Genomic DNA, 57671 nt, shown 5'->3' on the forward strand with positions numbered 1-57671 from the left:
CCAGCCGCCGGGGGGCGGCGGGCAGCTGCTGCTCCCTCGCCCAGTCCAGCAGCCGGGGGCCGCAGCCCTCCGCGGCGGCGGCCTCCCACATCAGGGTGACGGTCATCCGTAGAGGTTGTCCTTGCTCAGCTCGTGCACGTGGTCGTGGCGGTGGGCGGCCCCGCCGTGGACGGCACCCGCGGGCACGCCGTCGCGTCCGCCGTCGCGTCCGCCGTCGTGGCCGCCGTCGTGTGTGTGCCCCGGCACCGACACCTCGGTGACCGGCAGCGAGGAGTCGGCCGGCAGGTCCAGGGCGGAGGCCGGGCGGCCTCGCGCCACCATCTCGGCGCCGAGCGCGGCGACCATGGCGCCGTTGTCCGTGCACAGCCCCGGGCGCGGCACCCGCAGCCGGATCCCGGCGTCCGCGCAGCGCTCCAGGGCGAGCGCGCGCAGCCGGGAGTTGGCGGCCACGCCCCCGCCGATCATCAGGTGGTCGACGCCGTTGTCCTTGCAGGCCCTGATCGCCTTGCGGGTCAGCACGTCCACCACGGCCTCCTGGAAGGACGCGGCGACATCGGCGACCGGCACGTCCCGCCCCTCCTTGCGCCGGGCCTCGACCCAGCGGGCGACGGCGGTCTTCAGACCGGAGAAGGAGAAGTCGTAGAGCGGGTCCCGGCCGCCGGTCAGGCCGCGCGGGAAGGCGATGGCCCCGGCGTCGCCCTCGCGGGCGTACCGGTCGATCACCGGGCCGCCGGGGAAGCCGAGGCCGAGCACCCGGGCCACCTTGTCGAACGCCTCGCCTGCCGCGTCGTCGATGGTGGCGCCCAGCGGCCGTACGTCGGCGGTGATGTCGGGGGCCAGCAGCAACGAGGAGTGGCCGCCGGAGACCAGCAGCGCCATCGTCGGCTCGGGCAGCGGCCCGTGCTCCAGCTGGTCCACGCAGATGTGCGAGGCGAGGTGGTTGACACCGTAGAGCGGCTTGCCGAGCGCGTAGGCGTACGCCTTGGCCGCCGAGACGCCGACCAGCAGCGCGCCGGCCAGCCCGGGGCCGGCGGTGACCGCGACGCCGTCGAGGTCGCGGGCGCTGACCCCGGCCGCCTTCAGGGCCCGCTGGACGGTGGGGACCATCGCCTCCAGGTGGGCGCGGCTGGCGACCTCCGGCACCACGCCGCCGTAGCGGGCGTGCTCGTCGACGCTGGAGGCGATCGCGTCGGCCAGCAGGGTGTGGCCGCGCACGATGCCGACACCGGTCTCGTCGCAGGAGGTCTCGATGCCGAGGACAAGGGGTTCGTCAGCCATGGATCTCGGTTCCCGGTACGTCGTCGGGGCCGGTCGGGTCGCCGGCGGGCACGGTGGAGGCGGGGTCGGCGAGCCGCATGACGAGCGCGTCGACGTTGCCGGGCTGGTAGTAGCCCTTGCGGACGCCGATCGGCTCGAAGCCGAAGCGCAGGTAGAGGCGCTGGGCGCGCGGGTTGTCCACCCGCACCTCCAGCAGCACCTCGTGGCACTCGGCGGCGGTCGCGGTCCGCAGCAGTTCGGTCAGCAGCCGGGCGCCGAGGCCGGAGCCCCAGTGGTCGCGGGCGGCGGCGATGGTCTGCACGTCGCCGGTGCCGGCCACCGCGGCGAGCCCGGCGTAGCCGACGATCCGGCGGCCGTCGGCGGTCTCGGCGACGACGTAGCGGCGGCTCGCCGCCGGGTGGCCGGTGTCGGCCAGCTCCGACCAGAACATGCCGCGCGACCAGGAGTCCTCGGGGAAGAGGTCGTGTTCGAGCGCGGTGACGGCGTCCAGGTCCCACCAGCGCATCTCCCGCAGGACCACGTCCTGCCCGGCGGCGGTCACTGCGGCAGTACCGCCTTGTAGCCGGCGGGCACCTGGGCGTCGGGGCGGCGCAGGTAGAGCGGCAGCGCGGGTTCGAAGGGCTCGCCGGCGGCCAGCCGGTGGGCGGCGAGGGCGGCGAGGGCGCCGGCCGACTGGTGGGCGGGGTCGGGGCGGCGGTCGGCGAAGACCTCCGGGTACAGGTGCGCCCCGGCGCCGACCGCGGGCAGCCCGGCGACCTCGCGGGCGATGTCGCCGGGGCGGTTCACCGCGGGTTCGGTGATCCGGCGGTGCGGGCCGGCGTAGCGCGCCCAGTACACCTCCTTGCGGCGGGCGTCGGTGGCCACGGTGAACGGGCCCAGCAGCCCGGCCTCGCCGGCCGCCCACGCCAGGCCGTCCAGCGTGCACACGCCGTGTACGGGGATGCCGAGGGCGTCGCCGAAGGCGGCGGCGGTCACCAGGCCGACCCGCAGCCCGGTGTACGGGCCGGGGCCGACGCCGACGACCACGCCGGTGACCTGGCCGATCACCGCGCCGGCGGCGGTCAGCACGCGGTCGACGGCGGGAACCAGCAGTTCACCGTGCCGCCGCGCGTCGACCACCGTCGACTCGGCGAGCACCCGCTCCCCGTCGTGCAGGGCGGCGGTGACGGCGGGCGTGGCGGTGTCGAAGGCAAGCAGCAGCACGAGCCCAGCCTACGGCGCGCACTCGCGGTACCGGGGTGGCGGGCGGGGTGACTGCTACCGTCGAACCGGATGAAACGCGCAATTCATATGAAGTAGCGCAAATGGGATCGCCCGGTGGGGCGCCGGCAGCGGGAGGACGGCAACCGTGGTGAGGATCAAGGCCGGCATGCTGGTCACCGCGCTCGTCGCGGCGGCCCTGGCCGGTGTCGGCGCGCTGGCGGTGGACGCCGCCGGCTCCGCGCCGGGTGCGGCGGCGACGGCCGCGGCGCGCGCCGCGCGGGCCGGGCAGGCCCTGGGCAAAGGGGTGGCGGCCGGCGGCGGCGCCGGGCGCGGCGCCGCGCTGTGGGCGCTTCCCGCGCACTCCGGCGCGGGCGAGCGGGTCGTCTACAGCATCGGCCTGCGGCGGGTCTGGCTGGTGGACGACGAGGAGCGCGCGCTGCGGACGTATCCGGTGACCGGCGGCGGCGTACGGCCCGCGCTCGGCACCCACCAGGTGTTCGCCCGGCGCGCGCAGGGCCGCGGCGGCGACGGGGCGCCGGTCGAGCACGTGGTGCTGTTCGCGTCCACCGACGGTACGAACATCGGCTTCAGCGCGGCCACCGACCGCGCCCCGCACCCGCCCCTGCGGACAGCGGCGATCCGCCAGAGCCGCCCGGACGCGGCGGCTCTGTGGCACCAGGCGACGATCGGCAGCACGGTCGAGGTCGTCCGCTGACACCGACCCGAGCACCTGTCCGCGGACGGCGGCTACGACAGGTGCCGCCGTCAGCTGTGGAAGCGAAACATCAAGCCGATGACCGACGACGCGGTATCGCCCACGGATCCGGCGCCGGACGCATCCGCCGGGTAGCCGAGCGGGCCTCCGCCCGGCTCCACCCGTTCAAGCGCCTCCGTAACCGCGAGGAGGCACGCACCGACCTCCACCAAGGTCTACCCGAACTCGCCTGCAGCGTCATTTACCTCAGACGACTGCGCAAGTGATCCTGAAATGATCAGTAGGTCTCAAGATCTGTCGCAACATCCTCGATCACGGCGGACTGTGCCGACGATTCGTAGGGGCCCGCTGCCGAGTGAGGGCACCTGCTGTTACTCGGGCCCATGTTTGGCATATGCCATCGTCGGAGGCTCTCGTCCCCCTCTTGCCCCCTCCTGGTGCGGACCCAACATTGGTGGAGTCGGCCATCGGCAGGGGAGGGGGAAATTCTGCTGGAGAGAAGTGCGTTACGAATTTCCGCCGCGGTGGGCTCGGTGGTGCTCGTCGGCGTCTGGACCAACATCTACACCAACAACCTACCTCATTCGGGTTATCTTTCTACCGCAACTTCCATGGGGTGGGCCAATCTGCTGCTTGCTCTCGGAATCGTATGCCTGTCTCTTGGAGAATGAGGCTCGCGGAGGTGGCGCGTGAACCAGGAAGAAGAATTTCAGGTACTCTACAAAACCTTGCAGCAGCGGTAGAGGCGTGTCCTGGAAAGCACTCTCCGGATCGTATGCACTCTCATCTCTCAGACGCTCAGGGTCCCGGTCAATGCACGGTATTTCCCGGTTGAGGAGGAGTTGCCCGACGATCACGCGGACTGGTACGAGCCTGACGTGGGGCGGATGATCGAGCCCAGGCAGCGTTGGGTCCTCGCGTGTCCGGTGTTGAAGCTGGATACACTCACCAATAGTCATCGCCTGGAACACGCGCCGCACGGCGTTATCGTTTTCTACGGAACGCAGGTACCCGCCGGTTCGGGCGCGCCTGCCCGTATTCAGACCTGCTTGAACTTCGCCGAGCAGTTCGCAGAACAGATGTCGCACGTCCTGAACATGCTGGAATTGTCCAGCCGTGCGGAGGAGAGAGACGATGACCAGCCGCGAAACGATTCCTAGTTCCCTGTGTCTGCGGATCACTCGCCGCTGTAATGCGGCCTGTGCCTTCTGTCAGGCGCCGCCCACCTCTCGTGAGGAACTTTCCGTTGCCGACATCGGGGAATTAGCTGCCTTTTTCGGTGGCCGGGGCGTTCATACCATGAAACTGTCCGGCGGCGAACCGACCATGCGACGGGATCTGCCCGACATCATCCGGGTGGTAGCGTCCGGCGGGCTGACGCAGGCCAGCGCACGCTGAGGCCCGTCGTTGCACGGGTGCGCCGGGGTGACTTTACCGGACCCGTGCGAGGGGCGCGGTGTCGCCCGTGCTCTTGCCCAGCAAGATCGTGCAACACTGCCCTATGCGTGTTCCGGTCGGTGGGCTCATCCCCTTGTGCCCAACGCAGTCCGGGAACATTTGGCCGCTCTTGACTGTCCTGACACGGTGCAGTTCGAGTTCCTTCATGATGAGCTCAACAAAGCGGCCGTCACACCAGACGCACCGGACAGGACGCCCGGCTGAACCGCGGTCCCGACGGCCTCAGCCGTCCCGTCTGAGCCCCGAGCCCGGTCAAAACGACTCTTTGACGTTCTGACGCGTCGCCAGCATACGGCGGGGACTTCTTGACCTGCTGATGTGTTCACGGTGAGCTGTGGACGCCGACAGCACGACGGCCCCCGCTCCCGCAGGGGCCGTTCGCGTTCCCCCGCCTTGAGCCGGGGGTAGCGTTCCGGGTGTCGAGATCGGAACGGAGCCAGGATGTCCTACCCGCCAGCTCTGCCACTGGTGAGATCGGGGCGCAGATCGCACGGGCTTTGGAAGCCGTCACCGGCCCGCCCATAGAAGTCCTCGGCTTCTCGAATGCCGTTCCCCGGGCCCACATCTCCGACGACGGAAAGGGCGGTCACGACCTGGTCAACCCGCCGACCGGCATCGCCGCCTCGCAGAGGATCCCGACCGGGCAACCGGCGCTTCGGGACAACTACTCCGGGGTGTGGCTGTCGCGCTACGACCCGTACTCCCCGGACTCATCGGCGAGGCCACGACCGCGGCGCGCACCCGTCCTGATACCCGGAACTGGCGGCTCTTCGCCACCACGTACCGCACCGCGTACGACGTGACGACGAAACTCGGCTACACGGACCTCAGCACCGTCGCGCTGGACCGGATGGATTGGGCGGCACAGCGCGCGTCCGACGCGGTCCTCGGCGCAGTACGCCAGTATCTGCGGGCGCTGGCCTACTTGCGCGCGAGCGACTACCGGACCGGCAAGCGGCTGATACAGCTGGGCATGTCGGCACTGGAGAACGCGGAGGCGGGTCGGGTACGCGATGTCGTCGTCGGGCACGTGCATCTCGGCGCAGCCGTACTCGCGGGCAGGGACCAGGACGAGGACGCCGCGATGGGACACCTCGACGAGGCGCAGACCCTTGCCGTCCGCACCGGACCGGCCGAGAAGGTGCACTGGCTGTCCTTCGGGCCGGTGAACGTCGGCGCCCACAAGGTCAGTGTGCTGGCCGAGTTGAACCAGTATCAGGAGGGCCGTCCGGACTTCCGAGTCGCTCGCGGTTCCGGCGGACTGGCCACTCTCCCGGCAGTCACGCCACCAAGCCGAAATCGCGCGGGCCCAGATGTGGACCGGCCGTACGGAAGACGCGTTCCGAAGCTTGCGACGGGCGCGGAAGCTGGCGCCCCAACAGGCGCGGTACGACGTCATGGTGCGGGAGACGTACGCCGGTCTCGAATCGGCGAAGCGCCAAATGCCGGACTCCTTCAGCAACTTCGGCCCTGGTGGAGGTGTCCAGGCGGACGGTGATCCGCGACGCCCGTCCCTGCGGGAGGTGGACGTTCCCATCCGGTCCGAGCACGGCCGCGCCGGCGGCTGCCGCCTGGCGCCGGGGTACCGGACCCGGCTCACCACGCTGCATCCCACCGAGGCGGAGACGCGCTACCTCTCCGGCCTGCCCGCGGCCCTGCGCGATCTCGGGCTGTCGGACACGGCGGACACGGCGGACACGGCGGACACGGCGGACACGGCGGACACGGCGGACACGGCGGACACGGCGGACACGGCGGACACGGCGGACACGGCGGACACGGCGGGCACAGCCCGGCTGAAGCTGTCGGCGACCCCGGTCCCGTCCGTGCGCGCGGCGGCCGAGTCGTCGGTACGCCGCTTCCACCTGGACGCCCCGGCCTGGTTCCGCGAGCCGTCGGCGCCGGAACTGCCGCCGGAGCCGGCCCGTGCCGTGTGGTCCGACCGCACTGTCGAACTGGGCTACGCGCGGCCGGGCCGGGACGGCGGCGCCGCGTCGGAGCGCCGGGCTGCGGGAGGCGCGCGCCGCGCGCGTTGGCACTCAGCTTGACCGAGTGCTAAGAGCGTCCTAGTCTCGGATCTGGCACTCGGCACCGCTGAGTGCCAGAACTCAGCGACGGGCAGGTCCGGCACCCGCGACGACGGGCCTACCAGGTCGCCGACCCAGACAGACACTCCCGTGAGCCCTTTGAAGGGGGAGGTCGGATCGTGACGACCGCCAGCACCAAGGTTGCCATCAAGCCGCTTGAGGACCGCATCGTGGTCCAGCCGCTGGATGCCGAGCAGACCACGGCCTCCGGCCTGGTCATCCCGGACACCGCCAAGGAGAAGCCCCAGGAGGGCGTCGTCCTGGCCGTGGGTCCGGGCCGCTTCGAGGACGGCAACCGCCTGCCGCTCGACGTCTCCGTGGGGGACGTCGTGCTCTACAGCAAGTACGGCGGCACCGAGGTCAAGTACAACGGCGAGGAGTACCTCGTCCTCTCGGCCCGCGACGTCCTCGCGATCATCGAGAAGTAGCTCTCCGGCTTCGCCGCACAGCCGTGATCCCGCCCCGGGTTCTCCGTGTCCTACAGGCCGGGGGCCCCGGGGCGGTTTCGTTGACCGTCCTTGACCGTCCTTGACGACGACAACCGACTGACGAGTAGACGAGGTAGTTCCCAGGCATGGCCAAGATTCTGAAGTTCGACGAGGACGCCCGTCGCGCCCTGGAGCGCGGCGTCAACAAGCTCGCCGACACCGTGAAGGTGACCATCGGCCCCAAGGGCCGCAATGTCGTCATCGACAAGAAGTTCGGCGCGCCGACCATCACCAACGACGGCGTGACCATCGCCCGCGAGGTGGAGCTCGACGACCCGTACGAGAACCTGGGCGCCCAGCTCGTCAAGGAGGTGGCGACCAAGACCAACGACATCGCGGGCGACGGCACCACCACCGCGACCGTGCTGGCCCAGGCGCTGGTCCGCGAGGGCCTGCGCAACGTCGCCGCCGGCGCGTCCCCCGCCTCGCTCAAGAAGGGCATCGACGCGGCCGTCAAGGCCGTCTCGGACGAGCTGCTCGCCTCCGCCCGCGCGATCGAGGGCAAGGAGGACATCGCCGCCGTCGCCGCGCTGTCCGCGCAGGACAAGCAGGTGGGCGAGCTGATCGCCGAGGCGATGGACAAGGTCGGCAAGGACGGCGTGATCACCGTCGAGGAGTCCAACACCTTCGGCCTGGACCTGGACTTCACCGAGGGCATGGCCTTCGACAAGGGCTACCTGTCGCCGTACTTCGTCACCGACCAGGAGCGGATGGAGGCCGTCCTCGACGACCCGTACATCCTCATCCACCAGGGCAAGATCTCCTCGATCCAGGACCTGCTGCCGCTGCTGGAGAAGGTCATCCAGGCCGGCGGCTCCAAGCCGCTGCTGATCATCGCCGAGGACGTCGAGGGCGAGGCCCTGTCCACGCTGGTGGTCAACAAGATCCGCGGCACGTTCAACGCCGTCGCGGTCAAGGCGCCCGGCTTCGGCGACCGCCGCAAGGCCATGCTGGGCGACATCGCCACGCTGACCGGCGCGACCGTCATCGCCGAGGAGGTTGGCCTCAAGCTGGACGCGGCCGGTCTGGACCTGCTGGGCACCGCCCGCCGGGTCACCGTCACCAAGGACGACACCACGATCGTCGACGGCGCCGGCGACAAGGCCGAGATCGAGGGCCGGATCGGCCAGATCAAGGCCGAGATCGTCGGCACCGACTCCGACTGGGACCGCGAGAAGCTCCAGGAGCGCCTCGCCAAGCTGGCCGGCGGCGTCTGCGTGATCAAGGTCGGCGCGGCCACCGAGGTGGAGCTCAAGGAGAAGAAGCACCGCCTGGAGGACGCGATCTCCGCGACCCGCGCGGCCGTCGAGGAGGGCATCGTCTCCGGCGGTGGCTCCGCGCTCGTCCACGCGGTCAAGGTGCTCGAAGGCGGCCTGGGCAAGACCGGCGACGAGGCCACCGGTGTCGCGGTCGTCCGCCGCGCCGCCGTCGAGCCGCTGCGCTGGATCGCTGAGAACGCGGGCCTTGAGGGCTACGTGATCACCGCGAAGGTCGCCGACCTGGAGAAGGGCCACGGCTTCAACGCGGCCACCGGTGAGTACGGCGACCTGATCAAGGCCGGCGTCATCGACCCGGTCAAGGTCACCCGCTCCGCCCTGGAGAACGCCGCCTCCATCGCCTCCCTGCTGCTCACGACCGAGACCCTGGTCGTGGAGAAGAAGGAAGAGGAGCCCGAGGAGGGCGGCCACGGGGGCCACTCGCACACGCACTGACCCCGCCCCGCTCCACCCCCGGCCCGGCTCCCTCCCCTCGGAGGGGGCCGGGCCGCCCCCGTTGCGCCCCACCGGGCGATCCGCCGCGCGGCCTGCCGGGCGATCCGCCAGGACCGGGCCGCCGGACAAGGCCCGCCCGGGTCAGAACTTGGGGTCGTAGCGGCGCCCGGTACGGGTGGAGGCCGCGGCGTAGAGCGACGTCGGGAGGTGGCGGGTCAGGGCCACGGCCAGTTTGTAGCGCGGGTCGGGGACGCTGACCGTGCGGTCCCGGGCCAGGTCGCGCAGCGCGGTGGCGACGACCTTGTTGGCGTTGAGCCAGGCCCAGGAGGGGACTTTCGAGGCGTCCATGCCGGCGCGGGCGTGGAACTCGGTACGGACGAAGCCCGGACACAGGGCGAGGAAGCGGACGCCGCTGCCGGCGAGTTCCTGGGCGACGCCCTCGGTGAAGGAGACCACCCACGCCTTGCTGGCCCCGTAGGTGCCGCGGGACATGAAGGCGGCCACCGAGGCCACGTTGATGACGAAGCCGCGGCGCCGCTCGCGCATCGCGGGCACGGCCGCGGAGGTGAGGCGGAGCACCGCCTCGCAGTGGACCTTGAGCATGCGCAGCTCCTGGGCGACGGGGACGTCGAGGAAGCCGCCGCCGTTGCCGAAGCCCGCGTTGTTGACCAGGACGTGCACCGGGCGGTCCGGGTCGCGCAGGCGGGCCTCGACGGACGCGATGCCGTCGTCGTCGGCGAGGTCGGCCGGCAGTACCTCGGCGGCGGTGTTGTAGCGGGTAAGGAGGTCCGCCGCGGCACGGGCGAGGCGTTCCTCGTCGCGGGCGACCAGCACCAGGCGGTGACCGTCGGCGGCGAGCCGGCGGGCGAAGGCCGCGCCGAGGCCGGAGGTCGCACCCGTGATGAGTGAAGTCGTCATGCGGGCAGCGTAGATGAGGGCCCGGCGGCTGACGCGGGGGCGGACGCCGCCCCGTTCGCCGCGTTCCCGGCCGGTGCGCGCCCCGGCGGGCGGCGCCCGGTCCGCCGCTGCGGACGCCGCTGGACGCCCGCGGGCGCGACCGGCGCCGGACGTCCGTGCGCTCAGCCCTGCTTGAGGTACGGCGTGGTGACCCCGAGCGGCTCGAAGCCGAGGCGGCTCAGGATCGGGCGGCTCTCGTCGGAGGCGTCCACCTGCAGGTAGCGGAAGCCCCTGGCCGCGGCGAGCCGGGCCCGGTGGGCGACCAGCGAACGGTAGACGCCGCGCCCGCGCCACGCCGGTACGGTGCCGCCGCCCCACAGGCTGGCGAAGTCGGTACCCGGGTGGAACTCGATCCGGGCCGAGCAGACCGGTTCGCCGCCCGCCAGCGCGAGCGTCATGGCGACGTTGCCGGTGCTGTGCGCGAGCTGGTCCAGCAGGCTCGCGTGCGGCCGGGTCCCGTCGGTGCCGAACGCCTTCGCGTGCACCTCCGCCATGAGGGCGGCCCCCGCCGCGTCGGTGACCGGCTCCAGGCGTACGCCCTCGGGCGGCGCCGTGTCCTGGGGCAGCTTGGCGACCTCGGCCACCATCAGCGTCTCCGCCGGCTCCGGTACGAACCCGGCGGCCAGCAGGCGCCGCCCGAGGTCGGCGGGGCGGTCGTGCGCGTACAGCTTCCACTCGAACTCGCGTCCGGCCCCCTCCGGCCCGGCCAGCCACCGCGTCTGCGCGGCGATCGCGGCGTCCGCGGTGTGCTCGTCCAGCTCGGACCACAGCACCCCCGTCCAGTCGTGCGCGCCGGCCCCGGTCTGCCGTATCACCGGGCCGAACCGCTCCACCCGCGTCCCGGCCTCGGCGGGCGGGGCGTCGCGCCGCATCTGGGCGTCGAACAGGGCGCGTACGGCGTCGGTGTCCATCGGCGCATTCCAGCACGCCGCGGCACGCACCGCACCCGGGTTTCCGCCCGGTGGGGCCGGGGGAGCGGTGGCACCGCCGGGCCCGCGCGGGTCAGGCCAACGCGTCCAGGACGAGGCCGACGTCCGACCCGGTGTTGTGGAGGTGCGGGGCGAAGCGGACGTTGCCGGCGCGGGCGGAGAAGCGGACTACGGCGTCGCGCAGCCGGGCCGCGGCGGTGGCGGGCAGGCCGGGGACCGCGACGATCGCCGAGTCGCCCGGGACCGGCGGGTGGCCGAGGGCGGGGCTGCGCCGCGGGGGGGGCAGCACGGGACCGGGGCGGCGTCCGCGTCCTGAGGGCGGCGTTGGGGGCCGCGCCCGCGGCCTTTCCCGCGCCCGGCTTGGCAGAATCGATTCTGCGGAACGTCCGCACGGTCCGTGCCTAGCGGTAGCCCCACCCCGGTCCCGCCGGCCCGTACGGGAACCCGTACTCCGGCTCCGCTCCGGGCTCCTCCGCGGCGGCCCGGCGGGCTCGGCCGTCGACATCGTCCCGGCCGCCCACGCGGTGCCGCTCGCGCCGGTCCGCCGGGTGGTCCGCGCCGTCCTGCATGTCGTCCATGTCGTCGGCGTCGGCGTCGGCGTCGGCGTCGTCGGCGTCGTCGGCGTCGGCCCGGTACTCCCCGCCGTCCCCGTCGTGCTCGTCGTCCCGGCCGGCCGCGTCGGCGCGGCCGGGCACCGGCGCGTCCCTGCGGGCCCCGCCGCCGTCCCCGCCGTCCCGGTCCGCGTCCGCCTCCGACCCCGGGGACCTGCTGCGCGAGCGCCCCATCATCGCCTCGCGCTCGTCCTCGGTGAGCCCGCCCCACACGCCGTAGGGCTCGCGGACGGTCAGCGCATGGGTGGCGCACTCGGCGCGGACCGGGCAGCGCATGCACACCTCCTTGGCCGAGGCCTCGCGCGCGCTGCGGGCGGCGCCCCGCTCTCCCTCCGGGTGGAAGAACAGCGAGCTGTCGACGCCGCGGCAGGCGGCGACGAGTTGCCAGTCCCAGAGATCGGCGTTGGGCCCGGGAAGGCGGGAGAAGTCTGCCATTGCTCATTCCCCTCGACGGGTGCGTGAAGGCGTGGGAGACGGTGGAGACGGCGCCCTGCTGCGCCCGAACCTGCCGGGTCGCCGGACGACCCTCGTCTCGACCGTACATCTGCTGTCTTAGTAGATGTAAATATGACTCATCGCCAATCTAGTGACGAATGGCCAAAGCACCAGAAAAGAGCGGCCAAACAGTGCAAAGGGCGCCATAACACCCGTTCGGCAGCATGCGTCGCCTCCCGGGGGGCGCCCGGCCGCGCTCCCCGGCGCGTTAAATGCACCCGTCTCACCCGTCTGACCTGCGGCACCCGCGTTTTGTAGGCGTGCGATCACGTAGAGTACTGATCGTCGCGACCAAACTCCGTAACTCTTTCGGGTGAGGGTCGTTGAGTCTGGCGGAAGCGGTCGGCGGAGCGAGCGATGCGGGTGCGTGCCCGATCCGTCGGCCCCAACGGTGAAGATTCGTACTTCGTACAGCCTGGAGGCACAACGTGACGCGGTTCAGCTGCGGAGGGCGGTCATGACTTCCGTCCTCGTCTGCGACGACTCCCCGCTCGCCCGAGAGGCCCTGCGCCGTGCGGTGGCCACCGTGCCCGGCGTCGAGCGCGTAACCACCGCGGCCAACGGCGAGGAGGTCCTCCGCCGCTGGGGTGCCGACCGCTCGGACCTGATCCTGATGGACGTCCGGATGCCCGGCCTCGGCGGGGTGGAGACGGTACGGCGGCTGCTGTCCGCCGACCCCGGCGCCCGGATCATCATGCTCACCGTGGCCGAGGACCTGGACGGGGTGGCCCTGGCCGTCGCCGCCGGCGCCCGCGGCTACCTGCACAAGGACGCCTCGCGCGCCGAACTGCGGGCCACCGTGACGCAGGCGCTGGCCGACCCCACCTGGCGGCTGGCCCCGCGCCGGCTGCGGTCCGCCGAGATGGGCGCCGCGCCCACCCTCACCGCCCGCGAGATCCAGGTGCTGGAGGGCATGAGCCACGGCCGCTCCAACGCCGAGATCGGCCGCGAACTCTTCCTCTCCGAGGACACGGTGAAGACCCACGCGCGGCGGCTGTTCAAGAAACTCGGCGCGTCCGACCGGGCCCACGCGGTGGCGCTCGGCTTCCGCTGGGGCCTGGTGCGTTAGCCGCCGTGCCCCCGCCCCCGCGGGCGGCCGTGCCGGACGTCGCGGCCGCCGCGGCGAAGGCCCGCGCGCACACCGCCGTCCGGGCCGCCGCGGCGGCCAAGTCGCCCGCGGGTCTTCGATTTCCCGGGGGAGGACGCATGCTTGGCTTATGGACTTCCTCGGGGATCGGCGGGGGCTTCGGATGGCGGAGATGACAGCGCCGGACGCGGCACCGCACGGCGCGCCGGATAACGCTTCGGTGCAGAAGTACGGTCGCGATGCCACGGATCGTCCCGCGGCGAGGCACCATGGATGGATGCGTGACGACGACACACCTGCCATCGGTGCCCTCGTCCGTCGCGCGGTCGACGGCGACCAGCGGGCGGTGCACGAACTTCTGGCGCACGTCCACCCGCTCGCCGAGCGGTACTGCCGCACCCGGCTGTCCCGGCTGCCGGGCGACGCCCGGCACTTCGTGGACGACCTGGCGCAGGAGGTCTGCCTGGCGGTGCTCTGCGCGCTGCCGCGCTACCGGGACCTGGGCCGGCCGTTCGAGGCGTTCGTGGTCTCCATCGCCGCCCACAAGGTCGCCGACCTCCAGCGGTCCGCCATGCGCGGGCCCGGCAGCACCGCAGTGCCGTCCGACGAGATGCCGGAGAAGCCGGACGACTCGCTGGGCCCCGAGGAGCGGGCGCTGCTCAACAGCGACGCGGCCTGGGCCAAGACGCTGCTGGACCGGCTGCCGGACCATCTGCGGGAGCTGGTCCTGCTGCGGGTCGCGGTGGGACTGAGCGCCGAGGAGACCGGACAGGTGCTGGGGATGTCGCCCGGCGCCGTAAGGGTCGCGCAGCACCGGGCGCTCAGCCGGTTGCGGGCCATCGCCGAGGAGACCACGTCCAGCGCGTCCGGCACCCCGCGGAGCGCCTGAGTCCCCGACCCCCTGACCACGGTGGCCCCGCGGTTCCTGCGCGCCCCCGGCCCGGCGCCGTCCCCGTACGTCACCCGGGGGTGTCACCGGAGGCGGCGGAGGAATAGCGGTCCAGCCACTAGCATTGAACAACTCGCCGGGCAAGACCATTCGGGAAGGTGTCATGTCGTTGAACGCCGACGGAGTAGCCGAGAAGTTCGCCACGCTCGGACTGACCTACGACGATGTGCTCCTCCTCCCGGGCCCCTCCGAGGTGCTGCCCAGCCAGGTTGACACCTCGTCCCTGATCTCCCGCAACGTCAAGGTGAACATCCCGCTGCTGTCGGCGGCGATGGACAAGGTCACCGAGGCGCGGATGGCCATCGCGATGGCCCGGCAGGGCGGTGTCGGCGTGCTGCACCGCAACCTGTCCATCGAGGACCAGGTGAGCCACGTCGACCTGGTCAAGCGCTCGGAGTCGGGCATGGTCACCGACCCGATCACGGTCCGCCCGGACGCCTCGCTCGCCGAGGCGGACGCGCTGTGCGCCCGGTTCCGGATCAGCGGTGTGCCGGTCGTCGACGACAACGGGCGGCTGCTCGGCATCGTCACCAACCGTGACATGGCCTTCGAGAACGACCGCAACCGGCAGGTGCGCGAGGTCATGACCCCGATGCCGCTGGTCACCGGCAAGGTCGGCATCTCCGGGGTGGACGCGATGGCGCTGCTGCGCCGCCACAAGATCGAGAAGCTGCCGCTGGTGGACGCCGACGGCAAGCTGAGCGGCCTGATCACCGTCAAGGACTTCGTGAAGGCCGAGCAGTACCCGAACGCGGCCAAGGACAAGGAGGGCCGGCTGCTGGTGGGCGCGGCCGTCGGCGCCAGCCCCGAGGCGCTGGACCGGGCCCAGGCGCTGGTCTCCGCGGGGGTGGACTTCCTGGTGGTGGACACCTCGCACGGCCACAACAGCAACGCGCTGAACTGGATGGCCAAGATCAAGTCCGCCGTGCCGGTGGACGTCGTCGGCGGCAACGTCGCCACCCGCGACGGCGCCCAGGCGCTGCTGGACGCGGGCGTGGACGGGGTGAAGGTCGGGGTCGGCCCCGGCTCCATCTGCACCACCCGGGTGGTGGCCGGTATCGGCGTCCCGCAGGTCACCGCGATCTACGAGGCCGCGCAGGCGTGTATGGACGCGGGTGTGCCGGTGATCGGCGACGGCGGCCTGCAGTACAGCGGCGACATCGGCAAGGCGCTGGCCGCCGGGGCGAGCAGTGTGATGCTCGGCAGTCTGCTGGCCGGCTGCGAGGAGTCGCCGGGAGAGCTGCTGTTCATCAACGGCAAGCAGTTCAAGTCCTACCGCGGCATGGGGTCGCTCGGCGCGATGCAGTCCCGCGGCCAGGGCCGCTCGTACTCCAAGGACCGCTACTTCCAGGCGGAGGTCGCCGCCGACGACAAGCTCGTCCCCGAGGGCATCGAGGGCCAGGTCCCCTTCCGCGGCCCGCTGTCCGCCGTCCTCCACCAGCTCGTCGGCGGTCTCCGCCAGACCATGGGTTACGTCGGCGCGGCGACCGTCTCCGAGATGGAGTCCAAGGGCCGCTTCGTCCGCATCACCGCGGCGGGCCTCAAGGAGTCCCACCCCCACGACGTCCAGATGACCGTCGAGGCCCCCAACTACCACGGCTGATTTCTGGGGCGGCCTCCCGTGCCGCCGGCTGCACCGTACGGCTGACCCGTGGGACCGGTTCGGGCCCACGGGTCGGGCGGCCGTCTTCCGGGGCAGGCCGGTGGTGCACCTCCACGTAGAGGCGTCGGCCGTGCCGCCGGTCCGCTTCGACGGCGTGGCCTGGGTCCGCCCAGGACCGACGACCCGACGAATACGTGCGGACCTGCTTCCGGGAGTTCCACGACCTGGCCGAGGCGGTACTCGACCGTATCGAGGTGCTCAAGGCGGAGGGAGGGCTCGGGGCGGCCGCTGCCGGCGGACGGCCCGGCGCCGGTCGTCGTGGCGGGGGTACGCGATACTGGGGGTCGCAGGGCCAGAGGAGAGAGGCGCGGGTTGTGACAGAGATCGAGATCGGGCGGGGCAAGCGAGGCCGCAGGGCATACTCGTTCGACGACATCGCGGTGGTGCCGAGCCGGCGGACCCGGGACCCCGAAGAGGTCTCGATCACCTGGCAGATCGACGCCTACCGTTTCGAACTGCCGTTCCTGGCCGCGCCCATGGACTCCGTGGTGTCGCCGGAGACGGCGATCCGGATCGGGAACCTGGGCGGGCTCGGGGTGCTGAACCTCGAAGGGCTCTGGACCCGGTACGAGGACCCGGAGCCGCTGCTCGCGGAGATCTCCGAGCTGGACGACCACCGGGCCACCTCCCGGCTCCAGGAGATCTACGCCGCCCCGGTCCGCGAGGAGCTGATCGGCCAGCGGATCAAGGAGGTACGGGACGCGGGCGTCGTCACGGCCGCGGCGCTGTCCCCGCAGCGCACCGCCCAGTTCTCCAAGGCCGTGGTGGACGCGGGTGTCGACCTGTTCGTCATCCGCGGTACGACGGTCTCCGCCGAGCACGTCTCCGGCTCGCACGAGCCACTGAACCTCAAGCAGTTCATCTACGAGCTGGACGTGCCGGTGATCGTCGGCGGCTGCGCCACCTACACCGCGGCCCTGCACCTGATGCGGACCGGCGCGGCGGGCGTCCTGGTCGGCTTCGGCGGCGGCGCCGCGCACACCACCCGCAACGTCCTGGGCATCCAGGTGCCGATGGCCACCGCGGTGGCCGACGTGGCCGCGGCCCGCCGCGACTACATGGACGAGTCCGGCGGCCGGTACGTGCACGTCATCGCCGACGGCGGCTTCGGCGCCAGCGGCGACCTGCCCAAGGCCATCGCCTGCGGCGCGGACGCGGTGATGATGGGCTCCCCGCTGGCCCGCGCCACCGACGCGCCCGGCCGCGGCTTCCACTGGGGCATGGAGGCGGTCAACACCGAGCTGCCGCGCGGCAAGCGGATGAACCTCGGCACCGCCGGCACGACCGAGGAGATCCTGCTCGGCCCCTCGCACGCTCCCGACGGCTCGATGAACTTCTTCGGCGCGCTGCGCCGCTCGATGGCGACCACCGGGTACTCGGACCTGAAGGAGTTCCAGCGCGTCGAGGTGACGGTCTCACCGACCCACCACCGCTGACCCGCCGCTCCGGGCGGTGACCGCTGGCCCGCCGCTCCGGGCGGTGACCGCTGACCCACCCGCCGCCGGCCCGCCGCCGCCTGTCACGCCGCCGGCCGCGGCGGCGACGGGCGCCCGTACCGCGGCCGCGGACGCGCGCCTGCCGCGGTTCCGGTACGGGCGGCGCCGCCGCCTACAGCCGCGCCGCCGCGCCCGCCGGGGTCGCCCCCCGGGTGTCCAGCATGAGCTGCGCCTTCACCGCCAGGCCCTGCAGGTCGTATGTGCGGTGGTGCTGCAGCAGCAGCGTCAGGTCGGCCTCGGCGGCGGCCTCCCAGAGCGAGTCGGCGCGCGGCACCGGGCGGTCCAGCACCCGCCACTGCGGGACGTACGGGTCGTGGTAGGCGAGCTGCGCGCCGAGCTCGATCAGGCGGGAGCCGATCTCGCGGGCGGGGGCGCCGTCCTGCTCGGCGAGGTCGGCCTTGTAGGTGACGCCGAGCAGCAGCACGCGGGCGCCGCGCAGCGACTTGCCGTGCTCGTTGAGCAGGGCCGCGGCGCGCTGGACGACGTAGCGCGGCATCCGGCCGTTGACCTCCCGGGCGAGCTCGACCATCCGCAGCGGGTGGCCGGGCAGCCGGGGGCGGCCGGCCGGCCCGGCGGGGAAGGCGGGGGCCGTGTTGGGGTCCAGGGCGGCGGCCGGGCCGCCCACGCCGGGGCCGGGGCGGAACGCCTGGAAGCCGAACGGCTTGGTCTCCGCGCACCGGATCACGTCCCACAGGTCGACGCCGAGGTCGTGGCAGAAGACCGCCATCTCGTTGGCGAAGGCGATGTTGACGTGCCGGTAGTTGGTCTCCATCAGCTTGACCGTCTCGGCCTCGCGCAGGCCGCGGGCCCGGACCACCCGCTCGGTGAGCCGGCCGTAGAAGGCGGCGGCGGCCTCGGTGCAGGCGGGGGTGCAGCCGCCGACCACCTTGGGGGTGTTGGCGAGGTGGAAGTCGCGGTTGCCGGGGTCGAGGCGGCTGGGGGAGTAGGCGAGGTGGAAGTCCCGGCCGGCCCGCAGCCCGCCGGACTCCAGCAGCGGGCGCAGGAACCCCTCGGTGGTGCCCGGGTAGACGGCCGACTCCAGGACCACCGTGGTGTGCGGGCGCAGGTGGGCGGCCAGCGCGCGGGCGGCGGCGGCCACCTCGCCGAGGTCCGGCGTCTGGTCGGGGCCGAGCGGGGTGGGGACGCACACGACGGCGGTCCTGACCCGGCCGAGCACCCGGGGATCGGTGGTGGCGCGGAAGCCGCCGGCCAGCATCCGGCGCAGGTCGGGGGCGGAGACGGTGCCGGAGGGCACCCGGCCGGCGTTGGTCTCCGCCACCGCCGCCGGATCGGTGTCGTAGCCGATGGTGTTCACTCCGGCGGCGGTGGCCGCCTGCGCGAGCGCGAGTCCGGTGTGGCCGAGGCCGAGTACGGCGAGGTCTGCGGGCATGGGCTTCGGTCCTCCACGAAGGGACTCACGAACAGCTGTAAAGCAGGCTAACCAGACAAATCACTGATATGACCGTGCGGCGCGCCGTGCCGCCGCGGACGCTTCAAGGTGGCCGGTCCCGGGCAGGTCGATCACTATCGGGGAGAGAGATCCACGGACACCCGACCGCGAGCGCCAGGTACGGAGGCACCGATGCGCGACACAACTCTCGGCCCGGCTGAACGGGCCGCGGCCCTGGCCCGAATGGCCGAGCAGGAGCTGGACATCCTGGTGGTGGGCGGCGGAGTGGTGGGCGCCGGCACCGCGCTGGACGCCGCCACCCGCGGCCTGTCGGTCGGCATCGTCGAGGCCCGCGACTGGGCCTCCGGCACCTCCAGCCGCTCCAGCAAGCTCATCCACGGCGGCCTGCGCTACCTGGAGATGCTCGACTTCGCCCTGGTCCGCGAGGCGCTCAAGGAGCGCGGCCTGCTGCTGGAGCGGCTGGCCCCGCACCTGGTCAAGCCGGTCCCGTTCCTGTACCCGCTCCAGCACAGGGGATGGGAGCGGCTCTACGCCGGATCCGGGGTGGCGCTGTACGACGCGATGTCGGTGTCGTCCGGGCACGGCCGCGGCCTGCCGGTCCACCGCCACCTGACCCGCAAGCGCGCCTTGCAGGCGGCGCCGGCGCTGCGCAGGGACGCCCTCGTCGGCGCCCTCCAGTACTACGACGCCCAGGTCGACGACGCCCGCCTGGTGGTCACCCTGGTGCGGACCGCCAGCGCCTACGGGGCCCACGTCGCCAACGCGGCGCGGGTGGTCGCCTTCCTCCGGGAGGGTGAGCGCGTCGTCGGCGCCCGGGTGCAGGACGTGGAGGCCGGCGGCGAGTACGAGGTCAGGGCCCGCCAGGTGGTCAACGCCACCGGCGTGTGGACCGACGACACCCAGGGGCTGATCCACGAGCGCGGCCATCTGCACGTGCGCGCGTCCAAAGGTGTCCACCTGGTGGTCCCCAAGGACCGGATCCACTCGAACACCGGGCTGATCCTGCGTACCGAGAAGAGCGTGCTCTTCGTGATCCCGTGGGGCAGACACTGGATCGTCGGCACCACCGACACCGACTGGAGCCTGGACAAGGCGCACCCGGCCGCCTCCAGCGCCGATATCGACTACGTGCTCGAACACGTCAACTCCGTCCTCGCCACCCCGCTCACCAGGGACGACGTACAGGGCGTCTACGCCGGGCTGCGCCCGCTGCTGGCCGGCGAGTCGGACGCCACCAGCAAGCTGTCCCGCGAGCACACCGTCGCCCACCCACTGCCGGGCATGGTCGTGGTGGCCGGCGGCAAGTTCACCACCTACCGGGTGATGGCCAGGGACGCCGTCGACGAGGCGGTGCACGGCCTGGACCGCAGGGTCGCCGACTGCTGCACCGAGGACGTGCCGCTGGCCGGCGCCGAGGGCTACCACGCGATGTGGAACGCCCGCGCCCGCATCGCCGCCCGCACCGGGGTCCACGTCGCCCGGGTGGAGCACCTGCTCAACCGGTACGGCTCCCTCGCCGACGAGGTGCTGGCGCTGATCGAGAAGACGCCGTCGCTGGGCGCGCCGCTGGCCGCCGCCGACGACTACCTGCGCGCCGAGGTGGTCTACGCCGCCGCGGCCGAGGGCGCCCGTCACCTGGAGGACGTGCTGACCCGCAGGACCCGGATCTCCATCGAGACCTTCGACCGCGGCACGCGCAGCGCCCGGGAGGCGGCCGAGCTGATGGCCCTGGTGCTGGGCTGGGACCAGGACCAGATCGACCGGGAGGTCGCGTACTACGAGAAGCGGGTGGAGGCCGAGCGCGAGTCGCAGCTCCAGCCCGACGACCAGACCGCGGATGCGGCGCGGGTCGGCGCGCCGGATATCGTTCCGCTGTAGACGGGAGGACCCTGGCCGCGGGCGCGACACGCGCACGGGGCACGGGTGGAGGACGCGAAATGGTCGGACAGGGCGACGAGGGGCGGTTGGTCGCGGGCCGGTACCGGCTGCTGGAGCGGATCGGCCGCGGCGGCATGGGCACGGTGTGGCGGGCCGAGGACGAGCTGCTCGGCCGCCAGGTCGCGGTCAAGAAGCTGCACCCGCCGCAGCCGCACATGGCCGACGACGAACTCGCCACCCTCTTCGAACGCACCCGGCGCGAGGCCCGCGCCGCGGCCCGGATCAGCCACCCCAACGTGATCGTCGTGCACGACGTGGTCGACGACGCCGGGCTGCCGTCCATCGTCATGGAGTACGTGCCGTCGGTGACGCTCGGCGAACTCCTCAAGCGGGAGGGCCCGCTGCCGGTGGCCGAGGCGGCCCGGATCGGCCGCGGCATGGTCGCCGCGCTGCGGGCCGCGCACCGTGCCGGGGTGCTGCACCGCGACGTGAAGCCCGGCAACGTCCTGCTCGGTGTCGAGGGCGGCAGCTCCGCCGCCGACGGCGACGGGGGAGGCCGGGTGGTGCTCACCGACTTCGGCATCGCCCAGGCGTCCGGCACCTCCACGCTGACCCGCACCGGGGAGATCATCGGCTCCATCGACTTCCTGTCGCCCGAGCGCATCCGCGGCGTCCCGCCGGGCCCCGAGGCCGACCTGTGGGCGCTGGGCGCCACCCTCTACCAGGCGGTCGAGGGCACCTCGCCGTTCCGCCGGCCGACCGCGATCGAGACGGCGTACGCCATCGCCGAGGAACCCGTCGCGCCGGCGCCCAACGCGGGCGACCTCACGACGGTGATCGCCGGCCTGCTCGCCAAGGAGCCGGCCCGGCGGCTGTCCGCGGCGGAGGCCGAGCGGCTGCTGCGGCTGCCCGCCTCCGAGCAGGACACCGCGCTGGTCGGGCGGTTCACCGCCAGGCCCGACGAACTGCCGACCGCGACGGCCGTCCGCGGCTTCGGACCGATACCGGGCGCGCCGGGCGCACCGGGTGGGCCGCGCATACCCAAGACCCCCGGCGTCCCGCAGCCGGGACCGATACCGCAGTACGCGCGCAGCGCGTACGGACCGCACACCCCGCTGCCCGCGGGGCCCCCGCCGCCGGCAGGGCCGGGCGGGCGGCGCCGCGGGCGCGCCGCGGGCGGCTGGGTCGCCGCGGCGGTCGCGGTCGTCGTCGTGGCCGGCGGCGCCTACGCGGTGAGCCAGCGGGGCGGCGGCGCCGGCCCGGACGCGAAACCCACCGGCAGCGGCCCCACCGCGCCGGCCACGACGGTCGCGACCGCCACCACGCCCGCGCCGTCGACCGCTCCCGCCGTCACCACCCCGCCTCCGCCGCCGGTCCCGGCGGGCTACCACCTGTTCAGCAACCCCGACCGCGGCTACTCCCTGCCGGTGCCCGACGGCTGGACCAAACAGGTCACGCACGACGGCGAACAGGTGGACTTCATCGACCCGACGCAGCGGATCGACCTCAAGATCAGCTCGCTGGACTTCGCCAGCACCAGCCCGTACGCGCACTGGACGTCCCTGGAGTCCCAGACCCGCGGGCAGGTCGACGACTACCACCGCGAACGGCTCGATCCCACCACGCGGTTCGGCGACCCGGCGGCCATCTGGGAGTTCACCTTCCAGGGGTCGGTGCGCGAGTACCACGCGATCGACCTGGGCTTCGGCAGGCCCGGCCAGACCGAGTACGCGGTCTACCTGTCCGCCCCCGACGCCGAGTGGGACCGGCAGCGGCCGGTGTTCGACACGGCCGTGGCCGGTTTCCGGCAATCCGGCGGATAGGTCTGGTTGGCTTCCGCCTCCCCCGTTCGGCGATGATGGCTGTCTGCACTGCCCGCGGCGCGCCGCTCCCCGGCGCGGCGTTCCGTACCGCACCGCGCCGATCGCACCGCCCGTACCGCCCGCACGGCCCGTACCGCAGCACCCGGGCGCCGCACCGTCCGATACCCCGAACCGCCGCCAGACCGCCGCCAGACCGCCCGACAGACCGCCCGACAGACCGCCTGACAACGCCGGCACAGCAGAGGGAATCCATGAGCCAGGTCGAAGGTACCGACGGACGTCTCCTCGCGGACCGGTACCGGCTCGGCACCGTGCTCGGCAAGGGCGGCATGGGTACGGTCTGGCGCGCCGTCGACGAGACGCTCGGCCGCAGCGTCGCCGTCAAGGAGCTGCGCTTCCCCGGCGACGTCGACGACGACGAGAAGCGCCGCCTGGTCACCAGGACGCTGCGCGAGGCCAAGGCCACCGCGCGGATCCGCAACACCGGCGCGATCACCGTCTTCGACGTGGTCAAGGAGGACGACCGGCCGTGGATCGTGATGGAGCTGGTCGAGGGCCGGTCGCTGTCCGACGCGATCCGCGAGGACGGCCCGCTGACCCCCAAGCGCGCCGCCGAGGTCGGCCTGGTGCTGCTCGACGTGCTCCGGGCCGCGCACCGCGAGGGCATCCTGCACCGTGACGTGAAGCCGTCCAACGTGCTGCTCGCGGACGACGGGCGGGTGGTGCTCGGCGACTTCGGCATCGCGCAGATCGACGGCGACCCGTCGGTGACCTCCACCGGCATGCTGGTCGGCGCGCCCTCGTACATCTCCCCGGAACGCGCGCGCGGCCAGAAGCCGGGACCGCCGGCCGACCTGTGGTCGCTGGGCGCGCTGCTCTACGCCTCGGTCGAGGGGCACCCGCCGTACGACAAGGGCTCGGCGATCGCCACGCTGACCGCGGTGATGACCGAGCCGGTCGGCCCGATGCGCAACGCCGGGCCGCTGGCCGAGGTGATCAAGGGCCTGCTGGTCAAGGACCCCGAGCGGCGGCTGACCGAGCCCGGCGCCCGTGCCCTGCTGGCCGCGGTCGCCGAGGCCCCGGACCGCCCGGTGGCGCCGCCCGCCGCGGACGCCGGCACCGCCGTGCCGCCCGTCGACCCGCAGCCCGCCCCCAGCGACGCGCCCGCGGCCACCGTGGAGGCCGCAGCCGACCAGGCCCGGGTCCGGGACGCGCTGCGCTCGGTCCGCAGGGCCGCCGCCGCCCCGGGGCCCGGCGCCCCCGGGCACCCGCCGGGCCCGCGGGCCGGGGAGCCGTTCGCCGACGGGGGGCCGCGGCGCACCCTGGTCATAGTGATCGCCGCGGTGGTGATCGCCGTCCTGGGTACGGTGATAGGCGTCGCGATCGCCAACTCCGGCGGCGGGGACGGCGGCGGGGAGAGCAAGAACGGCGGCGGCAAGCCGTCCGCGAGCAGCACCCCCCACGCCTCCGGCACCGGACCGGCCACGGCGCCCTCCGGCCGCAGCTCCGCCGCCGGCACCCCCTCCCGTCCGGCTACGTCGGCCGCCTCGGCGGCGACCGGGACGCCGTCGGACGACGAGGGGGACGACGACAGCGGCGAGGACGAGGCCGCGGGCGCCACCCCGCCGAGCGGCTTCACCACGGTCGCCGACGCCGCGTTCCACTTCCGGATGGCCATGCCCGACGGCTGGCGTCAGACCGGCCAGGCGGGGAAAGGCTCAGGGGTGATCTACAGCGCGCACGGCGGATACCCGCGGGTCCAGGTCGACTTCTCCGACAGCCCGAAGAAGGACGCGGCCGCCGCGTGGAGGGACGAGGAGTCCACGGTGGCCGGTTCGAGCCGCGACTACCACCGGATCTCCATCGGGCCGGTCGCGTACCGCGGCTACCCCACCGCCGCCGACTGGGAGTTCACCCGCACCGTGGACGGGCGCAAGGTCCGGGTGCGCAACCGCGGCTTCGCGGTGGACGGCGACCGCGCCTACTCGATCATGGTCTCGATCCCGGCCGGCGACTGGGACAGCGCGGCCTCCGCGCGGCTGCGGGACACGTTCTTCGCGACGTTCACCCCCACCGACTGACGGCCGGGCACCGGCCTTTCAGCAGCCGGGCGGCCGGCGCGGACGGGGTGCCGGCCCGCGCACGGAAGCACAACGGGAGTACAAGAGGCGGCAAAGGGGTAAGCAGCTACTCGGCCAGGGCCGGGGCCGCACGAACAACCGGGAAACCGGCCGAAGGATTGCCGCGCAGCACGTATGGTGAGTACTTGAGGACCGTCCGCATCCGCATCCGGACGCAAGCGTGACCGGGTCGGACCGGGTCGGATCGGACCATGTGGCGCAGGAGAGTTGGACCGGGGCCGAGAGGGGGGCACCGTGGAGGAGTACGCAGGGCGGGTGCTCGCCGAGCGCTATCGGCTGCCCAGGCCGCCGGCCGACGAGTTCGAGTTGGCCGAGACCCGCGCCTTCGACACGTACAGCGGGCAGGAGGTCCTGGTCCGGCAGGTGCTGCTGCCCGAGGTGGTGACCGCCGAACTGCCGGGCGAGGACGGGCCGTTCGGCGACCCGGAGGGGCTGGGTGACAGTGCCAGGCGGGCGCTGGACGCGGCCCGCGCCGCCGCCGCAATCCCCGACCACCCGCGCTTGGTGCAGGTCTTCGACATCTTCGTCGAGGGCGGCAGCCTGTGGATCGCGAGCGAACTGGTGTCCGCCCGGCCGCTCGCCGCGTTCCTCGCTGAGCGCCCGCTGGACGCCTTCCGCGCCGCCGAGATCGCCTCCGACGTGCTGGCCGCGCTGCGGGCGCTGCACACCCACGGCTGGACCCACCGCAACGTCACCGCCAGCACCGTGCTGCTCTGCGACGACGGCCGGGCGATGCTCGGCGGACTCGCCGCCGGCGCCGCCCAGGAGGCGCTGTGCGGCTACGACCCGCTGCCCGAGCAGGTACTGGCCGGCGGCACCGAGCCGTCCTGGCACGGCCCGCAGTCCGCGTTGGAGCAGGAGCGGGCCCGGCAGAACCGGATCACCGTGGTCGGCGCGGTCACCGAGCGCTGGGCGCCCGAGCAGGCCCACGAGGTGCACGAGAACTGGCGGCTGTCCCCGCCGGTCGGCCCGGCGGCCGACCTGTGGGCGCTCGGCTCGCTGCTGTTCCGCAGCGTCCAGGGCCACCCGCCCTACCCCGAGGACAGCGCCGCCGAACTCGTTCAACTGGTGTGCGCCGAACCACCCGCCTTCGCCGAGGAGTGCGGCCCGCTGCGGCCGGTCGTGGAGTCGCTGCTGCGCCCCGACCCCGAGGAGCGCCCCGACGCCGAGGAGTTGGGCGGCTGGCTGCGGTCGCTGATCCGCTCCGCGCCCGAACCCGACCTCGGCACCGTGACCGTCCCGCTGCCCACCGACGCGACGAAGCTGCCGGTCAAGCGGCGCAAGGGCGAGCTGGTCCGCAAGCGGCGCGAGCGGGTTGCCGCGGACGCCGACCCGTCCGGCCAGCACCGCCGGCACGCCCGCGGCAAGCAGGCCAAGGCGGTCCGCGCCAAGCGGGAGAGCGCCCGGCTCAGCGAGATGATGCAGGAGCGGTTCCCCGAGGAGCAGGTGGTCTCCCACACCTCCGCCGCCGCTGAGGCCCAGCCGCGCCGGCTCGGTGCCCGCCTCCTGGTCGCGGTACTGGTGGTGCTGGCCGCCGTGGTGCTTTACGCCATGCTCGTCATGCCCAACCGCCACACCTCCTCCGCCGACCCGAACGGCGACCGCACGGTGCCGGCGGAGATGCCGGGCAGCGGCGGCGGCAGCAAGGACCACACCACCGCGCCACCCACCACCGCCGCGGCCAGTACCGAGCCGACCGGCAAGGCGCCCACGACCAAGCCCCCGGCCACCGAGCCGACGACCGACGCCCCCAGCGCGCCCCCCGACCTCGGGCCCGACTTCGCGCTGCGCGCCGACAGCGCGGGCTTCACCGTCGCCGTGCACACCGGCTGGCTGCGGTCCGGCAAGAACAACCAGGGCCAGGTGCGCTACACCGGCAGCGACATCACCATGACCGTGGTCCCCGGCCGCGACAAGGCGTCCGGCGACACCAGCGACCCCCTGGCGTACCAGCTGGTGGAACGCGAACTCGCCGACTTCCGCGCCTCGTCGTGGTCCTCCGCGGCCGGCCTGCAGACGCTCACCATCCGCGGCCACCAGGCCGCCGAGGGCGAGTACACCTGGCGGGACGCCGACGAGCAGAGCGTCTACGCCCGCAACCTGGCGATCCTGGTGGGCGGCCGCTACCACGTCGTGCTGATCGCCGGCCCGGACAGCCAACGCGCCGCCGTGCAGCGCGCGTTCGACAAGGTCGTGGAGACGTACACGGCAGGCTGACCCGTACCGCACCCGTACCGCACCCGTACCGCACCCGTACCGCACCCGTACCGCACGGCAGGACGGCGCGGACCGGCCGCCGCGGGCCCGACCGCGCGGGCCTGCCGGCGCGGTCGTGTCGGGTGGCGCCGTGTGCGGATCGTGTGCGGAGCGCCGGGGGCGGCCACCGGGCTGCGGCATCATGACGGTATGGCAAGTGACGGGGGACGGACCACGGCCGCGCACCAGCCGCGGGACGTGATCGCCGGCCGGTACCGGATCACCGGACGGCTGGGGCGCGGCGGGATGGGCACGGTCTGGCGGGCCACCGACGAGCTGTTGCGGCGGCAGGTCGCGGTCAAGGAACTGCACCTGCCCGGCGCCGGCCTGACCGAGGCGGAGGCGGACAAGCAGCGCGGCCGGGCGCTGCGCGAGGCGCGCAGCGTGGCCCGGGTCCGGCATCCGCACGTCGTGGTGGTGCACGACGTGGTGGAGCAGGACGGCCGGCCGTGGATCGTGATGGAACTGGTCGACGGGCTGTCGCTGGCCGACCGGCTGGCTGCGGACGGCCCGCTGGAGCCGCGGGAGGCGGCCAGGATCGGCGCCGCGGTCGCCGACGCGCTGCGCGCCGCCCACCGGCACGACATCCAGCACCGCGACGTGAAGCCGGCCAACGTGCTGCTCGGCGAGGACGGCCGGGTGGTGCTCAGCGACTTCGGCATCGCCCGGCTGCCCGGCGGCAACACCATCTCCGAGACCGGGTCGTTCGTCGGCTCGCCCGAGTACACCGCGCCCGAACGGATGTCGGGGCAGCCGGCCGGGCCCGCGGCCGACCTGTGGTCGCTGGGTGTGCTGCTGTGCGCGGCCGTCGACGGGCAGTCGCCGTTCCACCGCGAGTCGATCGGCGAGATCGTGCACGCGGTCGCCCTCGGCGCCATCGACCCGCCGGCGGCGGCCGGCCCGCTGGCACCGGTGATCAGGGGCCTGCTGGAGCGGGATCCGGCCCGCCGGATGTCGGCCGCGCGGGTACGGACGGAGCTGACGGCGTACGCGCAGACCGGGACCGGGCCGTCGGCGCCCACCCCGGAACTGCCGTCGGCCGTCCCGGATCCGGCCCCGGCCGCGTCCCCCGCGCCGGCGCCGGATCCGACCACCCCGGAACCGGCGCCGGGCGGATCCGCCGCCGGGCCGGGGGTACCCGCCGGCCACCGCTCCCGGGGCCGTACCGCGGTCGTGGCGCTCGCCGTGGTGGTGCTCGCGGTCGTCGCGGGGGCGACCGCGGCGGTGCTGGTCACCCGCGGCGCGGACGGCGCCCCCGCGCCGGCCCTGGCGAGCGGGCCGCCGGTCAGCGCCGCCCCGGCCCGCCGTGCCCCGGCCACCACCCCGGCGCCGCCGCTCCCGGCCGGCTACACCGCGGTCACCGACCCCGAGGGCTTCTCGGTGGCCCTGCTCACGGGCTCCCGCCGCGACCCGCAGGGTCCCCGGACGTACTACTGGTCGCCGGGGAACGTCTTCCGCTTCGGCGAGCGCGAGCAGGTGCCGGACCCGCGCGGCCCGTACGCGGTGATGCACGACCAGCACGTGGAGGCGCCGACCTCGGGGGTCTACCCGGGCTACCGGGACGGGGTGATCACCCGCACCACCCGGCACCGGCAGGAGGCGGCGCTGTGGGAGTTCACCTACGACGGCTTCACCGCCGCCGGAGGCGCCCGGCGCACCTTCGACCTGTGCTGGACGGAGAACGGGCGGATGTACGACATATGGGTGTCGGGCCCGGTGGCCCAGGTGGAAACGACCCGCCGGGCCTTCGACACGGCCGTCAGCACCTTCCGGCCGGGCTGATCCGCCCGGGATGCCCCGGGATGCCCCGGGATGCCGCGGGCCCGCCCGCCGGGTCGGGGGCCGCCGGGGGCGGCGCTTGCGGTCCGCCCCGGTCGCGGCTTCCCGGGCCGCGCCCCGGCGGGCTCCGGGGCGCGCTTTCCGTCCGGCCGGGAGCCGCGGCCCGGCCCGGGGGTTTCGCGTACCGTCGGTTACGGCGGTCCGAGCTGCGGTGACACGGCCCCGGGTGGAACGTGCCGGTGATCGGTGGCGTGGTCGCGCGGCGCGGCGAGAAAACGGCTACTCACGGGTAGCCGTCGGCGCCCGGCGGTCGTAACCTCACCGGCATGACGGAATCGCCGCAGCTCCCCCCGCCCACCGCCGACGGAAACCCGGTCGTGCCCGCGGGCGGGCGCGGTCCGCTCGACGTCGTCACCCCGGACCTGCTGGCCCGGCTGACCCGCGGCGTCGTCGGGAGCGGCAAGGCGGTCAGCCACACCCCGCTGACCGGCGGGAAGCTCGCCGACCTCCCCGAGACCACCCTGGCGGAGGTCGCGGCGGCCTTCGACCGGGCCCGCGCCGCACAGCACGGGTGGGCCGCCACCCCGGTCCGGCGCCGCGCCGCCGTACTGCTCCGCTTCCACGACCTGCTGCTCACCCGGCAGGCCGAGGTGCTCGACCTGATCCAGCTGGAGACCGGCAAAGCCCGCCTGCACGCCCACGAGGAGGTGCAGTCGGTCGCCGCGGCGGCCCGGCACTACGGCGTCAAGGCGCCCGGCTACCTCGGGCCCAAGCGGCACACCGGCGCGATCCCGGTACTGACCAGGGCCGTCGAGCTGCGCCAGCCGCGCGGGGTGGTCGGGCAGATCGCGCCCTGGAACTACCCGCTGGAGCTGACCGTCGGTGACGCGCTGCCCGCGCTGGTGGCCGGCAACGCGCTGGTGACCAAGCCCGACACCGAGACCGCGCTCACCTCGTTGTGGGCCCGAGACCTGCTGATCGGGGCCGGACTGCCCGCGGACGCCTGGCAGATCGTGATCGGCGAGGGCCCGGTGGTCGGCCCGGCGCTGATCGAGCACGCCGACTACGTCTCCTTCACCGGCTCCACCACCACCGGCCGTGAGGTCGCCCGGCGCGCCGCCGGCCGGCTGATCGGCGCCTCCCTCGAACTCGGCGGCAAGAACCCCCTGCTGGTGCTGCGCGACGCCGACCTGGACAAGGCCGCGGACGGCGCGGTCCGGGCCTGCTTTGCCTCCGCCGGGCAGCTGTGCGTCTCCGTCGAGCGGCTGCTGGTCGCCGAAGAGGTCGCCGACGCGTTCCTGGCGAAGTTCGTCGCCCGCACCCGGGCGATCCGGCTCGGCACCGGTCTCGCCTACGGCGCCGGCATGGGATCGCTGGTCGGCGAGCGGCAGTTGGCGACCGTCACCCGCCATGTGGAGGAGGCCCGCGAGAAGGGCGCCACGGTCCTGGCCGGCGGCCGGCCCCGGCCCGACGTCGGCCCCTACGTCTACGAGCCGACCGTCCTCGACGGCGTGGTGCCCCCGATGGCCGTCTGCGCCGAGGAAACCTTCGGCCCGGTGGTCTCCGTCTACCGGTTCGGCGACGAGGACGAGGCCGTCGAGCGCGCCAACTCCGGTACGTACGGCCTCAACGCGAGCGTGTGGACCAAGGACGCCGCGCGCGGCCTGCGGATCGCCGCCCGGCTGCGCTCCGGCACGGTCAACCTCAACGAGGGCTACGCGGCGGCGTACGGCAGCATCCGCGCTCCCATGGGCGGCATGAAGGACTCCGGCCTCGGCCGCCGGCACGGCTCCGAGGGCATCCTCAAGTACACCGAGGCGCAGACCGTGGCCGTCCAGCGGCTGATGCCGATGGCGCCCGCGTTCGGCATGGACGACCAGAAGTACGCGTCCTTCCTCAACCGGTCGCTGCGGATCCTGAAGACTCTGCGTATCGGCTGAACCACCCGCCGTGACCCGACCACGGAGCTACCCCCGGAGGAACCTGTGGCACTCAAGGACGGCGAACGCGGCGCGGGGGGACACGGCGGCGCGATCGGCGACGGCGGGGACAGGGCGCCCGACGGCCGCGCCGACGGCTACGACTTCGACGTCCTCGTCGTCGGCTCCGGCTTCGGCGGCGCGGTCTCGGCGCTGCGGCTGACCGAGAAGGGCTACACGGTCGGCGTCCTGGAGGCCGGCCGCCGGTTCGCCAGGTCCGAACTGCCGAAGAACTCCTGGGCCGTCCGCGACTACCTGTGGGCGCCGGCCCTCGGCCTCTACGGCATCCAGCGCATCCACGTCCTCGGCAACGTCCTGGTGCTGGCGGGCGCGGGCGTCGGCGGCGGCTCGCTGAACTACGCCAACACCCTCTACGTGCCGCCCGCCGCGTTCTTCCGGGACCGCCAGTGGGGCCACATCACCGACTGGCAGCAGGAGTTGGCGCCCTACTACGAGCAGGCGCGGCGCATGCTCGGCGTGCGGCCCAACCCGACGCTCACCCCGTCCGACATCCATCTCCGCGCCGCCGCACGGGAGATGGGAGTGGGCGACACCTTCCGCCCGGCGCCGGTCGGGGTGTTCTTCGGCGACGGCCGGGACGCCGGCGGGCAGTCGGCGGCGGCGCCGGGACAGCAGGTGCCCGACCCGTACTTCGGCGGCACCGGCCCGGCCCGCACCGCGTGCCTGGAGTGCGGCGAGTGCATGACCGGCTGCCGGCACGGCGCCAAGAACACCCTCAACGAGAACTACCTCCACCTGGCCGAGCGGGCCGGCGCGGCCATCCACCCGATGACCACCGTGGTGGGCCTCGCCGAGGACCCCGAGGGCGGCTACCGGGTCACCGCCGTCCGCACCGACCGCCGGAGGAAGGGCGGGCAACGGGTGCTGCGGGCCCGCCAGGTGGTGCTCGCGGCCGGCACCTACGGCACCCAGACGCTGCTGCACACCATGCGCGACACCGGCCGGCTGCCGGACGTCCCGGCCCGGCTCGGCGAGCTGACCCGGACCAACTCCGAGGCCTTGGTGGGCGCGCAGACCACACCGCGCCGCTACCGCCGGCGCCACCCGGACCGCCCGCTGGACTTCACCAGGGGCGTCGCCATCACCTCGTCGATGCACCCCAACGACCACACCCACGTCGAGCCGGTGCGCTACGGCCGCGGCTCCAACGCGATGGGCAGCCTGTCGATCCTGGCCGCCCCGTACCGCGGCCGGGTGCCGCGCTGGCTGGAGTTCGCCGGCAACACCGCCCGGCACCCGATGCTGACGCTGCGCGCGCTGTCCAACCACCGCTGGTCGGAGCGGACCATCATCGGCCTGGTCATGCAGACCGGCGACAACTCCCTGACCACGTACCGGAAGCCCAGGGGCCTGGGAAAGGGGCTGCTGACCGCCCGGCAGGGCCACGGCGCCCCCAACCCGGCGCACATCCCGGAGGGCGCCGAGGCGGCCCGGCTGCTGGCGGCGGAGATCAACGGCTTCGCCGGCAGCAACGTGGGCGAGGCGGTCCAGCGGCCGATGACCGCGCACTTCCTGGGCGGCTGCCCGATCGGCGAGGACCCGGAACACGGCGTCATCGACCCGTACCACCGGCTGTACGGGTACCCGGGCATCCATGTCGTGGACGGTTCCGCGGTGTCGGCGAACCTGGGGGTCAACCCGTCGCTGACCATCACCGCGCAGGCCGAACGGGCGATGTCGCTGTGGCCCAACAAGGGTGAGGCGGACCCGCGGCCGGAACAGGGCGCGGCCTACCGCCGGATCGCCGCGGTCCCGCCGACCGCGCCGGTGGTGCCCGAGGACGCCTTCGGCGCGCTGCGGCTGCCGCTGCTGCCGGTGCCCGTGGTGCCCAAAAAGCCCTGAAAACACGGTAATGTGGGGACCGCAGAGCGGCCGGTCCCGGGCGTCCCCGGGAACCGACCGCCTCTTTGGGTCGTGACCGGGCTGCTGTCCCCTGCCGTCCGGCCACTGTTCACCGGCGCGAGGTCCCACGGCGGGTGCACGACTGCACCCGCCTCATCGCACCGGCTGCACCCCGCCCAGCTGCGTCTGGGCGGTGTTCTCTTCCACGCGTGGTGTCGGGTTACCGCCCCTGGATGGCACGGACACTCCCTCCAACGAAGAGGCCGCCGGGCGGTCACGTGCCGTTCGGGTGATCCCCCTGAAAGGGGTCGACGACGGGGCAGGCGGGGCCAGCGGGAGCGCCCGGCGCGGGTCAGACCCGGCCCCGGCACAGTTCCAGCAGGGTCATCGCCACCGAGGTGCCGGGCCTGCCCAGCGCCTCGCCGTACGTGCGCAGCACCTCCATCTCGCGGTTCAGGTGCAGCCGCCGGCCACCGGAGCCGAGCCGGGCGGCCTGGATCTCGCCGGACACCGCCATGCGCTCGCCGATCAGGGCGATGATCCGGGCGTCCAGATCGTCGATCAGGCGGCGCTTCCCGGCGATCAGGGACGCCGTGCCCTCCGGCTGCGCCGGATCCTGGCCGGGTTCGACCCGGGCCCGCGGCCGGCTCGCGGGTGGCTGCTGCCGCTGCGCGACCCGGGCCCGGACGCCGCCCGGCTCGGCGGTCACGCCGGCCCCGACGGGCCCGGTGGCCTCGGCGGTGGCGGTGGATCCGGTAGGCGCGGCGGTCGTGGTCGTGGTCGTGGTCGCGGTCGTGGTGGCGGCGGCCTCGGCGGTCGTCGCGGGTTCGGCGGTGGCGGCGCGCGCCGCGGCCTCGGTGGTCCTCGCGGTGTCGGTCACGTCTGCTCCTCGGGTCGTGGGCCCCCGGCCCCGCGGACGCGACAGGCGCCCCGGGCCGAGTGGCCCGGGGCGCCTGGTGGGTCGTCTGTCAGCGGTTCACGCGACGCGACCATGGCAGCCGGACCGGCCGGTGCCATAGGTAAACGCGAAGGTGTACGTCTGCATGGCGCCCAGTATGGACCACCGCCCCCGCCCGAACGCAAGGGGTCCGCACGCGGCGGGTGGGAGATGCCGTCACCCCGGCGCCGGGGTCCCGCCCCGCGGGCGACCGCGCCGTCCGCGGGGTAGCCCCCCGCCCGTACGCGAGGGGCCCTTCCCGGCGCGGGTAGACTCGGGGGCCGACCCCCTCGCAGCAACCGCCGGAAGGCCGCCCGTGGCATCAGCGATCCCAGCCGCCCCCGACACCGTCCTGGTCGTCGACTTCGGAGCGCAGTACGCCCAGCTCATCGCCCGCCGCGTGCGCGAGGCGAGGGTGTACAGCGAGATCGTGCCGTCCACCATGCCGGTGGCGGAGATGCTCGCCAAGCGGCCCCGCGCGATCATCCTGTCCGGCGGCCCCTCCTCGGTGTACGCCGAGGGCGCCCCGACGCTCGACCGGGCGCTGTTCGAGGCCGGGGTCCCGGTGTTCGGCATGTGCTACGGCTTCCAGCTGATGGCCACCGCGCTCGGCGGCACCGTCGACAACACCGGCGCCCGCGAGTACGGCCGGACCGCGCTGTCGGTCGCCAAGCCCGGCTCCACCCTCTTCGAGGGCACGCCTGCCGAGCAGTCGGTGTGGATGTCGCACGGCGACGCCTGCTCCGCCGCGCCCGAGGGCTTCACCGTCACCGCGTCCACCGAGGTGGTGCCGGTCGCCGCCTTCGAGAACGACGCGCTGCGGCTCTACGGGGTCCAGTACCACCCCGAGGTGCTGCACACCACGCACGGCCAGCAGATCCTGGAGCACTTCCTCTACCGCGGCGCCGGCATCTCGCCGCAGTGGACCACCACCAACGTCGTCGACGAGCAGATCGCGCTCATCCGCGAGCAGGTCGGCGGTGGCCGGGCGATCTGCGGGCTGTCCGGCGGGGTGGACTCCGCGGTCGCCGCCGCCCTGGTGCAAAAGGCCATCGGATCCCAGCTGACCTGCGTGTACGTCGACCACGGCCTGATGCGCAAGGGCGAGACCGAGCAGGTCGAGAAGGACTTCGTGGCCGCCACCGGCGTACAGCTGAAGGTGGTGGACGCCGCCGAGCGGTTCCTGGCCGCGCTGGCCGGGGTGTCCGACCCGGAGCAGAAGCGGAAGATCATCGGCCGGGAGTTCATCCGGGTCTTCGAGCAGGCGCAGGCCGAGATCGTCGCCGAGGCGCCGGACGACCAGCCGGTGGAGTTCCTGGTGCAGGGCACCCTCTACCCGGACGTGGTGGAGTCCGGCGGCGGCACCGGTACCGCCAACATCAAGTCGCACCACAACGTCGGCGGTCTGCCCGAGGACCTCCGGTTCCAGCTGGTGGAGCCGCTGCGCAAACTGTTCAAGGACGAGGTCCGGATGGTCGGCCAGGAGCTGGGGCTGCCCGAGGAGATCGTCCAGCGGCAGCCGTTCCCCGGCCCGGGGCTGGGCATCCGGATCGTCGGCGAGGTCACCCGGGAGCGGCTCGACCTGCTCCGGGAGGCCGACGCCATCGCCCGCGAGGAGCTGACCGCGGCCGGGCTGGACCGGGACATCTGGCAGTGCCCGGTGGTGCTGCTGGCCGACGTCCGCTCCGTCGGCGTCCAGGGCGACGGCCGCACCTACGGCCACCCGGTGGTGCTGCGCCCGGTCTCCTCCGAGGACGCGATGACCGCCGACTGGTCCCGGCTGCCCTACGACGTACTCGCCAGGATCTCCACCCGCATCACCAACGAGGTCAAGGACGTCAACCGGGTCGTGCTGGACGTCACCAGCAAGCCGCCGGGCACCATCGAGTGGGAGTGACCCGCGGCCGGTCTGCCGACCGGCCGCGGCCCGCCGGCCCGACGACCCCGCCCACCGGCAGCAGCACCCGCACCCGCGGGCCCGGCAACCCGACGGCCCCGCGGTGAACCACAGCGGGCGGGTGTACGTATGTCCCGACGAACGCAGCCGTCCGAACCACCGCTCCCGTCCGGGGGCGCGGACGGCGGGAGAGGCGGGAGACGATGCTTGAGGTGTGGCGGGAGACCGCTCGTCGCTACGCACTGCTGCCGTTGCGGATCTTTCTCGGGGTGACCTTCGTCTACGCCGGGCTCGACAAGCTCACCAGCGACACCTTCTTCACCGACTCGGCGAACGGCTCCCTGCTGCAGATCCTGCACGGCGCCCACGACCAGGCCGCGATACCGGCGATGATCGACCTGGCGCTCAAGGCGCCGCACGGCTTCGGCTACGCGATCGCACTCGGTGAGCTCGCGGCCGGCCTCGGCACCCTGTTCGGGCTGCTGGGGCGGGTGGCCGCGCTGGGCGGCGGGCTGATCTCGCTCAGCCTGTGGCTCACCGTGAGCTGGTCCACCTCGCCGTACTACTACGGCAACGACCTCGCCTACCTGATGGCGTGGATCCCGCTGGTGCTGGCCGGCACGCCGTACCTGTCGCTGGACGCGCTGCTCGCGCGGCGGCGGCGGCCGGCCCCCGCCCGGGTCGGCGGCACCGCTATCGACGCCGCCGGCGCGACCGGCCCCGCACGCTCCGAACGCCCTGTGTGACCACCGCCGTCACGGCGGCCAGCGCCAGGCCGGAACCGGCCAGCGGGACCGAGCGGTCCGGGTCGGACAGGTCCCACACCGCGCAGGCGTCCAGTACGAACGCCGCCGTGATGCCGAGCAGCGCCAGGCCCAGCACCAGGGCGGCCGGCTCGAAGCGGTGCCGTCTCACCGGACCACCCGCAGCCGGCCGACGCCCACTTCGACGTCCAGGTCGATGGTGCCGCCGGACACGGTGCCCGGCGCGGGGGTGTAGATCAGGTGCCGGTGCCGGCCGGCTGTGAGCTGCACGCCGTCCTCGGTCCTTCCCGGCAGGACGACCTCGCCGAGGCCGAGGTCGTAGTCGAGGCTGACGGTGGCGTTGCCGGGCAGCCGGACCACCGCCTGCCCGGCGCCGAGCTTGAGTCCGGTGCTGACGCCGCGCCCGCCGAGCGCCAGCCGGGTCAGGTCCAGCGTGCCGGTGCCGGCGCCGCGCTCGTACAGCGGCCGTACGGCCGACGCGGTCTGCGGGCGCCAGGTGGTGCTGCCGAGGCCGTGGCCGATCCTGGGCAGCGCCGCCGCGGCGATCAGGCCGGCGACGACCAGCACCGAGAGGAACACGGTGCCGCCGCGGGCCCGGCCGGCGAACGAGGCGACCACGAAAGCGCAGCCCAGGACGCCGAGCGCCGCCGTCAGACCGATCTCCGCACTGGTGCCGGCGGGTTGGTGCCGCCAGGACGCGGCGGTGCCGACGGCCGCCGCGGCCATCGCGAGCAGGCAGCCGGTGAAGCCGAACAGCCACGAGCCCCTCTGCTCGCGGGCCGCCTTCTTCCGCTGCCGCCAGGCGGCCCGGTCCTCCTGTCCGTACGGGCCGTCGTCCGGCCCCCACAGGTAGGGCGGTTCCTTCGTCAGCGGCTCGCGCCACCAGGACAGCGGGTCGCCCAGGCCGGGCGGCGCCTGGACGGCGGGGGGCGCGTCGGCGACCGCGCTGGCCATGTCGGGGGAGACCGCCTCCGGGGTCCGGCCGCGCTGCTGCGACCAGTGGACGGCGCCGGCCGTGCCCGCTATCAGCAGCAGGGAGAACGCCTGGTTGGGGCCGTTGCCGATCATCGAGGCGTACAGTCCGCAGCCGACCAGCGCCATCAGGACGGCGGTCAGCGGCGCGCCCTCGATCCGGCCGGACAGCAGCCGGTGCGCCTCGCTCTGCTCACCCTCCTGCGGGATGAGCAGCCAGCCCATCCCGTACACGATCAGGCCGATCCCGCCGGTGAGCGACAGGACGACCAGGACGACGCGGAAGATCACCGGGTCCACGTCGAAGCAGCGGCCGGCGCCCGCGCAGACCCCGGCCAGCACCCGCTGGTCCTTGGGGGCGCGGGCGAGCCGGGGGCGGTCCTGCCGCCCGGCGCTCCCGGGCGGGTCCTGCCCGTCGGTGCGCCCGCAGGCACCAAATCCGCCGGAAACACCGGGCCCGCCGGGCGCCTCGGACGTGCCGGGCGCCTCGGACGTGCCGGGCGCCTCGGATCCGCCGGGCGCCCCGGATCCGGCGGGCCGGTCCGGGCGGGCGTCCTCGGGCGCGGGGGCCTCGGGCTGGTCCGTCATACGACCATGGTGACCGGTCGGCGGGGCCGCCGGCACCCGGCCCGACCCTGGTACGCCCCTGATCCGTCCCCTGCGGGACGGGCCGCGCCGGGGTCCGGATCTGCGGGGTCAGCCCTGATGCCCGCGGCACGGCGGCTGTGTGACGATCGGGGTATGTCAGCGAGCAGTCCGCCCGGCGGGGCACGTACCGGCGTGCCCCCCGGGCCCACCGGGGCGTCCTTCCTGTCCGCGCCCGACCCCGAGGAGCCCGGGGCGCGCAGGCTCTACCGCAGCTCCGAGGGCCGCATGGTCGGCGGGGTGGCGCGCGGGCTCGCCGGGCACATGGGGCTGCCCGTGCTGTGGGTGCGGGCGTTCTTCCTGGTCCTGGCCGTCTTCAACGGCATCGGGCTGCTGCTCTACGCGGTCTTCTGGTTCTTCGTGCCGCTCGGTGTCGGCGGCGTCGCGGAGGCGAAGGAGCCGCGCGACGCCCGCTCGTGGCTGGCCGGGCGGCGCCCGGACAGGGGCCAGATCATCGCGCTGCTCGCGCTGGCGGTCGGCACCGGCATCGTCGTCGACAACCTCAACCTCGGCGCCGCCAACCGCGCGGTGTGGCCGCTGCTGGTGATCGCCCTCGGGGTGGCCCTGGTCTGGCGGCAGGCGGACAACGCCCGCAAGGCCCGCTGGGTGGAGATGAGCCACGGCAAGCGGTTCTGGCCGCTGGCCAGGGCCGCGGCCGGGGTCGGCCTGGTGATCGCCGGCGTCACCGGCTTCATCGTGGTCCGCGGCTCCGGCAGCCACCTCGGCGGCATCCTGCAGGCCGCGCTGGCCGTCCTGGTGGGGGTCGCGCTGATCGCGGGACCGTACCTGATCCGGATGACCCAGGACCTGTCCGCCGAGCGCCTGATGCGGATCCGCGCCCAGGAGCGGGCCGAGGTCGCCGCGCACGTCCACGACTCGGTGCTGCACACCCTGACCCTCATCCAGCGGCACGCCGAGGAGCCCCGCGAGGTCACCCGGCTCGCCCGCGCCCAGGAACGCGAACTGCGCTCCTGGCTCTACCGCCCCGAGGGCACCGGGCGCGACGGCGACGACGAGCCGGCCACGCTCGCCGACGCGGTACGGGCCGCCGCCGCCGAGGTGGAGGACGCCCACGGGGTGCCGGTGGAGGTGGTCTGCGTCGGCGACTGCCCGCTCGACGAACGGCTGTCCGCCCAGCTCCAGGCCGCGCGTGAGGCGATGGTCAACGCGGCCAAGTACGGTGGGGACGGACCGGTCCAGGTCTACGCGGAGGTCGAGCGGGCCAGGGTCTTCGTGTCGGTACGCGACCACGGGCCCGGATTCGACCTCGACCAGGTGCCGGGCGACCGGATGGGCGTGCGGGAGTCGATCATCGGGCGGATGCAGCGCAACGGCGGGCAGGCCCGGCTGCGTCCGGCGCCGGGCGGGGGTACGGAAGTGGAACTCGAGATGGAGAGGGCGGCGGCGGCATGAGCGCTTTTGCGGACAGGACCGCGGACGGGGGAGCGGCGGCCGGCCCCGGCGGCCGGCGGCGGGTCCGGGTGGTGCTGGTGGACGACCACCGGATGTTCCGCACCGGCGTGCAGGCGGAGATCGGCGCCACCGAGGAGACCGGGGTGGAGGTCGTCGGCGAGGCCGCGGACGTCGACCAGGCGGTGTCCGTGGTCGCCGCGACCCGCCCGGAGGTGGTCCTGCTCGACGTCCATCTGCCCGGCGGCGGCGGGGTGGAGGTGCTGCGCCGCTCGGCGTCCTTGACGGCCGACCCGCAGCACCCGGTGCGGTTCCTCGCCCTGTCCGTCTCCGACGCGGCCGACGACGTCATCGGCGTCATCCGCGGCGGCGCCCGCGGCTATGTCACCAAGACCATCACCGGCCCCGACCTGGTCGACTCGATCTTCCGGGTGCGGGACGGCGACGCCGTCTTCTCCCCCCGGCTGGCCGGCTTCGTCCTGGACGCCTTCGCCTCCACCGACGCCCCGCCGGTCGACGAGGACCTCGACCGCCTCACCCAGCGCGAACGCGAGGTGCTGCGGCTGATCGCCCGCGGCTACGCGTACAAGGAGATCGCCAAGCAGCTGTTCATCTCCGTCAAGACGGTGGAGTCCCATGTGTCCGCCGTGCTGCGGAAGTTGCAGCTGTCCAACCGCCACGAGCTGACCCGGTGGGCGACCGCGCGGCGGCTGGTGTGAGCGCTCACTCCTCCTCGTCCGGCCACAGCATCGTGTAGTTGGGCACCTTCACGGCCCGCTCCGCCACCGGCGTGTCCAGCGACTCCATCGGCACGCCCGCCGGCACCGCGCACCGCCCCAGGTGGATTCCCACCAGGCAGCGGTCGCACCAGAACGCCGCGTACCCGGTCCTGCGCTCCACCCGACCGGTGAACAGCAGCCGCAGCTCGTCCGCCCCGCAGTTCGGACACACCGTGTGGGTGGGCCCCGGCAGCGCCTTGCAGTGCTGCTCGTAAGCCGCCACCCACCCTCCCCAACCTGCCGTCAGGGCCTGCATCCGCGACCTCCCGCCGGTCCGCTTCCCGCTCCGAACGACAGCCGACACTACGCCGCCTTCCCCTGCTCCTGCCCGGGTTACCCCGAACTGTGACCTCGGCGGGGGGACGGCGGCGTAGCGGGCGGGTCAGACGACGGCCACGTAGCCGCCGTACCCGGTGGCGATCCGGGCGCGGGCGCCGAGTGCGCCGGCGCCGTCGCCGTTGTTGCGCCAGAGGTTGCCGTCGGTGTCGCGCTCGACCACGTCGGGGACGCCGTCGCCGGTGATGTCGCCGACGCCGACGACGAGGTCGTAGGCGCCGTTCGCCCAGTTGGTCAGGAGCCGGACCCGGGGGGCGAGGGTGCCGGCCGCCGTACCGTCGTACCGCCACAGGGTGTTGGCGGAGTCCAGGGCGAGCAGGTCCGGGTGGCCGTCGCGGTTGAGGTCGCCGGCTCCGACCAGCTGCCTGTAGGCGGGCCAGCCGGCGGCCAGCAGGGTGCGCGGGCCGGCGCCGCCGGTGCCGTTGCCGGGGTGGAGCCACAACTCGCCGGTGGCCGCGTCGTGGGCGAGGACGTCGGGGAAGCCGTCGCCGGTGAGGTCGCCGGGAGAGGTGACCGCGTCGAAGGACTGCCAGCCGGTGCCCAGCCGGGTGAAGTCCGCCGAGGCGGGCGGGAACCCGGTGCACGACGGCCAGGACCCGGCGTGGTAGATCCGCGCCTCGCCGGAGGGGAGCCGGACGAACAGGTCGTTGCAGCCGTTGTTGTCCGAGTCGCCGACCGGTACGAAGAGCGTGCTCAGGTTCCACCCAATGTAGCCCGAACTGCCCGCGAACGTACCGCCGCCCGTGCCGTAGTGGATGCTCAGCCCGCCGTTGGAGCCGAGTGTCAGCAGGTCGCCGGTGTTGTCCTGGCCACCGCCCTGGGAGCCGAAGTCGCGGCGGACGGGCGCGGATCCGGAGACCCGGATCGAGCCGGTGAGGGTGACCGGGTCGGAGCCGTCGGCCGGGGTGACGACCGCGGTCCAGGTGTAGGTGCCGTCGGTGACGTAGTGCCCCGCGGCGTCCCTGCCGTCCCAGTACGCCGAGTACGCGGTCGGCCGCGGGCCGTCGGCCACCGTCCGCACCACCCTTCCGTCGGTGTCGCGGAAGGTGACGCCGAGCGCGGCGCCCGGCCCGGACAGCTGCCAACCGCCCTGCCACTGGCCGGAGTCGCGGACGGAGAAGCCGGTGCCGGCGTAGGAGGTGCTGACCGTCAGCCGGCTCGGCGCGACGCCCGAGGAGATCAGGTGGGTGACCGCGTCGGCCGTGGTGTAGGCGATCTGGCCGCGGTACTTGTCGACGGTCCAGCTGACACCCCGCCCGGTGTCGGGCAGCGCCGGGTCGGCGGGCAGCGCCGCGACCGTGCCGGTGGCGCCGGTACGGGCGTCGGTGACCTGGAGTTCGCCGCCCGGGTGGCGCACCAGGAAACCGTCGCCGAGCAGCGCCGGGCCGGCCGGCACCGGGACCTGCTTCCGCGTGCCGGTGTCGAACACCCCGGCGGGGCCGTCGGGACCGCACGACCAGTACAGCAGGGAGACGTCCGCCTGGACGTCCTGCGGCACGCAGGGGGCGCCGGTCATCACGCTGAGCGTCGGGGATCCGCCGGTCAGCGCCTTGCCGTCGATCTCGCCCGTGGTGCTCGCCGCGGTCCACAGCCGGTTGTCCCACAGGCCGGCGCCGCTGATCGGCCGCGGTGTCGCGGGCGCGGGGCCGTCGTAGCCGGGGTGCAGTACGTACTGCAGGCCGCTGGAACCGCTGTCGTAGATCACGTAGCCGTTCGCCGCGTCCACGATCCGGCCGCCGGCCGAGTCGAGTTCCACGTCGTCGGCGGTGTACGGGTCCAGGTCGGTGAGGTAGTCCCTGCCGTCCGCCGCGGTGGTGAGGTACGTGATCCGGGCGGACCCGTCGACCGGCGCGAGCTCCGCGCAACGGGCGGTCGGCGCGCACCGGTTGACCGGGTCGACCGTCCAGCACGTCTTCACCGGCGGCAGCGTCGGCTGCGGGACGGCGCCGGGACCGAGGTCCTCGACGTACAGGGCGTGGGTGAAGCCGGCGGCGCCGTCCACGCCTTCGAGGAAGGTGAGCCGGCCGCGGGCGTACGACATCCCGTAGCGGACCGGCCGGTTGGGCACGTTGCGGTGCAGGTCGGCCGGCTCGCCGCCGTCCGGTCCGAACCGGTAGGTGTCCCAGTGGTCCGCGTCCGCGCCGCCCTCCGCGCGGAAACCGCCGTCGGCGGTGGGGGCCACGCCCGAGGCGTCCGGCAGCAGGGTGGTGGCGTCGGGGAGGGTGGGCGAGCCGGTGCCGCCGGAGAGCGGGACCGAGTACAGCGGATCCTGCTGCCCGTTGTTCCAGGCCGCGTCCTTGCGTACGCCCACCAGCGCGTCGTCCGTCAGCGCCCCCTGGTAGGTGACGGTCGACGGGTGCGGCAGCCCGAGCAGCCGCTCCGGCGCCGTCGGGTCGGCCAGCGGGAAGAGGTGGGCGGTCCCGAGGTACAGGTAGCCGAAGGTCTCGGTGTTGCGCAGCACCGGCACATGCACGCCGAGGCCGGTCGCGAACGGCACCGAGAACCGCACCGCGCCCGAGACCGGGTCCACCGCGCTGAGCCGCAGCGTCTGCTGGATCACCGGGTCCGGCACCGCGTACTCCAGCAGCAGCCTGCCGGGCGCGGCGGTTTCGGCGGTCGCGACGACGCTCTGCGGCTGCGCGTCCGCCGGGATCCCGGTCAGCGGGACGTCGCTGGGAGCCGTGCCGTCGAACCGCAGCAGGTGGTACGTGACGTCCGCGCCCGCTCCGTCGGGCACGGACCGCGTGCGCGGCGGGGGTGGCGGGTGGGCGGTGCGCCGGTGGCGGGGTGCGGAGGTGCGGTGGGCGGGGTGCGGGTGCGCGGTGGACGACGCGTTGTGGCCGTAGGGGTGTTGCGGCTCGCCGGGGTGTTTTGGGGAGCCTGGCCGGCGCAGGCGTCGCGCTGCCGGCCGTCGTGCCCGCGGTCCCCGGGAGCGGCGGGGATCGCGGGCACGTGGCCAGGGCGGGGTCACGCCGGGCGGAGGCTGAGGACCCGGCCGGCGACGCCGACCCGGGAGGTGCAGTCGAGCTTGCGCATGATCTCGCGCATGTGGTTGACGACGGTCCACTCGGAGATCTGGAGGCGGTGCGCGATCTGCTTGTTGCTCATGCCCTCGGCGACGAGCTCGCAGACCTCGGACTGGCGGGCGGTCAGGACACCCCCGAAGGACGTGGTCGCGGGGTCGGGCCGGCCGGTTGCCGTGCCGGTCGCGTACGTTGTCCGCGGGTGGTGCGGCGCGAGCGCGACCGGCGGCGGTACGGCGTCCTGGCCGCCGCCGGCCCGGGTGATCTGGTCGTACAGCGGGGTCGCCGCGCCCTCCCGCAGCGCCTGGGTGAAGTCGTGGTCGCCGAGCAGCCGCCGCAGCCGCTGTTCGAGCCGGCTCACCGCGAAGTCCGGTACGGCCGCCGTGCCCAGCATGTCCTCCCGGGAGGCGTGGAAGCCGCCCAGCAGCCGTACCGTGCTCAGCGCGCGGGCCGAGGCGCCGGGCCGCATCGGGGAGGCCACCACCCGGACGAAGGAACCGAGGACCGCGGCCGCGCCCAGCCCGCGCAGGCCGGCCATCGCACGGTGGAAGTACTCCTCCGCCTCGGGGCCGGACCCGGCCGCGTACGCGCTCAACTGGAGCAGCGCGGTACCGCTGTTGAGGACGTCGCCGCGCGACACCGCGTCGGCCACCACCTTCTGGGCCGGCCGCACGGCCGCCTCCCGGTCGCCGGCGTGGAAATGCGCGGCGGCCAGGTCGAGCAGGACGTGGGCGGCGGCGTGCTGGTCGCCCGCCTCCCGCCAGCGTGCCACGGACTGCCGCAACAGGCCGACGGCGGCCCCGAGCCGGCCGGGCGGTTCGATCAGCGCCCGGAGGTGCAGCAGCCGCGCGGCGACCGCCGGGTCGGCCGTGGCGGCGCGCTCGGCGCGGGCCATCTGCAGCCGGGCGGCCTCCGGTTCGCCGGAACGGGCCCGCGCCTCGGCCCGGATCAGCGCGGCCCTGGCGGCCGCCGGGTCGTCCGGGTCCTGCCCGTCCGCCGCGGCCAGCTGTTCCGCCCAGACGAAGGGCGCGCCGGTGGCTCGCCAGAAGTGGCAGGCGCTCTCGACGAGTTGGACGGCCTGCCGGTGGTCGCCCGCGGCCAGCAGGGTGCTGAGGGCGGCGCCGATGTTGGGCTCCTCCGCGTGGAAGGCGGCGATCCCGCCGTGCTGGTCGCCGCCGCGGATCCGGCGGGCAGCGGCCCCGGCCAGCTCCGCGTAGTAGCGGGCGTGGGCCTGCCGGGCCCGGGTGAGGTCGGGCAGCACCGCGCGGGTGGCCGCCAGGGCGGCGGGCGGCAGGTGCATCCGGACCCGGGCGAGGCCGTCCAGGGTGCCGGACGGCAGCGGCGAGACCGCCAGCAGGTGGCGGGCGCGCAGCGGCTCCAGGGCGCGGTAGCCGATGCGGCGGGGCCTGTCGGTGCCCTGGGTGCTGTGGGCGCCGTCGCCGCCGGGGCGCTCGCGGCGGCCTGAACCACCGGTACCGGCTCCGCCCTTGGGGCCGGGGACCTCGGGCCCGCCGCTCTCGGGCCCGGGGTGTCCGTACCCGCCGCCGGGTGCGGAGCCGTCCGGGCCGGTCAGCGCGCGCAGCGCCTCCGCGCCGAACCCTCCGGTGAACACCCGGGCCAGGCAGAGCAGTCGGAGGGCGTCCGGCGGCAGGTCCGCGACGGTGACGGGGGAATCCGGGCCGGCGTCCCCGTAGGAGTCGATCAGTGCCGCCAGGTCGGTGAGCGGGAGGGGCGCGTTCTCGTCCACGGCCGTCGCGAAGACCTCCAGGCCCTCCGTCGCCGCGACCCGCGCGGCGCGGCACAAAGCGCCGGGCACCCCGCGCAGCCCGGCGCAGATCCGGGCCACCAGATGCTGGTTGGCGTCGTCGAGGAGGAAACCGGGGTGCAGTTCGCGGAGCCGCTCGGTGAAGAGCCGGACCGAGGGAACACCGGCGAGTCCGGCCAGATCCAGCGCGCTGCAGTCCAGCGGCACGGGAAGGGCGGCCACCCGGAACTCCCGCAGCCCCGGTACCGCCACCGGGTACCGGACGGTGAGCAGCACCCGGGCCGCGTAGCGCAGCGCCGCGTCGAGCAACTCCCGCAGGCCCTCGGGCCCGAGAGCGTCCAGCCCGTCCAGTACCAGCAGGTCCAGCGGCTCGGGTACGTCCTCGGGCCGGTCGGCCGGGCCGCCCGCGAGCTGCCGGATGAGGGCCTGTACGGGGTCCATGCGGGCCATGGGCAGCCAGTTGAGCACCCGGCCGCGTACCTGCGCGGCCGCGGCCTCCGCCAGCCGGGACTTGCCGATGCCCGGACCGCCGTGCAACTGCACGCCCCGGATGCCGGGTTCGCCGAGCAGCGCCAGCAACTCGGCGATGTCCCGGTCCCGGCCGACGACCGGCCGCACGACCGACCCCGTGGCCGATCCGCCCACCGGACCGGCGGCACGGCGGGTCGCGGAGCCGCCGGCCGGCCCGGTCGCGGCGCCCGCGGCCGGGCCGCGCGCCGCCGCACCGGTTGCCCCCGGGGGTGCCACTTCGGTGGTCATGAACTCCTCCTAGCGGAAACGGCGTTCGGCATGGTTCAGCGATCCTCGGGCAGCAGCGCGACGGCGAGTACGGCCGCCGCTACCGCCTGGTCGTCGGCCGCCGGTGCGATGACCGTGACCCGTACCGGTCCGGTGCCCAGCAGGGCCGAGTCGGCGGTGGTGACCGCCACGACGTGCGCGGGCCGGCCGGCGGCGGCCAGACCGGCCACCACGTGCTGGTCGAGAGCCGGCGGCAGAACCGGCCGGACGGTGTGGACCATATAGACCAGTAAGTCGACCGGCCCGAGATCGCCCTCGATGTCGGCGATGAGCCGGCGCAGCGCGCCGGGGTCGTCCAGATCGACGCAGTAGGGAAGGGCGGTGTGGCCCTGGTCGATGAGTTCCTTGCTGAGGAAGGCGGCCCGCCCGCTCCCACTGCCCGCGACGGTCACCGCGACGGCCGAGCCCGCGGTGGCGAGCCAAGTGCTGACGATGCGGCCGGGGCCGCCCGCGCCGTCCACCACCAGGGCGACGCGCGGCGGGGGAGGCGACGGGGGCAGTGCTGCGGTTGTCGGGTCGATGGCGGACACAACGGCTCCGTTTCCAGGAGTTTGTGAGAGTGCGGTCGCTTGTTGAGCCCAGTGGGGCGAAAGAGGTCGAATGACGAGGTCATTGAGCCAACTACGGCAGATAAACTCCTCAACGTTTGTGCGCTGAACCATGCAATGCCGGGTGGTGCCAGTGAGCTTGGAGGGGTGATCGTTCCTTGTCCGACGACATGGATCTGGATCAGGAGACGCTCGCCGTCTATCGGGCGGTACTTCTGCATCATGAGACGGACCCCAGGACGGTCGCCAAGCTCATGAACCTGCCGGAGCCGCAGGTCGCCGCCGCCGTGCAGCGGCTGACCGAACTGTCGCTACTGGCGCCCTCGTGGGAGGAGCCCGGCCGGCTGCGGGCGGTCAGGCCCGATGTCGGTCTCGGCGTCCTTTTGCAGCGTGAGCAACAGGAACTCGCCGAGCGGCAGCGCCGGATCGAGCAGAGCCGGGCCGCGCTGGCCTCGCTCGCCGCCGAGTACACCGCCCAGGGCAGGGCCGGCGCGCTCGACCAGTCGGAGGAAGTCGTCGGCATCGACGAGATCCGGGCCCGGCTGGAATCCCTCGCGGTGGGCTGCACCCAGGAGTCGCTCGCATTTCACCCGGACACCGCCCTCACCGAGGAATCCATCGAAGCCGGCCGTCCACTCAATGAACGGGCGCTGGAACGCGGGGTACGCTTCCGCACCCTTTACCTGGACAGCATCGCCAAGGACCGCACGACCCGGGAGTATGCCAAATGGATGGCGGACCGGGGCAGCGAAATCCGTACCTCGCCGACGCTGCCGATGCGGCTGCTGATCGTGGACGGCTCGGCAGTGGTGGTGGCCGGGCTGCCGACCCGCGACCAGCCGACCGCGCTGGTCCTGCACAGCCCGCCCGTCGTCCAGGCGATGCTGGCGCTGTTCGAGGCGTACTGGGAGCGGGCCACCCCGCTGGGTAAGCCGGCCGCCCGACTGGCGACCGGACTGACCCCGCAGGAGCGTCAGTTGCTGCAACTGCTGGCCGCGGGCGCCACCGACGAGGCGGTGTCGCGGGCGCTCGGGATCGGAGTGCGGACCGAGCGCCGGATCGTGGCCGAGCTGATGGACCGGCTCGACGCCTCCAGCCGGTTCGAGGCGGGGGTGAAGGCGGCGCGCCTGGACTGGGTCTGAGGGACCCCGGCCGGCGCCGCGCCCGCGGCGCCGGCCGGGGTTACACGCCTAGGGCCACACGAAGTCGGCGGGGGACACCCGGAGCGCGTGTGAGGGCCGGTCGGTGTGCGGACGGCCGTGGTCGTGGCCGCCGGACCCGTCGGAGGGCCAGACGAAGTCGGCCGGCACCGCGGCCGGATCGGCGTCGGCGTCGGTGACGGTGGTCGTCGACAGGATGCCGACGGGCTGCCACGCCCTGTGGTGGTCGGCCAGCGCGGTCACCGCGAGTGCTCCGCAGGCGAGCGAGGCGGCGAGGGCGGCCGATGTACCGAAGGTGAACGAGGCGACACGAAGCGTGGCCAGCATGGTGAACTCCCGAGTGAGTCGAGCTGTGCGGGGTGGGGTGGAGCCGTGCTCGGTGCGATGAGCTGTGCGGTGCTCGGTGCGTGAGCTCCGGGGCTCCGCCCGCCCGGCCCGGCGGTGCGTCGCCCTCTGTGAAGAGGTAATCACCCGGGGCGGGTGTCTGTCCTCAAGCGGGGAGGCCAGGAAGCTGCCTCGCACATTCCTGCCAACATTCCCGGCGAACGGCGAAGGGCCGTCTGGGCGTTGGTTACCCGTGCGGCCCCTGTGGCATGTGGTTTCCGGCACGGCTCATGTGGTGATCTCTGTCACGCCCCGGCCGTTTTCCGGCCAGCCCGATCCGGCCGCACGCGCCGAGCGGCGGGCCGCTCGCGCCGTTCCGGTCGCCGCGGCCCGCGCGGCGGTCAGCCCGGCCGGGTCGCGCCCGCGAAGGGCATCCCGCTGATCGGCGCGACCCGCACCGCGGCCCCCGGGTGCGGGGCGTGGATCATCTCGCCGTTGCCGATGTAGAGCCCGACGTGGCTGATCCCGGAGTAGAAGAACACCAGGTCGCCGGGCTGGAGCCGGGACCGCGGGATCCGGGTGCCGGCGTTGATCTGGGCGTAGGTGGTACGGGGCAGCGCCACGCCCGCCGCCCGCCACGCGGCCTGCGTGAGGCCGGAGCAGTCGTACGAACCGGGCCCGGTGGCACCCCACACGTAGGGGAGGCCGATGGCGCGGTAGGCGAAGGCGATGGCCTGGGCGGCCCGCGCGGAGGGCGCGGCGACGGTGTCCAGCGCAGGGCGGGCGGCGAACCGGGAGGCGGACGGCCCGGCGTCCGCGGTCGCGGCGGCCGCCGGGTCCTGACCGCCGTCGGACGCCTCGACCGCGGCCCGCTGCGCGGCGGTGAGCCGGTCCAGCAGCCGCCGGGCCCGGCTCAACGCGGCCTGGACGGCGTGTCTGCGGGCCGCCAGCCGGTCCTGGGCGGTCCGCAGTGCGGTGAGCCTGCCGTCCGCCCGGGCCCGGGTGTCGGCGATGTCCTGCCGCTCGGCTCTGAGCCGGTCCAGTGCCTCGGCCGCACGCGAGCCCAACCGGTCCAGCGTCGCGGCCCGTTGGAGATACGTGCCGGGGGTGGTGCTCAGCGCGAGTTGCAGGGAGGGGGCGACGGACCCGGCGCGGTACTGCGCCGCCGCCAGCGAACCGACCGCGTCCCGGGCCACGTTGAGCCGCGCGGTCTTGCGGGCCACCTCGTCCTGGAGGTCGGCCACGGCGGCCCTGGCGGCGTCCGCCTGCTCCTTCGCGCCGTCGTACTGCTCGGTCGCCCGCTCGGCCTGGCGGTAGAGCACCTCGACCCGGGTCCGCACCTCCTGCGGAGCGGGCCGCTCGGCCTGCGCGGGCTCCCCGAAGAGGGTGACCGAGGCGGCGGAGGCGAGGGCCAGCGTGCAGGCCACGCGGGACACCGAGAACCGGGTACCGCGTAAGTGCGGGTCGCGACTGTGTGAGGCCATGGCGGCCGTCACTCCTTCCGGGGATGCCGTCCGGGCGGCCCGGCCGGCCCTGGAGGAACGGCCGGGGGTCCGGCGGCGTCCGCACGGGGGACGGAGACGCCGCCGGACCGTCGGCGGGGCGGCCGGGCCGTCGCGCAGGCGACGGCCGTAGGGTCGGCCACCCGCCGACCGACGCTAGCCCCGGCCGGGGCGCGCCGCCCGGATAGACCGGGACTGCCCGGTATCGGCCGTTGCCGACCACAACCGACCGGTGTCCGACGGGTGACCCGCCCGTATGCGTATCCGCTCTGACCGGTCACCCGGTCACCCGGCCGCACGGCCGCCTGATCACCCGGACCCCGCTCACCCGGCCGCCGGCCACCCGCTCACCCGGTGACGGCACCCCGGCCCGGCCGGGGCAGGGCGCGGGGACGACGGCTGCGGGCCGGTTACGCGATGCGGCGGGCCGCGGCGAACGGCATCCAGCTCATCGGGGCGATCTCCACGACCGCGCCGGTGTGCGGGGCGTGCACCACCTCGCCGTTGCCGAGGTAGATGCCGACGTGGCTGATGCCGGAGTAGAAGAAGACCAGGTCGCCGGGGCGCAGGTCCGACTCGGAGACGGCCGTGCCGTCCGTCACCTGGTCCCAGGTGGTGCGGCCGATGGTGATGCCGGCCGCGCGGTAGGCGGCCTGGGTCAGGCCGGAGCAGTCGTACGCGTTGGGCCCGGTGCCACCGGAGACGTACGGCTTGCCGCGCTGCGACAGGGCGAACTGGAGGGCCGCGGCGGCGCGCCCGGAAGCGGGGCCGCTGTAGGTACTGACCGCCGACGAGGAGGACGAGGAGGACGAGGAGGAGGCCGACGCGAACGTGGTGGACTTCGGCGGCCTGCTCAGCGCGGCCAGCTTCGCCCGCTGCTCGGCGTTGAGGCTGTTCAGCAGCTTCTGGGCGGTGGCCAGCTTCGCCGAGACGTTCTTCTTCTGGGCGGCAAGCTTCTTCTGCGCGTCGGTCAGCGCCTTCAGGCTCGCGGTGGCCTGGGACCGCTGGATGTTCGCCTGCTCCTGCTGGACCTGGAAGGTCTTGAGTGCCTGCTCCTGGGTGGCCGAGACCCGGTCCATCATGTGGGTCTGCTCCAGGAACGACTCCGGGCTGGACGACAGCAGCAGCTGGGTGCTCGCGCCCATGCCGCCCTCGCGGTACTGGGCGGTGGCGAACTGCCCCAGCACCCGGCGGGTCTCGTTCATCTTCTGGGTCTTCTGCGCGACCTGCGTCAGCAGCAGGTTGGCCTTGGCCCGCTGCGTGTCGGTCTTCTCCTTGGCCTGGTCGTACTGCTGCGTCGCCACCTCGGCCTGCTGGTTGAGGGTGTCGATCTGCTTCTTGACCTCGCTGATCGAGGGCTTGGCGGGCGCCGGGGCGGCGCTCGCGCTCTCGCTCAGCAGGGTGACGGACGCCAGGGCCGCCGCCGTCACTCCCACCGCGGCGCGCGGGGCGGCCGAGGCGAGTATGCGGGTACGCGGCTTGCGGTGCGACGCCAAGGAGGCGCTCCTTCCATGGGCCGCCGACCGGGTTAGCTGACGGGTTCGGGCGGGAAGTCGCCCTACGGTCCGGACACCTGTGCGGGTATCCGTCCCGATTCACCCCAGTTGGTGCGTGGGTCCCCGGCTCCGGCCGAGGCCGGATTGAGCGGAGGCGACGCGCTGCCGGCACTTTCACCGACGGAAAGCAGGCCGCCTAGCGGGACACCGTAACCAAGTTCTGCACCACTTGGGAAGATTGGATCGCAATGTGACCGAAATCGCTTTGTGACCTTACCGGTTGCGGTCGTCGCGACCGGCCCGACCGGTCACCTCAATACGGGCGGACCCCGGCGTAAAACGGCATTTCGGTGATCGGGGCGATCTTGACGACCGTGCCGGTGTGCGGGGCGTGGATCATCTCGCCGCCGCCGATGTAGAGGCCGACGTGGCTGACGTCGCTGTAGAAGAAGATCAGGTCCCCCGGCTGGAGGTTCGCCTCCGAGACCCGGGTGCCGACGTCGACCTGGTCGTAGGTGGTCCGCGGCAGCGACACCCCGGCAGCCTTGTACGCCGCCTGCGTCAGGCCGGAGCAGTCGAACGAGTCCGGTCCCGTCGCCCCCCACACGTACGGTTTGCCCAGCTGCTGGTGCGCGAAGGCGATGGCCTGCTCGGCGACCGAGGAGTTCACCGGCGTCGTCGGCGCGTCCGCGCCCTTCGTAGCGACCGCCTCGGCCGCCGCCTCCCGCGCGGCCTCCTCCTTCGCCGCTAGCGCCTTCGCCTTCGCCTCCGCCTCGGCCTCCTGCCGGGCCCGCAGCGCCGCCAGCCGTGCCTTCTCCTGCGCGGTCAGGCTGTTGAGCAGGTGCTGCGCGGCGCCCAGCTTCCGCTGCACGGCCGCCTTCGCCGCCTTCAGCTCCGCCTGCTGCGCGGTGAGCGCGGCCAGGCTGCCGGCCGCCGCCATCCGCTGCCGGGCCGCGTCGGCCTGCTGCACCCGGAACGTCGCCACGGCCCCCTTCTGCCGCTCGGCCATCACACCGGTCAGGTGCACCTGGTCCAGCAGCGCCTGCGGGTCGGCCGAGAACAGATAGCGGCTGGCGGTGTCGCCGCCGTCCCGGTACTGCGCGGCGGCGTACATCCCGAGCACCCGGCGGGACTCGTTGAGCGCCTGCGTCTTCCTGGCGGCCTGGGCCAGCAGCTTGTTGACGGTGGCGCTCTGCCGGTCCGTCTTCTCCTTGGTGCCGTTGTAGTGCTCGGTGGCGACCTCGGCCTGGTGGAGCAGGGCGTCCACCTTCGCCTGCACCGCCGCGACGGACGGCTGCGCGGGTTTGCCGGGCGCCGGGGCGGCGCCCGCGCTCTCGGCCAGCAGCGTCACGGTGGCCAGCGCCGCCGTCGTGAGCCCCACGGCCGCCCGCGGGCCGGAGGAGCCGAGTATCGCGGTACGGGCCTTACGGTGTGTCGCCATGGCGGGCGGACTCCTTCCGGGCGCTCTGCCTGGTGCGGCACCGTAGCCAAAGCGCGGGGCCGCTGGGAAGGGGCGTGTCCGATAGGCCCGATACCTTTTCGTCATATCGCGCCGAGCGGTCCGGCCGTCACGGAGGGTCGCGACGGCGCCACCGCCGGGCCGCCGCGGAGGTGACGGCCGCAGGCCCGGCCGGAGACGTGCGGGCGCGGCTCGGGGAAGGGGGCCGTGCGTGTCGGCGGGGGCGCCCAGGGTCCGTCGGGTGGGTCTTCGCGGCGTCGCGGGCCCCGGTACGGCGCGCCTGCCGCGTTCCCGCCGGTCGACGACACACCACGCCGCCTCCCTCCCCGGCTGTGCCCGCGCGCGTTTCGGACCCCGCTCCTCGACCCGCGGAGATCCACCCGACAGGCCCTAGACTCGGGAAGCGATGAGCAGCCTCTTTGACGACAACTTCCTGGCCGGTCTCGAAGCGGTCCACGGCCCCGCCGGCGGCCCGGCGGCAGAACCGCCGGAGCCGGACGACGGACCGGACGGACCGGGTGCCGAGGACGTGCCGCACGACCTCTTCGGCGACCGCTTCGACGGCCCGCCGCCCCACGACGCCCACTACCGCGACGGCGCCCCGCGCCCGGCCACCGACCCGGCGCAGCTCCTCGAAGGGCTCAACGAGCAGCAGGCCGCCGCCGTCGAGCACGCCGGCGGTCCGCTGCTCATCGTGGCCGGCGCCGGCTCCGGCAAGACCCGGGTGCTCACCCACCGCATCGCGTACCTGCTCGGCGCCCGCCACGTCCACCCCGGCTCGGTGCTGGCCATCACCTTCACCAACAAGGCCGCCGGCGAGATGAAGGAACGCGTCGAGCAGCTCGTCGGCCCGCGCGCCACCTCCATGTGGGTCTCCACCTTCCACAGCGCGTGCGTGCGCATCCTGCGCCGCGAGTCCAAGGTGCTCGGCTTCACCTCGTCCTTCTCGATCTACGACGCCGCCGACTCCAAACGGCTGATGGCGCTGGTCTGCCGGGACCTGGACCTCGACCCCAAGCAGTTCCCGCCGAAGTCCTTCAGCGCCAAGGTCTCCAACCTCAAGAACGAGCTGATCGACGAGGAGACCTTCGCCGGGCAGGCGGAGAACACCCTGGACAAGAAGCTCGCCGAGGCGTACGCGCTCTACCAGGCCCGGCTGCGCGAGGCCAACGCGCTGGACTTCGACGACATCATCATGACCACCGTCCACCTGCTCCAGGCGTTCCCCGACGTCGCCGAGCACTACCGGCGCCGCTTCCGGCACGTCCTGGTCGACGAGTACCAGGACACCAACCACGCCCAGTACACGCTGGTGCGCGAGCTGGTCGGCACCGGCGACGACACCGCCGAGCTGTGCGTGGTCGGTGACGCGGACCAGTCGATCTACGCCTTCCGGGGCGCGACCATCCGCAACATCCTCCAGTTCGAGGAGGACTACCCCCAGGCCCGCACCATCCTGCTGGAGCAGAACTACCGCTCCACCCAGACCATCCTGTCCGCCGCCAACGCCGTCATCGAGCGCAACGCGAGCCGGCGGGCGAAGAACCTGTGGACGGAGTCCGGCGACGGCCCGCTCATCGTCGGCTACGCGGCCGACCAGGAACACGACGAGGCGCAGTACATCGCCGAGGAGATCGACCGGCTGACCGACGCCGGCGACGCCCGGCCCGGCGACGTGGCCGTCTTCTACCGCACCAACGCCCAGTCCCGCGTCTTCGAGGAAGTCTTCATCCGGGTCGGCCTGCCGTACAAGGTCGTCGGCGGCGTCCGCTTCTACGAGCGGCGCGAGGTCCGCGACGTCCTGGCGTACCTGCGGGTGCTGGCCAACCCCGAGGACGCGGTGCCGCTGCGCCGCATCCTCAACGTCCCCAAGCGCGGCATCGGCGAGCGCGCCGAGGCGATGGTCGACGCGCTGGCGCTGCGCGAGCGGATCTCCTTCCCGCAGGCACTGCGCCGGGTGGACGACGCCTATGGCATGGCGGCCCGCTCGGCGAACGCGATCAAGCGGTTCACCACCCTGATGGACGAGCTGCGCACCGTCGTCGAGTCGGGCGCCGGCCCCGCCGTCGTCCTGGAAGCGGTGCTGGAACGCACCGGCTACCTGGCCGAGTTGCAGGCGTCCACCGATCCGCAGGACGAGACCCGGGTCGAGAACCTCCAGGAACTCGCCGCTGTCGCCCTGGAGTTCGAGCAGGAGCGGGGCGAGGACGAGCCGGGCACGCTGGCCGAGTTCCTGGAACGGGTCGCGCTCGTCGCCGACTCCGACCAGATCCCCGACGACGACGCTGAATCGGGCGGCGTGATCACCCTGATGACCCTGCACACCGCCAAGGGCCTGGAGTTCCCGGTGGTGTTCCTCACCGGCATGGAGGACGGCGTCTTCCCGCACATGCGGGCGCTGAACCAGGTCAAGGAGCTGGAAGAGGAACGCCGGCTGGCCTACGTCGGCATCACCCGGGCCCGCGAACGGCTCTACCTCACCCGCTCGACGATGCGCAGCGCGTGGGGCCAGCCGTCCTACAACCCGCCGTCCCGGTTCCTGGACGAGATCCCGCCGACGCTCATCCAATGGAAGCGGACGGGAAGCTCACCGGGGGCCGCAGCCGCCGGCGGGGCGGTCTCCAAGGCCGCAGCCTCCTTGTCCTCCTCGCTCTCCGCCCGCTCCGCCTCCGGCACCTTCGCCACCCGCCGCACCACCGCCGACCGCCCGGTCATCTCCCTCGCCGTCGGCGACCGCGTCACCCACGACCAGTTCGGCCTCGGCACCGTCCTCGCGGTCACCGGCCGCCCGGGTGACGAGAAGGCCACCATCGACTTCGGCGACGCCCGCCCCAAACAACTGCTCCTGCGGTACGCCCCGGTGGAGAAGCTGTAGCCGCCGACGTGCGGTGCCCCAGGGAGTGCGGTCGGGTGTGGCAGTGCTGTTTGGCGGGCGCCCTCACCCCACCGGGCCCCCACGCCCAACGGCACCCACCCATGGGCGCACCCTCACCCCGCTACCGCGGGTCGAGACCGTGGGCGAGGAGCCAGGGGAGAGGGTCGATGGGGGCGCCGCCGTTGGGGCGGACCTCGAAGTGGAGGTGGGGGCCGGTGGTGTTGCCGGTGTTGCCGGAGAAGGCGATGACGTCGCCTGCCTTCACCTTCCCCGAGCGGATCTTCGTGCTGCTCAGGTGGCAGTACCACGTCTCCGTGCCGTCGGGCGCCGTGACTATCGCCATGTTGCCGTAGGAGCTGTTCCACTGGGTGCGGACCGTGCCGTCGGTGGCCGCCATCACCGGGGTGCCGACCTGCACGGGGAAGTCGATGCCGGTGTGCAGCGCCATCCAGTTGACGCCCGCCTGCCCGAAGTACGCGCTCAGCCCCTTCTGCTTCACCGGCAGCAGGAACTTCGGCCGCAGCGCCTCCTTGCGGGCCGCCGCCTCCTGGGCCGCCTTCTTCGCGGCGATCTGGCGGTCCTTGAGGTCGATCCGCTCCTGCGTCCGGCTGGCCCGGTCGGCGAAGTCGTCCGCGTCCCGGCTCACTCCGGCGAGCTGCCGGTCCAGTTGGGTGGTGGGCGCGTTCGCCGCCTGGCCCTGGGTGCCGTTCTGCCCGTCCGCCTGGGCCTTGGGGGTCTCCTGGGCCATGCCGACCCCGGCCACCGCCGCCGCGCCGACCGCCGCCACACCCATCACCGCGACCGACGGCACCGCCACGGTCAGCAGTGCGGACCGTTTGGCGGGCTTGCGCCGCCGGCTGCGTGCCACCGGTTCGCCGTCGCCGAAACCGTCGCCGTCGGCGGCGTAGTCGTGCCGGTCCGCCCCGGTGTCCCGTGCGGCGGCGAACTCCCCGGTGAACACCGCGGTCGCGGTGTCGTCCGCGTCGTCCGCCGGGTGGGCCGCCGGCTCGTGGGCGGGCGGGGGCGCCTGCTCGGGGGCCGCGGACCGCGCGTACTGCGCCGGCACCTGTTCGTACACCCCGGTGTCGCCGCTCGCGTCGTAGCCGTACCCGTATCCGTAGGCGGGGTACGCACCGGAGTCCCCGTCGCCCCGCGGGTACGGGGTCTGCTGCTGCGGCTGCTCGCTCTGCCAGAGCGCGCTGGTGTCGTACGTACCCGTGTCGTAGTACGTGTTCGCGGTCCCGGTCCCCGTGGTGGTCGCGTCGCCGTACGCGTACGGGTCGTACACCGCGTACGTGCCGGTCCGGTCGTAGCCGGTGTACGCGTACCCCGTGTCGTAGCCGCCGCCGTAACCCTGCTGCGGTTGGGAGGGGACCTGCCGGGTGTGGTCGTACGTCTCGTACTGCTGGGTGTGCTGCGGCGCGGGCTGCTGCGGGATGTACCCGTAGGTGCCGGTCGCGTCGTCGGCGAAGGCGGTGCCGGCGAAGGCGGTGCCGACGGCCTGGTAGGCGCCCGTGGAATAAGCGTCGTACCCGTAAGCGTCGTAGTCGGGGGAGTACCCCGACAGGGGACTTTCGGTCACCGGCCAGCTTCTCTTTCGCCTCGACAGCAGGAGAATTAGCGGTGACTGTAGCCGTCGTTACCCGGCCGCGACAATCTCCGGCCGAAATCCGGCGCCGGACTTGCCCGGTGTTCGGTTGGTATTCGACCGTTACGAATCCGTTAGGCAGCGTCCACGGTGTCCCGCAACGGGCCCTGTCCGGCCAGTGCGTGGCGGATCTCCGCGGCCACCAGGCTGTGGACCGGCAGGGACAGATGTCCTATTCCGCGGACCCTGATGTTCCGGGTGCGCAGATCCGGGTGGTCGAGCCGTGCCGCCTGCACCGGGATCATCAGCTGGTCCAGGTCGCTCCAGAAGGCCACGAACCGGGTCCGGCACCCCTGGGCGGGCGCCGCGAGCTCGGTCAGTACCGCCGAACCCGGCCGCATCTGCCGTGCCAGCGGGTGCGGGCTCAGCGCCGGCACCGCCCGGGTCCCGGAGTGCGGCGTGCCCAGCGTGACCAGGGTCCGTACCCGTGCGTCGCCGCCCAGGCGCTGGACGTAGTAGCGGGCGACCAGGCCGCCGAGGCTGTGCGCCACGATGTCCACCCGGCGGTGGCCCGACTGTTCGCAGATCCGCTCGACGTGCGGGCCGAGCGCCTCGGCGGCGGCGCGTATGTCGGTGGTCAGCGGTGAGTAGTTCAGGGCCTGGACCCGGCTCCAGCCGTTGCGCAGCAGCGAGCGGCGCAGCAGCGCGAAGGCCGAGCGGTTGTCCACGAAGCCGTGCAGCAGCAGCACCGGCGGGCGGGCGCCGGCCCCGGTCGGCGGGGCGGCGGGCCGGTGGGCCGCGCTGCCGGGCCGGCCCGTGTGGGCGCGCTCGGCGCCCCGGGCGTCGCGGGCGTCGCGGGCGTCGCGGGGCCCGTCCTGGCCGGTGGGCGAAGGCGGTGGGCCCGGGACGCGTTCGGGCAGGATCCCGGTCGGGTACAGCAGCATGTGGCCGGCCAGTACGGCCAGGTCGATGGCGGTCACCCGGGCCAGTTCGGCGCCGTGGTGCCACGGGCCGCTGCCACCGGGCTCCGGTCCCGGCCCGGCCTCCGACGATTGGGCGGCCATGGCCCACCTCCCGTCGCGGCTCCGGGGGGTCGGCGTTGACCCCGCGGCGCCCTCAGGGGGAACCGGGACGG

45 protein-coding genes, 1 pseudogene and 1 riboswitch (1 of these 47 running past the window's edge) are annotated in these 57671 nt (G+C 73.8%); of the genes and pseudogenes, 24 read left to right on the forward strand and 22 right to left on the reverse strand.

The genetic code is table 11. The features are described 5' to 3' along the window. The 4 genes in view from RLT57_RS18505 to tsaB are tightly spaced (at most 32 nt apart) and all read right to left on the reverse strand, a layout consistent with a single transcriptional unit that may run on beyond the window. Positions 1-106 carry the 5' end (the start) of a hypothetical protein gene (locus RLT57_RS18505; RefSeq protein WP_311298503.1) on the reverse strand. Its footprint begins 155 nt before the window's first position, so 106 of the gene's 261 nt are visible here — the first part of the coding sequence; it begins with the start codon at positions 104-106; its stop codon lies beyond the left edge, outside the window. Beyond that, positions 103-1278 (reverse strand): tRNA (adenosine(37)-N6)-threonylcarbamoyltransferase complex transferase subunit TsaD, encoded by a 1176-nt coding sequence (gene tsaD, locus RLT57_RS18510; RefSeq protein WP_311298504.1) that lies wholly within the window; start codon positions 1276-1278, stop codon positions 103-105. Before tsaD ends, RLT57_RS18505 begins: the two co-directional genes overlap by 4 nt. Continuing rightward, positions 1271-1783, reverse strand: coding sequence for a ribosomal protein S18-alanine N-acetyltransferase (rimI, locus tag RLT57_RS18515; RefSeq protein WP_311300764.1), 513 nt, complete (start codon positions 1781-1783; stop codon positions 1271-1273). Before rimI ends, tsaD begins: the two co-directional genes overlap by 8 nt. A gap of 32 nt (positions 1784-1815) precedes the next feature. Further along, complete coding sequence (tsaB, locus tag RLT57_RS18520) at positions 1816-2481, reverse strand: tRNA (adenosine(37)-N6)-threonylcarbamoyltransferase complex dimerization subunit type 1 TsaB (RefSeq protein ID WP_311298505.1); 666 nt, start codon at positions 2479-2481, stop codon at positions 1816-1818. Positions 2482-2626: 145 nt separating this feature from the next. Here tsaB and RLT57_RS18525 point away from each other — a divergent pair, with 145 nt between their 5' ends. The 7 genes from RLT57_RS18525 (at position 2627) to groL (ending at position 8941) form a co-directional block, all read left to right on the forward strand. Beyond that, positions 2627-3196 (forward strand): hypothetical protein, encoded by a 570-nt coding sequence (locus RLT57_RS18525; RefSeq protein WP_311298506.1) that lies wholly within the window; start codon positions 2627-2629, stop codon positions 3194-3196. 842 nt (positions 3197-4038) lie between these two features. Beyond that, on the forward strand, positions 4039-4356 hold the full coding sequence (locus RLT57_RS18535; RefSeq protein ID WP_311298507.1) for a hypothetical protein: 318 nt from the start codon (positions 4039-4041) through the stop codon (positions 4354-4356). Continuing rightward, positions 4331-4594: a radical SAM protein gene (locus RLT57_RS18540; protein ID WP_311298508.1), complete on the forward strand. Its 264-nt coding sequence runs from the start codon at positions 4331-4333 to the stop codon at positions 4592-4594. The genes RLT57_RS18535 and RLT57_RS18540 overlap by 26 nt, the downstream gene beginning before the upstream one ends. A gap of 859 nt (positions 4595-5453) precedes the next feature. Next, positions 5454-6152: a hypothetical protein gene (locus RLT57_RS18545; RefSeq protein ID WP_311298509.1), complete on the forward strand. Its 699-nt coding sequence runs from the start codon at positions 5454-5456 to the stop codon at positions 6150-6152. A 25-nt stretch (positions 6153-6177) separates the two neighbouring features. Next, on the forward strand, positions 6178-6702 hold the full coding sequence (locus RLT57_RS18550) for a hypothetical protein (protein WP_311298510.1): 525 nt from the start codon (positions 6178-6180) through the stop codon (positions 6700-6702). A gap of 158 nt (positions 6703-6860) precedes the next feature. Next, positions 6861-7169, forward strand: a complete 309-nt coding sequence (gene groES, locus RLT57_RS18555) for a co-chaperone GroES (RefSeq protein WP_165240547.1) — start codon at positions 6861-6863, stop codon at positions 7167-7169. 146 nt (positions 7170-7315) lie between these two features. After that, complete coding sequence (groL, locus tag RLT57_RS18560) at positions 7316-8941, forward strand: chaperonin GroEL (RefSeq protein WP_311298511.1); 1626 nt, start codon at positions 7316-7318, stop codon at positions 8939-8941. Positions 8942-9082: 141 nt separating this feature from the next. Here the strand turns inward: groL and RLT57_RS18565 are convergent, their stop codons facing one another. The 4 genes and pseudogenes from RLT57_RS18565 to RLT57_RS18580 form a co-directional block, all read right to left on the reverse strand. Then, positions 9083-9859, reverse strand: coding sequence for an SDR family NAD(P)-dependent oxidoreductase (locus RLT57_RS18565; protein ID WP_311298512.1), 777 nt, complete (start codon positions 9857-9859; stop codon positions 9083-9085). A gap of 161 nt (positions 9860-10020) precedes the next feature. Beyond that, positions 10021-10809 carry a GNAT family N-acetyltransferase gene (locus RLT57_RS18570; RefSeq protein WP_311298513.1) on the reverse strand — a complete coding sequence of 263 codons (789 nt, stop codon included), beginning with the start codon at positions 10807-10809 and terminating at the stop codon, positions 10021-10023. Positions 10810-10900: 91 nt separating this feature from the next. Next, a complete protein-coding gene (locus RLT57_RS18575) occupies positions 10901-11116 on the reverse strand; it encodes a hypothetical protein (RefSeq protein ID WP_311298514.1) in 216 nt (71 codons plus the stop codon). A gap of 424 nt (positions 11117-11540) precedes the next feature. After that, a pseudogene (locus RLT57_RS18580) lies at positions 11541-11873 on the reverse strand (WhiB family transcriptional regulator); the annotation flags it as partial. A gap of 517 nt (positions 11874-12390) precedes the next feature. Here RLT57_RS18580 and RLT57_RS18585 point away from each other — a divergent pair. From RLT57_RS18585 to RLT57_RS18600, 4 genes are all read left to right on the forward strand, one after another. Continuing rightward, positions 12391-13002, forward strand: coding sequence for a response regulator transcription factor (locus RLT57_RS18585; RefSeq protein ID WP_003948568.1), 612 nt, complete (start codon positions 12391-12393; stop codon positions 13000-13002). A 295-nt stretch (positions 13003-13297) separates the two neighbouring features. After that, the gene (locus tag RLT57_RS18590; protein ID WP_311298515.1) at positions 13298-13909 is read left to right on the forward strand and encodes a sigma-70 family RNA polymerase sigma factor; all 612 of its coding nucleotides are present in this window, start codon (positions 13298-13300) and stop codon (positions 13907-13909) included. Positions 13910-14072: 163 nt separating this feature from the next. Then, the gene (gene guaB, locus RLT57_RS18595; protein WP_311298516.1) at positions 14073-15572 is read left to right on the forward strand and encodes an IMP dehydrogenase; all 1500 of its coding nucleotides are present in this window, start codon (positions 14073-14075) and stop codon (positions 15570-15572) included. 374 nt (positions 15573-15946) lie between these two features. Then, the gene (locus RLT57_RS18600) at positions 15947-17068 is read left to right on the forward strand and encodes a GuaB3 family IMP dehydrogenase-related protein (RefSeq protein WP_311298517.1); all 1122 of its coding nucleotides are present in this window, start codon (positions 15947-15949) and stop codon (positions 17066-17068) included. A 172-nt stretch (positions 17069-17240) separates the two neighbouring features. On the opposite strand, the gene RLT57_RS18605 is transcribed toward RLT57_RS18600, so the two are convergent. Next, positions 17241-18518, reverse strand: coding sequence for a nucleotide sugar dehydrogenase (locus tag RLT57_RS18605; protein ID WP_311298518.1), 1278 nt, complete (start codon positions 18516-18518; stop codon positions 17241-17243). A 192-nt stretch (positions 18519-18710) separates the two neighbouring features. On the opposite strand from RLT57_RS18605, the gene RLT57_RS18610 reads away from it, so the two are divergent. The 7 genes from RLT57_RS18610 to RLT57_RS18640 all read left to right on the forward strand — a co-directional run bounded on the left by RLT57_RS18610 (position 18711) and on the right by RLT57_RS18640 (position 32258). Next, complete coding sequence (locus RLT57_RS18610; protein WP_311298519.1) at positions 18711-20417, forward strand: glycerol-3-phosphate dehydrogenase/oxidase; 1707 nt, start codon at positions 18711-18713, stop codon at positions 20415-20417. 59 nt (positions 20418-20476) lie between these two features. Continuing rightward, the gene (locus tag RLT57_RS18615) at positions 20477-22240 is read left to right on the forward strand and encodes a serine/threonine-protein kinase (RefSeq protein ID WP_311298520.1); all 1764 of its coding nucleotides are present in this window, start codon (positions 20477-20479) and stop codon (positions 22238-22240) included. Positions 22241-22491: 251 nt separating this feature from the next. Beyond that, complete coding sequence (locus RLT57_RS18620; protein ID WP_311298521.1) at positions 22492-24321, forward strand: serine/threonine-protein kinase; 1830 nt, start codon at positions 22492-22494, stop codon at positions 24319-24321. A gap of 294 nt (positions 24322-24615) precedes the next feature. Next, entirely contained in the window at positions 24616-26598 is a 1983-nt protein-coding gene (locus tag RLT57_RS18625) for a protein kinase (protein ID WP_311298522.1), read from the forward strand. Between the two features lie 189 nt (positions 26599-26787). After that, on the forward strand, positions 26788-28419 hold the full coding sequence (locus RLT57_RS18630; protein WP_311298523.1) for a serine/threonine-protein kinase: 1632 nt from the start codon (positions 26788-26790) through the stop codon (positions 28417-28419). 323 nt (positions 28420-28742) lie between these two features. Further along, complete coding sequence (locus RLT57_RS18635) at positions 28743-30356, forward strand: succinic semialdehyde dehydrogenase (RefSeq protein ID WP_311298524.1); 1614 nt, start codon at positions 28743-28745, stop codon at positions 30354-30356. Positions 30357-30449: 93 nt separating this feature from the next. Then, positions 30450-32258, forward strand: coding sequence for a GMC family oxidoreductase (locus RLT57_RS18640; protein WP_311300765.1), 1809 nt, complete (start codon positions 30450-30452; stop codon positions 32256-32258). A gap of 352 nt (positions 32259-32610) precedes the next feature. Here RLT57_RS18640 and RLT57_RS18645 read toward each other — a convergent pair whose 3' ends face one another. Continuing rightward, positions 32611-32967, reverse strand: coding sequence for a chorismate mutase (locus RLT57_RS18645; protein ID WP_432759759.1), 357 nt, complete (start codon positions 32965-32967; stop codon positions 32611-32613). Between the two features lie 544 nt (positions 32968-33511). Here RLT57_RS18645 and guaA point away from each other — a divergent pair. Both guaA and RLT57_RS18655 read left to right on the forward strand, forming a co-directional pair. Then, positions 33512-35092 carry a glutamine-hydrolyzing GMP synthase gene (gene guaA, locus RLT57_RS18650; protein ID WP_311298526.1) on the forward strand — a complete coding sequence of 527 codons (1581 nt, stop codon included), beginning with the start codon at positions 33512-33514 and terminating at the stop codon, positions 35090-35092. 203 nt (positions 35093-35295) lie between these two features. Further along, a complete protein-coding gene (locus tag RLT57_RS18655; RefSeq protein ID WP_311298527.1) occupies positions 35296-35838 on the forward strand; it encodes a DoxX family protein in 543 nt (180 codons plus the stop codon). On the opposite strand, the gene RLT57_RS18660 is transcribed toward RLT57_RS18655, so the two are convergent. Continuing rightward, positions 35786-36007 (reverse strand): hypothetical protein, encoded by a 222-nt coding sequence (locus RLT57_RS18660; RefSeq protein ID WP_311298528.1) that lies wholly within the window; start codon positions 36005-36007, stop codon positions 35786-35788. The genes RLT57_RS18655 and RLT57_RS18660 overlap by 53 nt on opposite strands. Next, on the reverse strand, positions 36004-37416 hold the full coding sequence (locus tag RLT57_RS18665) for a PspC domain-containing protein (RefSeq protein WP_311298529.1): 1413 nt from the start codon (positions 37414-37416) through the stop codon (positions 36004-36006). The genes RLT57_RS18660 and RLT57_RS18665 overlap by 4 nt, the downstream gene beginning before the upstream one ends. Before the next feature lie 153 nt (positions 37417-37569). On the opposite strand from RLT57_RS18665, the gene RLT57_RS18670 reads away from it, so the two are divergent. Then, entirely contained in the window at positions 37570-38886 is a 1317-nt protein-coding gene (locus RLT57_RS18670; protein ID WP_311298530.1) for an ATP-binding protein, read from the forward strand. Continuing rightward, positions 38883-39602, forward strand: a complete 720-nt coding sequence (locus tag RLT57_RS18675) for a response regulator transcription factor (protein ID WP_311298531.1) — start codon at positions 38883-38885, stop codon at positions 39600-39602. Before RLT57_RS18670 ends, RLT57_RS18675 begins: the two co-directional genes overlap by 4 nt. Before the next feature lie 4 nt (positions 39603-39606). Here the strand turns inward: RLT57_RS18675 and RLT57_RS18680 are convergent, their stop codons facing one another. The 4 genes from RLT57_RS18680 to RLT57_RS18695 all read right to left on the reverse strand — a co-directional run bounded on the left by RLT57_RS18680 (position 39607) and on the right by RLT57_RS18695 (position 46114). Next, a complete protein-coding gene (locus tag RLT57_RS18680) occupies positions 39607-39885 on the reverse strand; it encodes a hypothetical protein (RefSeq protein ID WP_311298532.1) in 279 nt (92 codons plus the stop codon). 159 nt (positions 39886-40044) lie between these two features. After that, positions 40045-42735 (reverse strand): FG-GAP-like repeat-containing protein, encoded by a 2691-nt coding sequence (locus RLT57_RS18685; RefSeq protein ID WP_311298533.1) that lies wholly within the window; start codon positions 42733-42735, stop codon positions 40045-40047. A gap of 230 nt (positions 42736-42965) precedes the next feature. Then, positions 42966-45545 carry a LuxR family transcriptional regulator gene (locus tag RLT57_RS18690; protein ID WP_311298534.1) on the reverse strand — a complete coding sequence of 860 codons (2580 nt, stop codon included), beginning with the start codon at positions 45543-45545 and terminating at the stop codon, positions 42966-42968. 35 nt (positions 45546-45580) lie between these two features. After that, on the reverse strand, positions 45581-46114 hold the full coding sequence (locus RLT57_RS18695) for an SDR family NAD(P)-dependent oxidoreductase (RefSeq protein ID WP_311298535.1): 534 nt from the start codon (positions 46112-46114) through the stop codon (positions 45581-45583). A gap of 176 nt (positions 46115-46290) precedes the next feature. On the opposite strand from RLT57_RS18695, the gene RLT57_RS18700 reads away from it, so the two are divergent. Beyond that, a complete protein-coding gene (locus RLT57_RS18700; protein WP_311298536.1) occupies positions 46291-47274 on the forward strand; it encodes a LuxR C-terminal-related transcriptional regulator in 984 nt (327 codons plus the stop codon). A 48-nt stretch (positions 47275-47322) separates the two neighbouring features. Here the strand turns inward: RLT57_RS18700 and RLT57_RS18705 are convergent, their stop codons facing one another. From RLT57_RS18705 to RLT57_RS18720, 4 genes are all read right to left on the reverse strand, one after another. Beyond that, complete coding sequence (locus RLT57_RS18705; protein WP_311298537.1) at positions 47323-47619, reverse strand: hypothetical protein; 297 nt, start codon at positions 47617-47619, stop codon at positions 47323-47325. Between the two features lie 398 nt (positions 47620-48017). Continuing rightward, positions 48018-49100: a C40 family peptidase gene (locus RLT57_RS18710; protein WP_311298538.1), complete on the reverse strand. Its 1083-nt coding sequence runs from the start codon at positions 49098-49100 to the stop codon at positions 48018-48020. A gap of 428 nt (positions 49101-49528) precedes the next feature. Next, the gene (locus tag RLT57_RS18715) at positions 49529-50614 is read right to left on the reverse strand and encodes a C40 family peptidase (protein WP_311298539.1); all 1086 of its coding nucleotides are present in this window, start codon (positions 50612-50614) and stop codon (positions 49529-49531) included. 5 nt (positions 50615-50619) lie between these two features. Beyond that, a riboswitch (cyclic di-AMP (ydaO/yuaA leader) is annotated at positions 50620-50775 on the reverse strand. A gap of 152 nt (positions 50776-50927) precedes the next feature. Beyond that, the gene (locus RLT57_RS18720) at positions 50928-52055 is read right to left on the reverse strand and encodes an NlpC/P60 family protein (protein WP_311298540.1); all 1128 of its coding nucleotides are present in this window, start codon (positions 52053-52055) and stop codon (positions 50928-50930) included. A 424-nt stretch (positions 52056-52479) separates the two neighbouring features. On the opposite strand from RLT57_RS18720, the gene pcrA reads away from it, so the two are divergent. Beyond that, on the forward strand, positions 52480-54948 hold the full coding sequence (gene pcrA, locus RLT57_RS18725) for a DNA helicase PcrA (protein WP_311298541.1): 2469 nt from the start codon (positions 52480-52482) through the stop codon (positions 54946-54948). 121 nt (positions 54949-55069) lie between these two features. Here the strand turns inward: pcrA and RLT57_RS18730 are convergent, their stop codons facing one another. Both RLT57_RS18730 and RLT57_RS18735 read right to left on the reverse strand, forming a co-directional pair. Beyond that, positions 55070-56530 carry a M23 family metallopeptidase gene (locus RLT57_RS18730; RefSeq protein WP_311298542.1) on the reverse strand — a complete coding sequence of 487 codons (1461 nt, stop codon included), beginning with the start codon at positions 56528-56530 and terminating at the stop codon, positions 55070-55072. Between the two features lie 140 nt (positions 56531-56670). Further along, positions 56671-57600, reverse strand: a complete 930-nt coding sequence (locus RLT57_RS18735; RefSeq protein ID WP_311298543.1) for an esterase/lipase family protein — start codon at positions 57598-57600, stop codon at positions 56671-56673. Positions 57601-57671: the final 71 nt, after the last annotated feature.

This window comes from Streptomyces sp. ITFR-21, assembly GCF_031844685.1.
Lineage (GTDB): Bacteria > Actinomycetota > Actinomycetes > Streptomycetales > Streptomycetaceae > Actinacidiphila.

What these genes read in the sequence shown, in the direction of transcription:
- tsaD (WP_311298504.1), bottom strand. Translation starts at nt 1,278, where the DNA reads ATGGCTGACGAACCCCTTGTCCTCGGCATCGAGACCTCCTGCGACGAG.
- rimI (WP_311300764.1), bottom strand. Translation starts at nt 1,783, where the DNA reads ATGCGCTGGTGGGACCTGGACGCCGTCACCGCGCTCGAACACGACCTC.
- RLT57_RS18540 (WP_311298508.1), top strand. Translation starts at nt 4,331, where the DNA reads ATGACCAGCCGCGAAACGATTCCTAGTTCCCTGTGTCTGCGGATCACT.
- groL (WP_311298511.1), top strand. Translation starts at nt 7,316, where the DNA reads ATGGCCAAGATTCTGAAGTTCGACGAGGACGCCCGTCGCGCCCTGGAG.
- RLT57_RS18565 (WP_311298512.1), bottom strand. Translation starts at nt 9,859, where the DNA reads ATGACGACTTCACTCATCACGGGTGCGACCTCCGGCCTCGGCGCGGCC.
- RLT57_RS18570 (WP_311298513.1), bottom strand. Translation starts at nt 10,809, where the DNA reads ATGGACACCGACGCCGTACGCGCCCTGTTCGACGCCCAGATGCGGCGC.
- RLT57_RS18585 (WP_003948568.1), top strand. Translation starts at nt 12,391, where the DNA reads ATGACTTCCGTCCTCGTCTGCGACGACTCCCCGCTCGCCCGAGAGGCC.
- RLT57_RS18590 (WP_311298515.1), top strand. Translation starts at nt 13,298, where the DNA reads ATGCGTGACGACGACACACCTGCCATCGGTGCCCTCGTCCGTCGCGCG.
- guaB (WP_311298516.1), top strand. Translation starts at nt 14,073, where the DNA reads ATGTCGTTGAACGCCGACGGAGTAGCCGAGAAGTTCGCCACGCTCGGA.
- RLT57_RS18605 (WP_311298518.1), bottom strand. Translation starts at nt 18,518, where the DNA reads ATGCCCGCAGACCTCGCCGTACTCGGCCTCGGCCACACCGGACTCGCG.
- RLT57_RS18610 (WP_311298519.1), top strand. Translation starts at nt 18,711, where the DNA reads ATGCGCGACACAACTCTCGGCCCGGCTGAACGGGCCGCGGCCCTGGCC.
- RLT57_RS18615 (WP_311298520.1), top strand. Translation starts at nt 20,477, where the DNA reads ATGGTCGGACAGGGCGACGAGGGGCGGTTGGTCGCGGGCCGGTACCGG.
- RLT57_RS18620 (WP_311298521.1), top strand. Translation starts at nt 22,492, where the DNA reads ATGAGCCAGGTCGAAGGTACCGACGGACGTCTCCTCGCGGACCGGTAC.
- RLT57_RS18630 (WP_311298523.1), top strand. Translation starts at nt 26,788, where the DNA reads ATGGCAAGTGACGGGGGACGGACCACGGCCGCGCACCAGCCGCGGGAC.
- RLT57_RS18635 (WP_311298524.1), top strand. Translation starts at nt 28,743, where the DNA reads ATGACGGAATCGCCGCAGCTCCCCCCGCCCACCGCCGACGGAAACCCG.
- RLT57_RS18655 (WP_311298527.1), top strand. Translation starts at nt 35,296, where the DNA reads ATGCTTGAGGTGTGGCGGGAGACCGCTCGTCGCTACGCACTGCTGCCG.
- RLT57_RS18665 (WP_311298529.1), bottom strand. Translation starts at nt 37,416, where the DNA reads ATGACGGACCAGCCCGAGGCCCCCGCGCCCGAGGACGCCCGCCCGGAC.
- RLT57_RS18670 (WP_311298530.1), top strand. Translation starts at nt 37,570, where the DNA reads ATGTCAGCGAGCAGTCCGCCCGGCGGGGCACGTACCGGCGTGCCCCCC.
- RLT57_RS18675 (WP_311298531.1), top strand. Translation starts at nt 38,883, where the DNA reads ATGAGCGCTTTTGCGGACAGGACCGCGGACGGGGGAGCGGCGGCCGGC.
- RLT57_RS18690 (WP_311298534.1), bottom strand. Translation starts at nt 45,545, where the DNA reads ATGACCACCGAAGTGGCACCCCCGGGGGCAACCGGTGCGGCGGCGCGC.
- RLT57_RS18705 (WP_311298537.1), bottom strand. Translation starts at nt 47,619, where the DNA reads ATGCTGGCCACGCTTCGTGTCGCCTCGTTCACCTTCGGTACATCGGCC.
- RLT57_RS18710 (WP_311298538.1), bottom strand. Translation starts at nt 49,100, where the DNA reads ATGGCCTCACACAGTCGCGACCCGCACTTACGCGGTACCCGGTTCTCG.
- RLT57_RS18720 (WP_311298540.1), bottom strand. Translation starts at nt 52,055, where the DNA reads ATGGCGACACACCGTAAGGCCCGTACCGCGATACTCGGCTCCTCCGGC.
- pcrA (WP_311298541.1), top strand. Translation starts at nt 52,480, where the DNA reads ATGAGCAGCCTCTTTGACGACAACTTCCTGGCCGGTCTCGAAGCGGTC.
- RLT57_RS18735 (WP_311298543.1), bottom strand. Translation starts at nt 57,600, where the DNA reads ATGGCCGCCCAATCGTCGGAGGCCGGGCCGGGACCGGAGCCCGGTGGC.